Here is a 56328-nt window from a genome sequence, read left to right as displayed (position 1 = left end):
ATCGTCCGTGCACAGACCGCATGGCTGGAGCTGGGCCGGTTTCCGGTTGATGTTTGCTCTGTGGATCGTGGGCACGATGGACGCCAAGGATGCCGCTCGGATCGCGGGCATGAGTCGCCAGGCCGCGTCGAGCCAGGCCAACACCCTTGAGCGCGAAGGCCTGCTCCGCCGTACCAAGTCGCCGCACGACGGTCGCGCGGTCGCCTTCGCCCTCACCAAAGCAGGGCAGAAAGCCATCGCGGACACCTACCACGAGCACAACATCCGCGAACGCATGTGGGCGGAGCTCCTGACACCCGAAGAGCGCGCTGCCCTCACCTCGGCTCTGGGCAAGCTGCTCGACTCGGCGCCGCACCTCGAGGTACGGCGCCGGGACTGAGCCGTAACCACGTCGACCAGATCCAGGCGTGTTCAGGAGCTACGCCACGGCCACATCAGTGGTTCGCCCCGACCAGCGGTTCGTCGGCGACTGCGGGGTGTGCCCACGTGACGATGCGGCTGGAGCGGCCGAACAGCCAGATCGCGAGCCAGCCGATTCCCACGGCCAGGGTGACGAGTCCGAGGTCCAGCGCCGCCTCGGGCACGAAGGCTCGCAGCGACACGGGTACAGCGCCGACGGCGTACAGGACCAGCGGTGTGGTGGGGACCTCGCGGGACCGGAGCATGGCCGCGACGAAGGCAAGGGTTCCCAAGAGGAACAGGATGGATGCCGCGGTCAGTGCGATGCCGAGCGTGCCGTCGAGGAGCGCATCAATCGTGTGGTCCGGGAGGTCGTTGAAGACGAGATTGATGACGAACTCCACGCCGACCAGCGCGGACAGGGCGAATGCGTTCAGCAGGAAGGCGACCAGGCCGAAGGTGCCGGCGCGGCGACCGAAGGCGAGGTAGAGGGCGGTGACAAGGGCCAGCGCCAGAATCTGGGCGAGCGGGGCGACCAGTTGGGTGAGGGCAGAGGTCGGGATGACCTCTGCGCGCTTGGCGGCATTGATGAGCAGGACGACGGCGCTTCCGCAGCCAGCGGCTGCGGCGATGCGATAGAGCGTCGTAGGGACGGGATGGGACATGGCTTTCTCCAACGGATTTCGATGGTTGACGGCTCCCGGCCGGCGGCCGGGGGGCTTGTGGAACGAGGACTCAGTCAGGTGCGTCGACGACCTCCACCGAGATCAACGTGGCGCCGAGGTCGCGCACCTTGGCGAGCAGGCCGTGGAGTGCTGCTTGGTCGGGTACGAGACCGCGCAGGGTGGTCGTCCCGTCGTTCTCGTGGGTGAGGGTCAGATCGTCGAACCATGCGGTCCAGTGGTCGTCGAGGTGTCCGTCGATCCGGAGCTCGTAGCGGGCGGGCGCCTGTCCTCTGCTGCCCTGGTCGCTCATCGGGACTTCACGACCGGATTTGCGGACCGGCGGGCCGGCTGCCGACGGATGAACCACTCGGCGACGGCAAGGTTGATCGTCCAGCCCGCGCCCTGCAGAAGTGCCTCGCTGAGGTCGCTCGCCCCGAGGATCGTCTCCCCGATGCCGAGGGTGAACACCTGGGTGCCGGCGCCCAGGGCGAGGGCGTAGGCGCGGGTCATCCACGCGCGGTGCCGGGCGACGTCGCGCCGCCTGATGGCGAGGACGCCGAGGACGAGGCTCGTGGCCATGCCCGATCCGGCCAGCAGCCGGAACGCGAAGAGCAGGTCACCGCCTTCAGCGCGGGGATAGAACAGCGTCAACCACAGCGCGGACAGCGCAACGACCATGCCGGCGAGGACGAGGAGGCGTCCGGAGGCCAGGTGCCAGCCGGCTCTGCGGCGGCGGAGCCCGGCGGAGAACTGGAGGGCGCCGAGGACGGCGTACACGATGACGCTGACGATGTGCGCGACCAGCGGCACGGGTGAGGGGTCGTTGACACGGGGAGGCAGCAGATGCGGGCCGCCCGACAGTTCGACGAGTCGTGCCGAGCCGGCCAGGATCGGGACCAGGCTGAGCGCGACCAGCGCGGCAGGTGCCCGCCAGGTCGACACGCGGCGCCGGCCCGGCCGCAAAGACTGGGCCGGAGCCATCTTCTTGCCAGAGGTTGGACCGTGCTCGGGTCGGTGTCCCGCGAAGGACGCGGTTCGGGACGTCACTCGGCACCGGCCGCGTCGACCCGCGCTCTGGGGACGCTTTGCACGGACTCATGGGAGGTGCCGCGCTGCTCGCGCCAGAGCGAGTACCCGAGGCCGGCCAGGGCCAGTCCGACGGGGAATGCGAGCAGCCGGTCGAGTGCGTGCGGGAGAAGAGGCACCAGGAGTGTGGCCACGGCTCCGACCGCGAGCAGCAGGGCAGCCCACCGCGCGAGGATGCGGGCCCGGAAGAGCGCGACACCGAACAGCAGACCGCCGAGCAGGTAGCCGACCGCCGCCACCAGATTGGCCACCTGCAGGGGCCCGACGCCGCCGGTGACGGCAGCGCCGGTGAAGGTCGCGAGGAAGTCATCGACGTACTGGGGCGCCTGATCCGCGAGCGGCGGCAGGACGAACACCTCGACGAAGGTGACCGCAAACGTGAGCACGAAACAGGCTCCGAACAGCACGAACCCGACCAGGCCCAGCACACCGGTCTCCGTCACCTGGCGGAGGTACAGCCCGGTGAGCCCGACCAGCAGCAGGACGGACATCGCCATGGTCAGGAGCGCGGTAACGGTCCAGGCGGTCGTAGTGACCGTTGCGACGTCCTCGTGGGGATGGATGAGCTGGATGAGGATGTACAGCAGACCTGCCACCACGACCGCCAGGCCGGCCGCACGGGTGAGTCTGGTGGTGGTAACGGACATGACGCTTCCCTCGCTTCGAGTCGCCGTGGCCAGGTGCCGCGGATGACTTGGAATCTAGGAAGCAAGGTGGTGACCGGGCATCCCCACACGATGTGATTGACGTGGTGAGAGCGGCGGGAGGACGGAGCCGCCCGGAGGCGGGCGGGCTAGAGCAGGCCACGCTCCCGGGCGCGGCTCACAGCCGCCGGGCGGCTGTTGACGTCGAGCTTGGTGAAGATGTGCTTGGTGTGGCTGCGAAAGGTGTTGAGCGAGACGAATAGCTCGCGGGCGATCTCCGGCCCGCTGAGGGTGCTGTTGAGCAGTCTGAGCACCTGCAGCTCGCGCTCGCTCAACCCCACTGCCGACGGTGGTGTCACCTGGTCCGAGGCGTCTTCGCTCGGCGTGCGGGCGCGGAGCATGCGACGAGCATGATCGCCGAGCCGGCCGCGTTCGTCGGCGGCGTGCAGCAGCGAGACCATGGGCTCACCCTCATCGAGGAGAAGCCGGCCGTAGCCCCCCGGTTCGGGTGTCTGGCCCAGGGCTCGCTCCAGCGCGTCGAGCGCGCGGGCCAGGTCGCCCTGGGCCTGGTGTGCGAGCGCTTGCAGCATGGCGATCTCGAGGAGACTCCCCGATCGTGCGGACTGTGTGGCGGCCTCGTGCAGCCGGCCCAACAAGCCGACCGCCTCGCGGATGGTGCCGGCGTCCGGGTGGCTGCGGTGCTGCGCGATCAGCAGCCGCACCAGAGTGAGGTGGTCGAACTCGCGGAGGTAGCTGAGGTCGTCCATGGCGGGCAGGCCGCGTTCGCGGGCCCAGTCGGCAGCCTCCGAGAGCTTGCCCTGGGTGATCCGGATGCGCGCCCTCATCGCCGCGATCGGCCGTACGTCGGGGAAGAAGCCGCGCACGTAGAGCCGCTCAGCCTGGTCCAGTAGGGAGATGGCTCCGTCCGGGTCGCCGTCCGCTTCCCGGATCCGCGCCATCGCCAGGAACCACCGGTGCCGGTTCTCCGTCATCTCGGCCCGCTCCCCGAGCGCCTTGGCGGTCTCGAGGTGTTGGGTCGCGCCTGCGAGGTTGCCCAGCTCACGGTCGAGCTCGCTCAGACCGACATGGAGGTCCGCTGTCGGGAGCGGCAGGGCTGTGCCGTCGGCGTCGCCGTGGGCAGTGGCCTCTCGCAACGCAGCCTCGTAAAGCCCGCGTGCCCGGTCAGGTCGTCCAGCCGCGAGCCACATGTCCGCCAGGACGATCGTGCCGCTCAGCGCGTCGGCAAGATTCCCGGCAGCGCGCAGGCTCCGCACAGCCTCGGAGAACGTCCGCAGCCCTGGCTCGATCTCGCCGTTCGCCCAAGCTGCGAGCCCGAGGAACCCCGCGGCGGCACCACGGGAGAGGTGGGCGCCCGGCCCGGCCATCTCGAGCGCTCGCTGCGCGTGCTGCGCCGTACCTGCTGCGTCGCCGCGGGCTTGCGCGAGCGAGGCGCGGTAGATGGCCAGGGTCATCGGAAGGGTGCGGAGCTCCTCGTTGTCGGCGTCCGGGGTACTGCCGGCGGCGAGTGCCCGTTCGGCGTCGTCCAGGCGGTCTTCGACCGCGTCGAGGTCACCCGAGACCATCAGCCGCCAGCCGTAGAAGACGCTGAGTACGGCGCTGCGCCGGACCACGTCGTCGGGGAGTGCGGCGAGCCAGCCGAGGAGCATCGTGTCCTGCCGGTTGCGGCGCATCGCGGGCAGGGCCAGCTCCATCAGGTGGGCCGCGTGATCGAAGTCCTGGGCAGCCAGGGCGTGCCGCACGGCGTCCTCGGCGAGATCATGGCGCTCGTACCAGTCGCTCGCGCGCCTGTGCAGCACCGGGATCAGTTCGGGTTCCTCGCTGCGCAGGCGCGCGCGGAGCATGTCGGCGAACAGGTGGTGGTAGCGGGACCACTCCCGTTGGTCGTCGAGGGCGATGACGAAGAGGTTGCCGCGATCGAGGTTCTCCAGCATCGCGGCACTGTCGGTCCGTACGGTGACGGCGTCGCACAGCGGCGCGGCGAGGCGGTCGAGGACGGCGGTGTGCAGCAAGAACGCGCGGACGTGCGAGGGCTGGTGCTGCAGCACCTCGTCGACGAGGTAGTCCAGGACGAAGCGGTTGCTGCCGGTGAACGCTCCGATGAATCCGGAGACGTCGACATGGCCGCGCAGCGAGAGGGCGACCAGCTGGAGTCCGGCGATCCAGCCTTCGGTGCGGGTCTCGAGTGCGTCGACGTCCGGGGTGGAGAGGCCGAGGCCCATGACCTGGTTGAGGAAGCTCATCGCCTCGTCCGGTGTGAAGCGCAGGTCGGCGGCGCGCAGCTCGACCAACTCGTCACGGGTCCGCAGGCGGGACAGTGGTAGCGGCGGATCCGAGCGGCTCGCGACCACCAGGTGCAGTTGCGGGGGCAGATGGTCGAGCAGGAACGTCATCGCCTCGTGCACCGGCTGGGCGTCGATCACGTGGTAGTCGTCGAGCACGAGCACGATCTGCCCGGCGGTCTGCGCCACGTCGTTGATCAGTGCGGTCAGGGACGCCTCGACCGGGAGCGCGAGCGTGCCGTGGAGGAGGCCGAGCGCCTCGCAGCCGAGGTCCTCCTCCAGCCCCTGCAACGCGGCCACGAGGTGGGTCAGCAGACGCGGAAGGTCGTTGTCGCCGTCGTCCAGCGACAGCCAGGCGACCCGCGTCGCGAGCTGACGTCGCGTGGTGTGCTCGATCCAGTCGGTGACCAACGTCGTCTTGCCGAAGCCGGCGGGCGCCGAGATGAGTGTCAGCCTCCGGCCGGGATCCAGCGCAGCGTCCAGCCGGTCGATAAGCCGCGGCCGAGCAACCAGTTGAGGGCGTCTTGCCGGCGCAAACACCTTGGTGGCCAGCACCGTCGTAGGCATCTCCCGACTATCCCTCAGTTCGGTGTTTCCTGCTGGCTACGAAAGCTCATTGGGGACCTGGCACCCAGCGGGCTGCCCGTGTGGATCGCCGATGTCGAACCGGGCTCGGTGACCTGACCGCCGCCCGCGCACACGTGCTGGGCGCGCTGTACGCCGCCGCCCGCGGCCTGCCCACCCTGGCCGATGGCGGCTACGACGGCGCAGGCATCGGCGTCCATGTCCCCGCGTGCAGCTGGGCGGCACGCGGGACGTGACGTTCGGGGGGCGGCTTACGGCTTGGGCGTCACCGCGATGATGCGGGCGGCCTCCTGCGGAGTGATCAGTCCCGACGCCACCAATTCGGCGCTCTTCTTGGCGACGTGGGCGATGAGCCGGGCACCGGAGTACTTCTCGTCCTCGATGAGGTCCTCGATCGTGCACCCGTCGGATCGGTAGCGGTTGGCGACGCCGCTGTCGCGGTCCTTCACCCGCACCGTGCGCGACAGGTCGGAGCGGGGGCAGCCGTCCGGTGGCGGGGTGTACCGCAGCAGGCGAGCACCACCCTGGACGGCGCCGGCGGCGTCCTTGGTTCCGCTGCGGAACCAGATGTTGCCCGAGCCGTCCTGCGAGCTCCGGTAGACGCCGGAGTCGCGCGCGACCGTGAACTTCATCGACAGCGGGTCGATGCGGAACAGGCGTCCGTCGAGCGAGGCGTAGACGTGCTCGTCGGGGTTGACGTGCAGCTCGTCCTGGACGCCGCTGTATCCGGCGGGGAGCTTCACCCGGCGTACCACCTGGGCGGTGGCGGGGTCGACAATGAACAGCGCGCCGTCGGCGAGCCCCCACAGCAGCCCGTCTGGCCCCTTGACCAGCGAGGTGATCGAGCTCGCTCCGGGTACGGGGGTGTGTTCGTCCCGCTTGATGCCGGTCGCGAGGTCGTAGGTGAACAGCTTTGCCTCGGTCGCCTTGGGTGAGGTGCCGCCGCCGCCGTTGACGGAGGTGCCGCCCCAGAGCGTGTCGCCCAGCACGGTCAGGGAGTTCACGGCCTGGTCGGCGACCGGAGCGCGTAGCACGGTGTGTTCTCCTGTGCTCTCGTCGTAGACGGTGAGCGCGCCGCCCCACAACCCGTAGTCGGGGGTGCTGCCGATGTAGATCTTGCTCCCGGCGGAGGCGAAGGCCACTGGGCGGTTCTGCCCGTCGCCGATCAAGCGGAACAGTTCGCGCGGGTTCGTGCCGCTCACGAACGGCTTGGCCGGGTCGTAGTACATGATCGCGCCGTTGGGGTATGTGCCGAGGTAGAGCTTGCCGTCCTTCCAGAACCATCCGTCGGTCTGCGCTGCGCGGCCGAGCTGGGTGACCTGGCCGGTGGCCGGGTCCAGGACGGCGACGTTGCCGTTGATGTAGAGGTTGGTGTAAATCCTGCCGTCCGGCCCGGCGGTGACGTTGTTGATGTCGATGGGCTGGTACGGGAAGGGCAGCTTGAAGCGCTGTACGGCGCCGGTGCGCGGGTCGTAGGAGAAGGCGGCGGCGTTGTAGTTGCCGATCGCGGCGTAAAGCGTTCCGTCGACGAAGCCCCAGCCGACAGCGGCGCCGCCCGCGATCACCGGGCCCGGCACCTGCTCGGGCCGGTTGGCGGCCAGATCGTAGCGCCACAGCTCGGTGCCCGAGGTGAAGTAGACATAGCCGTCCTTGGCCACCTTGGTGGTGCCGCGCGAGCTCATCGTGAACCCGTCGGCCAGCACGGCTCCCGAATCCGGGTCGAGCACAAGCGCCTGGCCCTTGCTGCGCTTGACGAACAGCTTGCCGGCCACGAGGTTGATGCCATAGGGGTAGTTGGGGTCGCCGCGCAGGGCCTCGGGCCAGATGTCGCGCTTGTCGCCGCTGTTCAGGTCCATCCTGATCAGGTGCCCGGCGGAGCCGACGGCCGCCCAGAGCAGCTGCCTGTCGGGGTCGATCGCGATGTCGACGACGTACTGCTGGCCCTCGAACATCGCGCCCAGATCACGGAAGCCCTCGGCCGGGGAGTAGGAGAAGGCGCGCGCGCCGGGGTAGGTGCCGCCATAGACGGTGCCGTTCTTGTTGGCCTGCAGGCCGTAGGCGTAGAGCTCACCAGGCACCACCTGACCGAGGTCGGTCGCCTCGTCGCTGCCCGGCTTGAAGGAGTACAGGTGACCGTTCGGGTAGGTGCCGGCGTAGACGGTGCCGTCATCGGTCTGGGTGATGCCCCAGCCGCCCGACGAGCCGGGCAGCTGCACGGTGTCGCGCAGCTCGCGGGTCACCGGGTCCACTTCGGCCACGACGCCGGGTGTGCCCATCTGGATGCTGAAGACGGCCGGCCGCCCGCCCTGGCCGGTGCCGAAGTAGCCCTCGAACACGGTGAGCGCGGTCGACTGCACGCCGAAGTCGGTCACGGTTCCCTGGGCTGGGGAGGCGGCTAAGAGGGCGGACAACAGGACGGAGAGGATGCGCATCAATGCTCCGGGAAGGATTACGGTCGTGGACGGAAAGCCAAATTCGCCAGATTTTTGGTTCAATGCGAGATAACGGCCCGGACCGTAAAAAGTCAATGACCTGGCGGCGTTCTTCCGCTTCGCATCCGTACGCCAATCGAGAGCGCTGGTAGCGCAAACCGCGTTGATCTTGGCCGGTCGCACCTCTGCGTGCCGACGCGGTTCTCACTGGACGCGATCGATTGCGAGCAGGATCATCCCCGCCAGCAGCGGGAAATCCCCTTGAGGCCAGTGCTGTGATCCGAGAGGATCAGCAGCCGGATGAACCTCTTTCGCAACCGTGATTTCAACATCTTCCTGTCCGTTCAGGCCCTGTCGGTGGCCGGTGACTCGTTCTCGACGCTCGCCATCCCGCTGCTGATCCTGCATGCGACCGGCTCCGTCGTGCAGATGGGCGTCCTCACCGGTCTGTCCGGTGCCGCATCACTCGTGGCCGGGGTGTTCGCCGGATACCTCGCCGATCGCCTGGACCGTCGCCGCCTGCTCATCGGCTGCGACCTCGCCCGCGCCGCGCTCTACGGCGCCATCCCGATCGTCTGGATCTCCGGCCCGCAGATCTGGCTGCTGTACGTGATCGTCCCCCTGGGCGCCGCCCTGGGCATGTTGTTCCAGGTCACGTACGTCACGGTGGTGCCCAGCCTGGTCGAACCAGGTCAGATCACCCAGGCCAACGGCCGCCTGTACGCCATCTACGCCGCGGGCAGCATCGGTGGTCCCGCACTGGTCGGGGTGATCTCCAAGGCATACGGCCCGGTGGTCGCGATCGGCATCGACGCCGCGACCTTCGTGGTGTCCGCGCTCGGCATCCTGCTGATCCGGCTACGCCCGGCCACAGCGCCGGAAGACCGGGGCGGCCTGCTCGAAGGCGCCAGGTTCCTGTGGCGGCAGCCGGTGCTGCGCTCGCTGACGATCCTGCTGACCTTCTTCATCTTCCTGACCGCAGGGGTGGACGACATCGTCATCTACCACCTCAAGCACGACCTCGCCCAGAACGACGACGCCATCGGCCTGGTCCTCGCCTGCGCGGCCGTCGGCACCATCCTGGGCGCCCCGCTGATCGCCCGCATCCGCAAGGCGATCGGATTCGGTCACACCTGGGTGACCGCCACCACGCTGTCCGGCCTGGCGATGGGCTGCATCGGGCTGGCCACCGGCGTGCCTTCGATCGCCGTCCTCATGGCGCTGTTCGTGTTCGGTACGGCTGTCGCCGGAATCTGCTCCCAGTCCTTCCGCCAAGAGGTCACCCCCAGCCACCTCCTGGGCAGGGTCACCGCCGCCTTCTGGACCATCCACTACGCACTGGGCCCTGCCGGCGCCGCCCTCCTCACTCTCGGCGCCTCCGAACTCGGCGTCGCCACCGTGGCGGTCATCGCCGGAGCCGGCTGCGTCCTGGTATCACTGTCCGGCCTCCTCACCCCGATCCGCCGCCCCCTCCCGTCCGGCTGAGGCGAGCCGGGCGCTGCGGGCCTCGCGGAAGGGGTAGCGGTGCGCGATGCGTAGCCGGAGTACGCCTCAGCTGACGCTTGGCGGCGGTCTGTGCGGGCCGCGTCCATGCCTCGACGCCCGGCGGGGCGGCCGCCGCCGAGGAACGGTTCACTGCTCGATCCTCGTGGCAGACGCGGTAGCCGCGTAGCCCGCCAACATGTCCGCCACCTCTCTGGGGCGGCTGAGTGCGACGCAGTGGCCGCCCGCGATCTCGTCGGGGACGATACCCAGGCGCTCGGGCACCAGCCGGCGAAAGAAGTCGGGCGGGAAGAAGCGGTCCTCGCTGCAGAGCACGAACCTCGTCGGCACGTTCGGCCACGCATCCAACGGCCACGGAGCGGCCGATGCGGCCCTGGACGGATGGTCGCGCTCCTTGCCCATCGCCTCCTCGGCCAGCTCCCGGGGTACATCGTGGTAGAAGCTCACGAATGGATCCGCGCTGCCGGTCAAACCGCCATCGCGCTTGGCCTGCTCCTCCACCGCGCTCTGGCAGCCGGTGTTGGCCCACCACTCATCCGGCGTCTCACCCGGCGACGGGATCATGCCGGCCAGGAGGACCAGCACATCGACGGGCAGCCGATCGGCGACCAACGGGGCGGTGAACGCGCCGAACGAGTGGCCCACGACGACCAGGTCCTGCTTGTCACCGACGGCCTCGACCACGGCGTCGGCGTAGTCCGCCAGGGTCTTCGACTCGTCATCACCCGGAAGGTCGGGAGCCAGCACGTCGTGCCCACGCGCTCGTAGCTCGGCCTCCACCAGGTGCCAGGACCATCCGACGTCTCCTCCGCCGTGGATCAACACGAATGTGCTCATTGGACTCTCCCTTGATTCGCGAGGTAGGTCGAGCCCCAGACGACGTAGACGATCGCCAGGGCGGCCCCGACAAGCAGGAGAGGGCTTCGAGCTTTTGTCGGTGCAACAGTGGTTACTGTCATGCCAGCCACGCTAGGAGCCAGGCGCCATCGTGAAAAGCGATTGTTTTCGATCAATTCGATCGCTAGAAGCGATGACTGGGGTGCGCTGGGACCCGTGACCGATCTCGAACTGAGGCACCTGGCCGCGATGGCCGCTGTCGCCGAGGAGGGCTCGTTCGGCCGGGCGGCGGCCCGCCTCGGCTACACCCAGTCGACCGTGAGCCGGCAGATCGCCGCGCTCTGGTCGTCGGGGTGGTCGGTCAGCAGGGCCACGATGCCGTCGTCGTCTTGGTCGAAGACGGCCGGCTCGGTCAGGACGCACTGGCCGGAGCCGACGCAGAGGCCGGTGTCCGCTTTGATGCGCATCATGTCCTGCTCACCAGGTGACCGGGAGTTCGTGAACGCCGTAGATGACGGCGTCGGTCTTGAACGGCAGGTCCTCGGCCGGTGCGGCGAGCCGCAGGGTGGGGATGCGGCGGAACAGCGTGTCGAAGAGGATCTGCAGCTCCATCCGGGCCAGGTTCTGGCCGAGGCACTGGTGCGGGCCGAATCCGAAGGCGAGGTGGTGGCGGGCCCCGCGCTCGACATCCAGTTCGGCCGGATCCTTGAACGCCGCCGGGTCCCAGTTGGCCGACAGGGCCGAGACGATGACGCCCTCGCCGGCCGTGATGCTCACCCCGCCGATCTCCACGTCTTCGGTGGCCAGCCGGGAGGTGACCCCGTCGGCGATGGTGAAGTAGCGCAGCAGTTCCTCCACGGCCATGGGCGTCCTGCCCGGGTCGGCCTTGACCAGGGCCAGTTGCTCCGGATGGGAGAGCAGCCCGACCACGCCGAGCGAGATCATGTTCGCGGTGGTCTCGTGTCCGGCGGTCAGCAGCAGGAAGGCCAGGCTCACCAGGCCCGCGTGGTCGAGGGTGCCCTGCCGGCGTTGCCGGGCGATCTGCCGGCCGAACAGGTCGTCGCCGGGTTCGGACTCCTTGCGGGTGACCAGGTCGTCGATGTAGGCGCGCAGTTCGGCGAAGGCTCGCCGGCGGTCTTCCAGCGAGGTCCGGCGCACCATCATGGTGGTGCGGCTTTGGAAGAAGTCGTGGTCGGTGTAGGGGACGCCGAGCAGTTCGCAGATCACCAGGGAGGGCACCGGCAGGGACAGCGCCTGCACCAGGTCGACCGGCCGCCGGTCGGCGGCGAGCATGTCGTCGATGAAGTGGTCGACGATGTCCTGGATCCGCGGGCGCAGCGCGGCCAGCCGCTTCACGGTGAACTCGCCGATCATCGGACGGCGGGCCGCGGAGTGTTCCGCGCCGTCCATGCCGAGCATCAACGGCGGCTGGCTGCGGAGCTGCTGCAGTGTCGCCGCATCGAGGGTGAAGAGCGGGAAGCCGTCCTTGCGCTTGTCGGAGGAGAAGCGGCCGTCGGCGAGGACGGCACGGGCCTCCTCATGCCCGGACACCCACCACGCCTCGCCGCCGCTGGTCAGGCGGACCTTGCTGATCGGCGCCTGCTCGCGCAGTCGCTCGTAGGCGGCGGGCGGGGCGAACGGGCAGCCACGCTCGACCGGCAGTTCCAGGCCGGCGAGTTCGCCGGCAACGCTCTTCGTCATGAATAACCTCCTGGTAATGGATCTGGCCGAGATTTGTTCTGCTTGCCGGCGACCTCGGCAGCGTGATCGCACCGCCATCATCGGGCTCCCGACCTGCCGGACCGTCCTGCGCAGGACGAGAGCCTCTTGTGCCACCGTCAGGTCCAAGTCGCTCCGAGGCTGCGGGCCGGCTCGTCACCGTGTTGATCGCAGGGTGGTGGCGGTGTGTCGGCTGCCAGGGGAGCCTGAGCGGCCATGTCTCGAAGAGGACGTTTGCGTGCTTTACGTGGTGACGGGACCGGACCAGTACGCGCTTCTGACGATGAGCAGATGTCTTCGCTCTGGGTGCTCCGTACGGTCGCGATATCGTGATCACGGCGCGGCGGCTGAAGGATTACGTCAGCGTGAGTGGGGTCTCGGATTCAACGCGGGTCAGCTTCTGCGGGTTGCGGACGTAGTAGAGGCCGGTGATGCGGGCGTGCTCGACACGGACTGCTATGACGCCGTCGATCTCGCCGTTCACGCGTAGGACGATTGCCGGGTTGCCGTTGACCACCGTGTGGACACTGGTGAGCGCGACTCGGGCCTTGCCGAGGCCGCCGACGATGAAGCGGGCCACCTTGCCGGCGCCGGTGATCGGCCGCGGCGAGGCCCGCTTGATGCCGCCGCCGTCGCTGATCAGGACGACCTCAGGGGCGAGCACGTCGAGGAGGCCCTGCAGGTCCCGGGTTTCAAACGCGCGCTGGAACGACTCCAACACCGCCCGGGCCTGGTTCGGGGCGACCTCCTCACGCGGGCGGCGGGCATCGACGTGCTCTCGGGCGCGGTGCGCGATCTGGCGGACGGCGGCGGGGCTCTTGCCGACGGCGGCCGCGATCTCGTCGTGACTGATACCGAAGGCCTCGCGCAGCACGAAGACGGCGCGTTCGGTCGGCGACAGCGTCTCCAGGACGATCATGAGCGCCATCGACACGCTCTCGGCCAGCTCGACGTCCTCGGCCACGTCCGGCGCGGTGAGCAGCGGCTCCGGCAGCCAGGAGCCGACGTAGTCCTCCTTACGGCGATTCATGGTGCGCAGCCGGTCGAGCGAGCGCCGGGTCGTGATCCGGACCAGGTACGCCCGTTGGTCGCGCACCTGCCCCATGTCGACCTTCATCCACCGCAGCCAGGTTTCCTGCAGGACGTCTTCGGCGTCGGCAGCCGATCCGAGCATCTCGTAGGCGACGGTGAAGAGCAGGTTGCGGTGGGCGACGAACGCCTCGGTGGCGGAGTCCATCCGGCCGTCGAGCGGTTCGGCTGCGCCTGTCGTTGGCTCGCTGTGCTCGCTCATGGCCGGCTCCTGCCTGTTCGCCTCAACTGTGCTCTATACACAAGACGCCGGCCGGCACCGCTGTGTGACACCCGTGATCGGTTGCGCACGTCACATGACCGCACTGTCACAAAGTCCGGGTCGCCGGCGCCTCATGGTCGTCAGGACGCAGCGCGAACGATCCGTGCGGCACACAACTCCACGAGTGATCGCCTTGGCCCCGTCGCGTGGTGACCATCGCGCGACCGCCACCGCAGAAAGAATGGAAAGACATCATGAGCAAGGTCTGGTTCGTCACTGGTTCGTCCCGCGGCCTCGGCCGCAACTTCGTCGAGGCCGCCCTATCGCGCGGCGACAAGGTGGCCGCGACCGCCCGGAACACCGAAAGCCTTGACGAGCTGGTCGCCGCCCATGGCGACGCGGTGCTTCCGCTTGAGCTGGACGTGACCGGCAAGGCCGCCGTCTTCGAGAGCGTGAAGCGGGCCAAGGAGCACTTCGGCCGTCTCGACGTCATCGTGAACAACGCCGGTTATGCCCAGATGGGCGCGATCGAGGAGCTGACCGAGCAGCACCTGCGCGACCAGCTGGAGACCAATGTGTTCGGTGCGTTTTGGGTGATTCAGGCCGCGCTGCCCTACCTGCGTGAGCAGGGTGCGGGGCACATCATCCAGCTGTCCTCGGCCGCCGGGCTCATCGCGATGCCGCTCGGCGGCGCCTACCACGTCTCCAAGTGGGCCCTGGAAGCCCTGAATGAATCCCTCGCCCAGGAGGTCGCCGGCTTCGGCATCAAGGTGACCGTGGTCGAGCCCGGCGGCTTCGCCACCTGGTCCGGCAAGAACCCCGATCCACTCGACAACGGCCACATGGCCGAGGCCGACCCGATCTACGACGGCCTCCGCCAGCGCCTCGCCGGGTTCGCGGGAAAGCAGCCCGCCGGCGACCCCGCCGCCGCGGCCCAGGCACTCCTCAAGATCGTAGACTCCGACAACCCACCCCTGCGGGTGCTCTTCGGCCAGGGCTTCTACCCGATGCTCCAGCAGGTCTACGCCGACCGGCTCAAGACCTGGGCCGACTGGCAGGACCTGTCGGCGGAGGCTCACGGCAAGCTCGATCAAGAAGATCGGTGACCGCAGATCGATCTCACCAACCTGAGCACCACCGGCACAGCGTCGGCTGGCCGCCGAGGCACGAGCCGCCCATCGGCGCGTGTGGGCGAGCCGGACGGCCCTGGTGGTGACAACGGCGGCACTCGTCGTGGCCTGGCTGGGCGTGGCCTTCGCCGTCCCGGCGAACCCCATAGGTCCCAAGAGCCTGCTCCTGCGCTCCTCGCGCCGGCGTGGTCGCGGCTCATGACTCCTCCATGTCCGGCACCGGTGAGATCGTTGCACCGGCCGACAGCAGTCTCTCCGCCAGCGCGCGACAGCGCCTCCCGAGCTCCGGAGGGTCGAGTACCTCGAAATCGTGCCCCAGCAGGAGCACGTGCATGAGCACGAAGTCGAGGCTGCCGGCGCCACTGAGCACCTCGCAGAGCTCGCTCCCTCGCCGTCGTACGACGGCCGCCGACGCCGGAATCTGCGCGCGCACCGTGTCGGCCGACGCGTGCACGAGGAAGCGCGCCTGGTGCGGGTAGACCCGACTCGCCACGCCCTCCTGCACGTACGTCGCCGCGTCGGGCGCCGCGCGTGGACGGAAGCGCCAGGTCCGTGCAGACACGTCGGTCATCCGGTCGACGCGGAAGCTGCGCCAGTCGTCGCGATCGAGGTCGTAGGCGAGGAGGTACCAACGCCGGTCGGAGGCGACCAGGCGGTAGGGCTCGACCCTCCGCCGTCGCACCTCGCTCCCGGACGGGTAGTCGAAGCCGGCCTCGACCTCGTCGCGGCAGGCTCTGGCCAGCGTCATGAGCACCTCGGGGTCGACCGGCGTGCGGCCTCCGCCGAAGGACTCCACCGAGCCGGAGAGCGCGCGCACCTCGTGCCGCAACCGGGTGGGCAGCACCCGGTCGAGCTTGGTCAGCGCCCGGAGCGCGGCGTCGCCGGCGCCGGCGACCGCGCCACCCGCGCCGACGAGCAGCGAGACCACGGTGGCGATCGCCTCCTCGTCGTCGAGAAGCAGCGGCGGCAGGTCCTGCCCCGGGCCGAGCTGGTAGCCGCCGCCGACACCCTGGCTGGCATGCACCGGATAGCCGAGCGTGCGCAGCCGCTCGACATCACGGCGTACCGTGCGCGGCGTGACTCCGAGCCGGTCGGCGAGCTCGGGGCCGGTCCAGACCTGGCGCTGCTGCAGCAGCCCGAGCAGGGTGAGCACCCGCTCCGTCGTACCCCGCTCGTCACCCCTTGCCGCGTCCATGTCGCCCACCCTGCCAGATAGCGGACCGATTCTGTCCGCTAGGGGCGTCAGGGTGGCTCCATGGACGCAGACGAACTCGACTGGAACCGGACGCTGCGCGAGCAGTGGGAGTTCCACTGGAATCATCAGCTCCGAGCCCGGCTCGACGGCCTCACCGACGACGAATACTTCTGGTCGCCGGTGCCGGACGCCTGGAGCGTGCGGCCGCGCGGCAGCTCGACGGCGCCCGTGCAGGCCGGTGCAGGGGACTTCACGATGGACTACGCCTTCCCCGAGCCGGTTCCCGCGGCCTTCACCACGATCGCCTGGCGACTCGGTCACGTCATCGTCGGCGTGCTCGCCGCGCGCAACGCGGCGCACTTCGGCGCGCCGGCGGCGTCGTACGAGACCTGGGAGTACGCCGGCAGCGCGGCCACCGCGCTCGACCAGCTCGAAGCCCAGCTCGACGTCTGGCTGGCCGGGGTGCGCGGCCTCGGCGAGGCTGGGCTCCTGGTCCCGATCGGCGCGAAGGAGCCCTTCCCCGAGGCGCCCATGGCCGATCTGGTGCTGCACATCCACCGCGAGCTGATCCACCACCTGTCCGAGGTCTGCCTGCTGCGCGACCTCTGCCTGCACACGAAACCCGACACGAACGGAGCAACCCGATGAGCCGCCACATCCAGGTCACCTTCGACGCCCACGACCCGCGGGCGCTGTCGTCCTTCTGGCGCGACGTACTGGGCTACGTCCACCCCGGCCCGCCCGGAGTCGACCTCCCCGAGGACGCCGACCCCATGGCCGCGTGGGACGACTTCCTCGCGCGGGTCGGCGTACCGGAGGAGGAGCGCAACACGAGATCGGCCATCGAGGACCCGGACGGGGACGGCCCACGGCTGTTCTTCCAGCAGGTGCCGGAGGACAAGGTCGCCAAGAACCGCGTCCATCTCGACGTCCGTGCGGCTCCCGGACTGCAGGGAGAGGAGAGGATGGCGGCGCTGGAGGTCGAGTGCGACCGGCTCGTCGCGCTGGGAGCGACGCGGGTACGTCGCTACGAGCCCGCTCCCCCGATGAGCGCCGGCCTCATCGTGATGACCGACCCCGAGGGCAACGAGTTCTGCCTGGACTGACGCAGCTCAGCTGTAGTCGCGGAGAGCGCCCGGCGGAATGGTGTCCGGTGGAATGGCCGGCCTGGCGATGCGCCGCCGGGCACCTGCCCGGGCGGCCTGAAACTCCGGATCGGGTCGTCAACCTCAAGCGCGGGCGCGTACGTGCAGGTGCCCGTCGAGGGGATACGTGGGCGGTGCCGCGGGCAGGACTACGTCGAGTTCGTAGCGGCTTTTCTGCGCCACGCGGCACGACGCCGTGTTGTCCACTTCGTGCAGCAGTTCAAGGCGTTCCAGCCCGTCAGCACCGAAGGTGTCGAAGGCCCATTGGGTGACAGCCTCCAATGCCCCGGCGGCGACACCCCGTCCTCGGGCGTGCGCCGCCGTCCAGTAGCCGACCTCGGCGGACGATTTCCCCGGTGCGACGTCCCTGAGGACCATATTGCCGAGCACCTGGCGGAAGGCCGGTCTGGGGTGCGCCTCGAGGACGGCGAAGCTGAACCGCGTCCCCGTCGCCCAGCCTCGCTGCTGGGCCCGTACCCACCGCAGCCCTTCGACCTCGTTTTCCACCCGTGAACTCGTCCAGCGACGTAGAACAGGATCCCGATACGCCGCAACGACCGCGGCCACGTCCTCCGCATCCCACGGGCGAAGCACAAGTGCGGGGCTGGCCGGCGTCGCGGCGGCATTGAGCATCACGGAAGCTTTCATCGGGTGATGATATGCAGGACCACCGGGTGTTTTGCTCGTCGTCAACTGGCCCGGCCCGACAGCGTGGCAGCGGCGGGCAAATCGGGGAAGACACGGGGTCGGCAGGGGATGCCGCTGCCGACCCCGTGGAGTCACCGCTGGGTCGGAGCCGGTGGTGTGGCGCGGTAGCGGGCGGTGTTCTCCTCGGCCTCGGTGCTCCAGCACTGCAAGCCGGCCTTTTCCAGCACCCGGATCGAGGACGGGTTCGCCAATTCCACGGTGGCGTGGACCGTGTGAACGCCCGGTGCGGTGAAGGCGAACTCGGTCAGCGCGCGGGTGGCCTCGGTGGCGTAGCCGCGTCCTCGCCGGGAGGCGACGATGCCGTATCCGATCTCGAGGGCGCCGTTGTCTGGCGGCCAGAACAGGCCGATCGAGCCGACGACCAGGCCGCCGGCCCGCTCGATGACCTGCCGGTGCCCGTACTGCCCCAGCCATGCGGGGTGCTCGGCGAACAGCCCGGCGATGACGTGATCGCCCTCCGCGGGGAAGTCCTCGGCCCAGTGCGCCGGCCGGGCGCCGTCCAGGACGGCGGTGACCTCGCTGGGTGTCCACCGCCGCAGGACCAGGCGGTCGGTGGCCAGATCGGTATCGGTCATGGAGAAGAAGGAAGACATGTGAAACTCCTGGTCGGTCGAACGACCCGGACCGTGCCTCAGACTCGGCCGGACCGGATGAAGGCATACTGAAGACGGCTGCTGGCAGCCATATTCATCAACCTCCCTCGCCCCTCGGTGACCAGGCGTCTCTCACGCCGTCACGATGCTAACGACCCCTTCGCGCTTCGGGCAAACCGTTTTCAGGCGGTCTTTCGGAGATATCGCCGCCAGCGCCACCGTTGCCCTCTCCCAGCCCTGGGACGCGGGTGCGGCGGCGGGTCAGGTACGCCCCCGGTCGGGGAGGATGAACGCGGGCCGGGCCCGTAGCCGTTCGCGGTGAAATCCTTGGCCCACGCCAGCGGGCGGCGGTCAGGGCGGGGCCAGGGAGCCGGGAGCGGGGACCGGGAGGGGACGAGCGGCCATCGGACGCAGGCCGTCGAAGATCAGACCGAGATAGCGCCGCCACAGACCTGGGACCGCGTCGCCGAGCGGCGCCGTCGCCTGCGCCACAGCGTTGATCAGCAGCACGATGTCGTGCCCGGTGATGTCGTCGCGCGCGGCGCCGTCCGCCCGCGCGCGGGCTGTGAGCGACTCCGCCGCCGCCACCAGCCGGTCGCTGGCGGCCCTGAGCTGCGGATCCCTTCGCAGGTCCACGGTGACTGCCTGGCAGAAGGATCGGTCGGCGACCTGCAGCTCGACCGCACCCGCCATGAACTCCAGCAACGCCTGCCCGGAGTCGGCATGACCTAGGAGGTTCTCGCCTCTGGCCGCCAGCCGGTCGAGCTGGTCACCGAAGATCGCGGTTACCAGTTGCTCCTTGGTGGCGAAGTGCCGGAACACTGTGCCCTTGCCGACCCCTGCCCGCGCCGCGATGCGCGCGATCGAGACCTCCGTGCCGTGCTCGGCGAGCTCGGCCGCGGCGGCCTCCAGCAGCAGCCGCCTGTTACGCACGGCGTCGGCCCGCATCCTTTCCACGAAAGGGACTCTACCCCAACCGGACCACTAGGTCATGTTATGCTGCCGCACAACCTGACCGAATGGTCCGTTTATGGAGGTAGCTCGATGAGCTCAATGAAGGCGCTGGCCGCCCGTGGATATGGCGGCGTGGAGGTCCTGGAACTGCTGAATGTTCCGATCCCGGCGCCCGGTCCCGGCCAGATCCAGGTGCGGATCGCGGCGGCGGCGCTCAACCCGGCCGACCTCAGGCTTGTCAGCGGGACGTTCAAGGAGCTGGCCCCGCTGACGTTCCCGCACCTCCTCGGCGGCGACTTCGCCGGCACCGTCACGGCCGCAGGCGAGGGCGCCGGCCGATTCGTCCCGGGGGACGAGGTCTTCGGTCTCGGCCTGCCGAGGACGGCCAGGGGCATGGCGGAGTTGCTCTCCTCGCCGCCCTCGCTCACCACGGGAACGATGGCCGAGTACGCGGTCTTCGACGCCGACACGCCCGCACTCGCCCTTCGGCCCGCCGAGCTGCCCGCCGAGCGCGCGGCGAGCCTGCCCACCGCCACCCTGACCACCCTTCCCCTGCTGCGCGCCGGGGACTTCGCGGCGGGTATGAAGGTGTTGGTCATCGGGGCGGCCGGCGGCGTCGGGGGCGCGGTGGTGCCGCTGCTGGCGGCGCGCGGCGTCCACGTGATCGCCACCGCCGTACCTGAGGACGAGGAGTACGTGCGCGGGCTGGGCGCAGCCGAGGTGATCGATTACCGATCGGCCGACACAGCCGCGGCAACCCGCCACCGCCATCCCGGGGGCGTGGATGCCCTGGTTAATCTGGCCCTGGCCGGGACGTCCCTACCCGCCATGGCCTCGCTCGTCCGCCCCGGAGGCCGCCTCCTGAACGTCGCCTTCCCCAGCCCCGGCGCCGACACCGGCATCGAGACCGTCTACACCACGGCACGTCCCGGGGACTTGGAGGAGGTGGCGGCGCTGGCAGTGAAGGGCGTCCTGCGGTCCACCGTGAGCCGTCGATACCCGCTTGAGCAGGCCGCGCAGGCCTACGCGGACCTGGTGAACGAGCACGTCACCGGCAAACTGATCGTGGCGATCGGCTCGGCTTAGGCCGCGGCATGGCCGCATCGGCCCTGGTTCGGCGTCATCCGGTCGTCTCACCACGGCGCGCGAGAGCGAACACGAACCAGGCGATGGCGCAGATCGCGGCCGACACCAGCAATGCCCATCCAGTGCCTGCGGCGACGGCGGCACCCATGACGGCGACGCCGAGGGTGGCACCGATCTGCCGCACGGCGTTGAGCAGGCCGCCCACCGCACCGGCCGTCCCCGCCGGGGCGACGCTGACCAGGGCCGCGACCAGGGCAGGCAAGGCGTAGGAGACGCCGAAGCCGGTCATCAGGAGGCCCACCGCGAGCCACGGGTAGCCGCCGTCGGCAAAGACCGTGCCGGCCAGCACAGCGCCGCCGGCGGACAGCAGTGCCAAACCGGCCAAAATCGGGCGGCGTGGACCCACCCGTGCCACGATCTTGCCCGTGAACGGCGGATTGGCGGCGAAGGGAACGGTCAGCGGCAGGAACGCCAGCCCGGTCTGCAGCGGGCCCAGGTGCCACTCCTGCTGCAACAGCAGCGGCAGGACGAACAGACTCCCGGTCAACGCGAAGTTCACCGCCGCGGCGGCCAGCAGTCCGGCCCGTACCCGGCCTGACCGCAGCAGAGCCCGGTTCAAGACCGGTGCCCGGCTGCGGCGCTCCAGGCCGCGGAACGCCAGCGCCGACACCCCAAGCCCCGCCGACGACCACGCCGCGTGGGCCCATGCCTGCGAACCGGCAGCGATCAGTGCGTCTGTGAACAGGGCCAGCACCGCGGCGGCTGCCACCTGTGCGAGCCAGTCGATCCGGCGCGTATCGCGCGGGCAGGCCACCGCCCGGCCCAGCGTCAGCGCCAGTACCGCCAGGCCGATGGGCACGTTGATCAGGAAGATGGAGCGCCATCCGGCCGCGCCGACCAGTGCGCCGCCCGCGATCGGACCCGCTGCGACGGCCGCACCACTGATCGCGGCCCATGCCGAGACCGCGCGCGCCCGCGCCGCCGGTTCCGGGTAGAGCTGGGCGATCATCGCCATCGAGGCGGGCACGCACGCTGCCGCGGCAATCCCCAAAATGGCGCGCAGCAGGACCAGGGCCAGCAACCCCGGGGCGAAGGCACTGAGCAGGGACGCCAGCGTGAAGACCGCGATCCCGGCGCGGAAGAGCCGCTCGGCACCGAAGCGGTCGGCCGCCGCCCCCGCCGACAGCAGCAGCGCGGCGAACGCCACGGTGTAGCCAGTGGTCGCCCACTGCAGCCCGGCCATCGAGGTCCGCAGAGACGACGCCAGATCGGGCTCGGCGACCGACAGCACCGTCATGTCCAGCAGCACCATGAAGTAGCCCAGCGAGATGCCCGCCAGCGCGCGGGCACGCCCCCGCCCCGGACGGGGGGTCGCCGGCACCGGCATGGGTGAGTTCACAAGGGTCATGCCTGAGACAGCTCCCGAAGACAAGGATGAAGATGACGTAAGCCACTGTTGTTTCGGCAGGCCAGCGGCTCCACCGCCACAGCTGCACGTCCCGTTCGGAATTTCCGAACGGGACGTGGTCGTTCCGCTCGCGTGGAGTTGCGTCAGCTCAGAACCTTCGAGGCCGTCGTCCGGCATAGGACCGTGACCGACGCCGCTGTCGCGCTCGGCCTCGCCCCCTCGTCCGTCTCCCAGCAGATCCGTACCCTCGAAGGAATGCTGGGCGTGGCCCTGTTCGTGCGCGGCCCCAAGGGAATGGAACTCACTCCCGCCGGACGACGGCTGCAGGGCTGGGCGCGCTCTCTGCTCGACCAGGCCGAGCAGGCCATCCGCGACGTCAGGGGCGAACGGCAGTTGCTGCGACTGGGCGCACTGGAAACGCTCGCCGGCTCCTACGTGCCTCAGGTCCTCGCTCGATTCGCCGGACGCAGGCCCGATATCGAGGTCGAGGTCCACTCCGAACGCGCCCGCGACGGCCTCCTTGCCGACGTGATCGCCGGACGCCTGGACGCCGCCCTCCTGCTGGACTCCGGCGACGATGTCGGCGGACTCGGCTTCCCCGCCCCCGCCGAATCGCTTGCCTTCATCGATCTCGACCCGGTGCCCCTCGCGCTGGTATCGGCACCCGCCCATCCGCTCGCCGCCCGAGCCGCGCTGACGCCCGGTGACCTCAAGCACGAGCGGCTCCTGGTCAACGTGCCAGAGTGCTCGTTCTGGATGGCCGGGAACAAGATCCTGGGTTCCGGCCCCAAACGGATCAAAGTAGGAGGCGTCCCGGTGATGCGTGCATGGGCGGAGCACGGACTCGGAATCTCGCTGCTACCCGGGTTCGCGGTCGCCGACAGCCTCCGCTCCGGCGCCCTGGTCCGACTCGACCTTCCGCTGCCGGATCTCAGCCTGCGGCTCGTCTGGCGAGAAGACCGGGAGTCGCTGCCTGGCATGCGCGACATCCTGTACGCCGCAGCCCGCCCCTGAAGACGCGGCTGAGCAACATCGAAAGGACCAGTGACGATAGCAGGCTGAAGACCGCTGGGTTGCCGCCACTGGCCGTTCGGATGTGGCAAGTAGCCGCTATTTCAGCAGATGAAGTCTCCGAAAATGGTCCAGTTCCCAAGGGTCGTGGGCACTGACGAGCGAGACTTGGTCGCCGTGGCGGTGGAGGAGTTCGCGTAGCCGGGCCTGGGTGCCGAGCCTGAGGTCGTGGTGGACCTCTGAGCTGGTTTGCACGAGGTCCAGGAGCGGGTGCGGGTGGGGATCGTCGCCGAGTTCCCGGTGGTAGTAGTAGGCGTCGCCGCAGTGCAGCAGCCAGTGCTCACCGTCGTGTACCGCGACTCCGGTGTGGCCGGCGGTGTGGCCGCCGAGCGGGACCAGGCGGATCTGTGGTGGAAGGCCCTTGGGCTGCAGGGAGGTGAAGCCGAACCAGTCCTCGCCGGAGTCGGCGGGGTAGGTCACCCAGTTCGGGCCGTGCGCCCAGTGAGCCGGGCGGTAGCGGAAGCTGGGCGCCTGGCTGGTCGCCGCTTCGAGTTCGGCGGCCAGAACGTGAACCTGGGCCGCGGGGAAGTCGGGCAGGCCGCCGCAGTGGTCCACGTCGAGGTGAGTGACGATGATGTGGCGTACGTCGTCAGGGGCGTACCCCAGCCGGGTGACCTGGCGTATGGCGGTCTCCTGCTCATCCAGCACGGGCTGGGCCATCTCGACCCAGTCGGCGCCGAGAGTGTCGTTGGGGGTGCGTACGTCATCGAGGCCGAGACCGGTTTCGATGAGGACCAGCCCGTCGGAGTCGGTCTCGACCAGCAGGCAGTGGTTGACGGCGTGCGCGGGGGCCAGGCCTTGGTAGGTGGCTTCGATCTGCCGTACGGACCCGCAGTTGAGGTGATGGATCTGCATGGCGGCCAGTCTGTGACTTGAAGCGTGGTTCAAGTCAAGGAGGCGTAGTGGGCGAGATGATGCCGGACATCGCCGAGGTGGCCATCCCCTGGGCTCAACACATGCTCAACACCGAAAGAGCAGCTTGTCCCCTTAGCTTCGTAAGGGATCCCGGGGTGGAGACTCTCAGGGAACGGGGCGTCTCAGGAGTGTCCGATGATCTGGTGTGGCCGGTAGGGGGCCTCCAGGCGGGCCGCTTCCTCTCCGCTCAGAGACACATCCACCGCCGCGATCGCGTCGTCCAGATGACCCACCTTGCTCGCCCCGACGATCGGCGCGCTTACCCCAGACCTCCCGAGCAGCCACGCGAGCGCAAGCTGCGCCGGCGGCAGGCCTCGTTCATCAGCGACCGCACGCACCACGTCGACGACGTCGAAGTCCGCGTCCTCGTACATGCTGTCGGCCAGCGGGTCGCTGCCGGATCGGACCGTGCGCCGCCGGCCGTCGCGCCGCCGGCTCCCGGTGAGCAGTCCGCGCGCCAGCGGGCTCCACGGGATGACGCCCACCCCCTGGTCCAGGCAGAGCGGGATCATCTCTCGCTCCTCCTCCCGGTACACAAGGTTGTAGTGGTTCTGCATCGACACGAATTTGGTCCAGCCGGCCGCCTGAGCAGTGTGCTGCGCTTTGGCGAACTGCCAGGCGTACATGCTGGAGGCCCCGATGTAACGCGCCTTGCCGGCCCGCACCACGTCGTGCAGGGCCTCCATGGTCTCCTCGATCGGCGTCTCGTGGTCCCAGCGGTGGATCTGGTACAGATCGACGTGGTCGGTAGCAAGCCTGGTCAGCGAGGCGTCGATGGCGGCCAGCACGTGTTTGCGGGACAGCCCTCGGTCGTTCGGGCCCGGCCCCGTCGGGAAGTAGACCTTCGTGGCGAGAACGTAGTCGTCGCGGCGTGCGAAGAGCTTGGCGAGCAGCCGCCCGGTGATCTCCTCGCTCGCGCCGTCCGAGTACATGTCGGCGGTGTCGAAGAACGTCACACCGGCCTCGACCGCACGCCGCACGATCGGCTCGGCCGCGTCCTCGCGCAGCATCCACTCCCGGGAACGGGGATCGCCGTAGCTCATCATGCCCAGGCAGATCCGGGAGACCTGCAGCCCCGACGAGCCCAGCTTCACGTATCGCATTTCGTCTTTCCTTCCTGTGGCTCTGTGGCTTTCTCCTTGGCTGGAGGAGTCCCGAAGCTCGCGGTGGAGGGCGACCGAGAGCACCACGAGCCCCGACTCCGGCGGCGCTCCCGATGAAGTAGGTCCATGGAGACGCCGCGGAGAGGACGGCGCGAGGACCAGCGGGCGGCATGACGCCATCGTCGGCCAGCCCGTAATTTAGGAGAATGGCGAATCGAAAGATCAGACCCGAGCGGGCATACGAATCAAAGGGAATGGACGCCCTCGACTTTCGCATTCTCGCCGAGCTGCAGGTCGACGCCAGAGTGAGCTTTGCCGAACTGGGCCGCCGGGTCGCCCTGTCGGCCCCTGCGGTGGCCGACCGGGTGCAGCGGCTGGAGGAGACGGGAGTGATCACCGGCTATCGCGCCGAGGTCGACCCGCGGGCCCTGGGCTTTCCGGTCACCGTGATGGTCCGGATCCGTCCGGCGATCCGGGAACTGCACCGCATCTCCAAGATCGCCCAGGAAGTTCCCCAGATCGTCGAGTGCTACAGAATGACCGGCGACGACTGCTTCTACTTCACGATGCACCTGCGGGCGGTCGACGAGCTCGAACCGATCCTCGACCTGTTCACCCCGTACGGTCACACGACCACGTCTCTCATCCACACTGCGCCCGTGCCACGCCGCCCCCTGCCGCTGGAGTGAGGCTCGGGCCCGCCTTCCGATTCGCCTTACGGACTTCGGCGCGATCTCCCGGTGGCCCAAGCGATCCTGCGCGCCGGTGGCACCGGCGTCGTCGAGCCGGGCTATGACCTGGACGGCGGCAGCGGGCCCGCCACCGCAGACCCGTCGTCTTCGCCCGGCTGGACCAGGCCGCTCTCATACGCGAGATGCACGAGCTGGGCACGGTCGCGCGCCCCGAGCTTGGTCAGCAGCCGGCTGACATATGTGCGGGTGGTGGCCGGGCTGAGGAACAGGCGCCGGGAGATCTCGTCGTTGGAGCGCCCGGCGGCGATCTCGGCGAGCAGCTCCCGCTCGCGCCCGGTGAGCGCCGCCGGCAGCCGCCCCCGAGGCGGACGGTGCCGGCCGGCGACGGCCGCCAGCACGCGCCGGGTGACCGAAGGCGAGAGCAGCGCCTCGCCGCCCGCCACCGTACGCACCGCCCCGCGCAGCTCGTCCGGGGCGACGTTCTTCAGCAGGAACCCCGACGAGCCCGCGCGGATGGCGTCGAAAAGGTGCTCGTCGGTGTCGAAGGTGGTGAGCACGACGACCCGCACGTCACGCAGCCGCTCGTCGGCCACGATCCGCCGGGTCGCTTCGATCCCGTCGACCCCCGGCATGCGAATGTCCATGAGCACGACGTCAGGCCGCGCCGCGACCGCGAGCGCGTATCCCGCCAGGCCATCCGCGGCCTCACCGACGACGGTGATGTCCGCAGCCCGCTCCAGCAGCGCACGCAGCCCCGCGCGCATCAGCTCCTGATCGTCGACCAGCGCGACCCGGATCATCGCGGCGCCTCCAGCGGCAGCGACGCCTCGACGCGGAACCCGGCGCCGGGCCGCGAGCTCACCGCCAGGTGACCGCCCAGCAGCGTGGCCCGCTCCCGCATTCCGGCCAGCCCGCGCCCGACCGGCTCGCGAGGCAGGTCGGCGCCGCGCCCGTCGTCGGCGACGGTGATGCCGAGCCGGTCGCGTTCGTAGCGCAGGCTAACCTCGGCCTTGGTCGCCCGGGCGTGCCGCAGGCAGTTGGTCAGCGACTCCTGCACGATCCGGCAGGCCGTGGCGTCCACGACCACGGGCAGGCACACCGGATCTCCCTCGGTGCTGAGCTGGACCGCCAGCCCGCTGCCGGCGGTCGCCGCCACGAGCGCGTCCAGATGGCGCAGGCTGGCGGTGGGCGCCCGGCCGACGCCGTGTTCGGCGTCCCTGAGCAGCCCGAGCGTGCCGCGCAGCTCGCGGTTGGCGTCGTCGCCGGCCCGCCGGATGATCGTCAGCGCCGTGCGGGCCGCGGCCTGGTCGTCGTCGAGGGCCTCCCTGGCCACGTCGGCCTGGACCGAGATCACCGCGATCGTGTGGCCGAGCACGTCGTGCAGGTCCCGCGCGATCCGCAGCCGCTCCTCCTCCACTCGCCGCCGGGCCTCGTGCTCGCGCTCTGCCGCGGCCCGCGCGATCGTACGGCGCTGCTCGGCACGCAGCAGCCGGGTCGCCCGCACGGCCGCGCCGAGCGCGAGCGCGGCCACCATCAGCCCGATCGTGGACGACAGCTCGAACCCCAGCAGATATTCCGGGTCATCGCCCTCGCGCAGCCGGAACGTGGTGCTCACCAGTACGAGGGCCCCCGCCACCGCTCCGGCGACCACGAGGCTGCCCGCCTCGGCCGCGGAGTAGAGGGCGGCCGCCACCGGCAGGGCCAGCCCGATCGGCGGGTAGCCGGCGGCGTGGTAAGCGATCAGGCCGACGGCGGTCGCCGCCAACGCCAGCACGGGAAAGCGCCGCCGTACGAGCATGAGCGCGCCCAGCCCGGCCGCGAACATGTATGCCACCAGGTCGGGACCGCGCGTGCCGCCGAGATCCATCGCGACGGCCACGGCGACCACGGCCGACACGGCCACGCCCAGCACCGCGTCGCCGAAGAGCTGACGTTTCCCTGCCTGCACGAACCCGAGGATAGCCAGATCGGCCGACGGCCCACAGTCGCCCGATGTTGACACCGGCTGTCGCCTCCAGCCGATTACCAGGGCCGCCACGGCGATCTAGCGTTCGGCGGCATGAGAACACTCGGGGTAGCGATTCTTGGCCTCTTCGCCGGGCTGGCAGTGGGATTCGTCCTGTTCAGCGAAGTGCTGGGCAGACTGGTCGTGTCCAACGGCACGATGCGGGCGCCGTGGACGTTCATCATCGGGTTCGGCCCGCAGGTCCTGGCCGTCGTGGGCGCGGTCACCGCGGTCCTGATCGACAACGCGCGGAAGGGCAAGTCGTGAACCTGTCCCGGCGGCGCCTCCTGCGGACAGCCGCGAGCGGCCTGATCCTGGCTCCCCTGGCGGGCTGCGGCGGGTCCACGCGCGGCGGCGGGAACGTGGAGACCGAGTCCAGCGCCGGCAGCCTGCTCCGCAGCACGGCCCGGCTGCCGGAGCCGTTCACCGTGCCGTTACCGATCCCGCCGGTGCTACGCCCCGCCGGCACCGATGTGTACGAGATCACCCAGCGTGTCAGCCAGGCGGAGATCCTGCCCGGCCTGCGTACACAGGTGTGGGGGTACAACGGGATCTTCCCCGGCCCCACGATCGTGTCGCGGCGCGACCGCAAGACCGTCGTGCGCCACCGCAACGAGCTGCCCGAGCCCGTCGTGGTGCACCTCCACGGCGGCAGGACGCCCGCCGAGCACGACGGCTATCCCACCGACCTCATCCCTCCCGGGTCCGCCCACGAGTACGTGTATCCGCTCGACCAGCCCGCGACCACCCTGTGGTACCACGACCATCGAATGGACTACACCGGACCGCACGTCTACAAGGGACTCGCCGGCTTCCACCTCGTGCACGACGACGAGGAGGACGCGCTCCCACTGCCGAAGGGCGACCGGGACGTCCCCCTCATGATCGCCGACCGCTCCTTCGCAGAGGACGGTTCGATGATCTACCCGGACGTGCACAGCGACTTCATCAGCGGCGTGCTGGGTGACTGCGTGCTGGTGAACGGGGCGCCGTGGCCGGTCATGGAGGTCACCGCCACCCGGTACCGCTTCCGCATCCTCAACGCCTCCAACGCCCGCCGCTACCGGCTCGCGCTCGATCCGCTGCCGCCCAGCGGGCCGTCGTTCGTCCAGATCGGCAGCGACCTGGGCCTGCTCGGCGCGCCGGCCGCGCACGCCGAGCTGCAGATCGCGCAGGCGGAGCGGTTCGACGTCGTGGTCGACTTCTCGGCTTATCCGATCGGGCAGGCGGTGACGCTGACGAACCGGCTCGGCCAGGGCGGCACCGCCAACGTCATGCGCTTCGTGGTGGCTCGCAAGGCACCCGATGACAGCCGCATCCCGGCCAAGCTGACCGACTTCCGGCCGCTGTCGCCGTCAGAGGCCGTCGTGGAGCGGACCTTCACCTTCCAGCGCGGCGGCGCGGAACGGCACGCAACGAGCCTGTGGACCGTCAACGGCCGGGCGTTCAGCCCCGACCACATCGCGGCCACCCCCAGGCTCGGCACGGTGGAGCGGTGGAAGCTGCGCGCGCAGAACGTGGCGCACCCCATCCACATCCACCTCGCGCCCTTCCAGGTGCTGGACCCCGGCCCCTACGCCACCGGCTGGAAGGACACCGTGGACTTGGCCAGCGGCGACCAGGCCGAGGTCCTGCTCAGGTTCGACTCCTACCGCGGCAAGTACGTCTTCCACTGCCACAACCTCGAACACGAGGACATGATGATGATGGCCAACTTCCGGATCATCTGAACAGCACTATTCGTACGTGAGCAGATTGCCCGGCTGGCAGCCCGAGCGCCTCCGCCGCAGGCTTCCGGGCAGCTCGTCCAGCAGGATTCGCGCGACGGATTCACCCCCACGCGGTGTCTCTCACTCGCGACCCGGACCGCGAGGTCTGCGCCCAAGCACCCGCCGGCGCAGCAGTGGTGACGCCGAGATGAGCGCTGGAGCCGGGCCGCCAGTGGTATCCGTGCCCTTCGATGATCAGATGGTCGGCTCGCCTGAGGGCGCCGGCGTCAGCCTCATCCCGGCGATGCCAGCGTGAAGCGGATCGCGGCGGGAAGCGGCGCGCCGAGCCCCGGCGAGGTGACCCGAACGCCGTCCGGGACAGCCGCGGCGCTGACCGGGCCGCCGTCCAGGCGGGCGGCGGTGGCCGGGTCGAGCAGCCCCGGCCGGGCCTTGAGCACCGCCTCGCCGCCCGGCGCGCCCGCGACGAACGCGTAGGCGTGCCGGTCGTCGCGGGTCCAGCGGACCCAGGGCGGGCCCTCTCCCGCGGCGGTCTCGCCGCCGGGGACGGCGTCGCCGGGCTCCAGGGGCCTGGTCGCGTGGACGGCGGCGGCGTGGTGCGCCATCCAGGACGCGATGCCCTCCAGGACGGCGCGCTGCTCTTCCGGCAGGGTGCCGTCGGCCTTGGGGCCGACGTTGAGCAGCAGGTTGCCGCCGCGCGAGACCACGTCCACCAGCAGCCGCACCGCGCCCGCCGGGTCGAGCAGGTGCTCGGGGCCCTCGTTGCGGTTGTAGCCGAAGGACAGGCCGACACCCCGGCAGTTCTCCCAGGCGGCGGCCGCCTCCTTCTCGCGGCCCGCCTGGTACTCGCTGGTCAGGTAGTCGGCGTGGGCGCCGTCCCAGCGGTCGTTGACCACACCCTCCGGGACGGCGGCGTAGTAGTGGGCGAACAGGCCCGGCAGGTCGGCCATGCCCAGGTCGGGCCAGCCGATGTCGTTCCACAACACGTCCGGCCGGTAGCGGTCGATCAGGTCGCGCACCTGGCGCAGCGCGTAGGCGGCGTAGGCGGCCTCGTGGGGGCGGCCGTAGTCGTCGATCAGGTCCTCGTGGCGGATCACGGCGCGGCGGCCGGCGTACCAGTCGAGACCGCCGGAGTAGTACACGCCGAAGCGCAGCCCTCGGGCGCGCACGGCGCCCGCCAGGTCGGCGACCAGGTCGCGGCGCGGGCCGCGGTGGACGGTGTTGCGGGTGCCGGTGCCGGGCGCGTCCCACAGCGCGATGCCGTCGTGGTGCTTGGTGGTCGGCACGACGTAGTGGGCGCCGGCGCGGGCGAACAGGTCCGCCCAGTCGCCCGGATCGAACGACTCGGCCCGCCACAGGTCGAGGAAGTCGTCGTACGGGCGGCCCCCATGCACCGCGTGATGGTGCGCCCAGGCCGGGCTGCCCTCGATCTGGCTGGTGTTCCAGTACCACTCGGCGTACGGGTTGTGCGCGAACCACACCTCCGGATCGGTGGCGCCCAGCTCGCCGGTCGGCTCTGCCCAGGCAGGCACCGAGTACGCGCCCCAGTGGATGAAGACGCCGAACTTGGCGTCGGTGAACCACGCCGGGACCGGTCGGCCGGTCAGGGAGTGCGAGTCGTCGGTCATGGCACACCTCGAAGAGACATCGGACTACTTGCTGGGCACAACCCTAGGATCCACCCACACCAAGGCGCCATAGGGGGCATACATCCGATCTCAGGGCTCGGCTCGGTGGGCAGGCCCTGTCCACTTATTCCCCAAGCCCGGCCGCGTGCCGCACGGGTCAGGGAGAGGTGCCCTGAAGCGCGTGTTCCACGGCGGCCGGCAGGCTGGTGGAGCCTCCCAGCTCGATCAGTTGATGGAACTTCGCCCTGTTCACGCGTCCGCGCAGCCTCAACTCCGACGTGCGGAGCATGGTGGACAGGACGGGTGAGCGGCGGCACGGCGGCACCTCGACCTGCTTCGAGGCGGCATCGGATGCGCCGAGCAGGATCGTGGCGAGCTCGTCTTCCTCTTCGGTTTCGGCGATCACGACGGACATCTCCAGTCCTTCGATCAAGGAGATGCTGTCGTCCAGCAGGCGGGCGATGTGCAGGGAGTCACGGGTGGACGCTGTGGCGGCACTGTCGCCGGCGAGGTGCTGGGCCTGGGCGAGGAGGAGATCTAGCCGGGTGAGGGTCCAGTAGTCGCCGCAGGTGTGGCACAGGTTGCGGCCTTCGTTGAGGACGGAGGCGGCCTCGTCGTGATGGCCGCCGAGCATCAGGGCCGTGGCCATGACGATATAGGTGGTCAGCAGGCCGGGAACGACGTTGCCGGCCTCGCGGTGCCGTACCCGGGCGTCCTTGATGAGCCGCAAGGAGTCGCCCACATCACCCCTGAGGACGGCCAGGTGCGCCTGGAGTTGGCTGAGGTAGGCGGCGGCGCCGGAACCCGCGGCATCGCACTCGGCGAGGATGCGCTCCGCGTCGTCGAGGTCGCCACGCTCGATCAGTACCCAGGCGTGCAGCAACAGCGCGTTGACCCGGATGGGGCTGGGAGCGCGATCGAGGTCCAGGCCGCGCCGGAGCAGATCGTCGCCGAGGGCCTGCATGCCGCAGCACGTCCAGAGGAACCACAGATTGACCACCATTTCGAGGCCTTTGCCGTGTTCCCCCGGGGTTGAATAGCAATAGTCGATGGCCGTGCGCAGGTCGGCACGGTCAACCGCCAGCCTCTGGTGCCACTCGAGTTGCCGGCTGCGCCAGCCCGTGTCGGCGCGGGCGGACAGGTCGAGGAAGTAGTCACGGTGGCGCCGGCGCATCTCGCCGGCCTCGCCGAGGTGTTCCAGCCGGGCGGCGCCGTACTCGCGGGCGGTGTACGACAGGCGGTAGCGGATGCCGCACTCTCGCTCCTGGCGGATCACGACGGATTTGCCGAGCAGGCCGAGCAGGGCGCCGCGGACGTCGTCGGAAGTGAGGCCGTCGCCGGCGCAGACGTGCTGCGCGGCTTCGAGATCGAACAGGCCGGAGAAGGCCGAGGCCCGGGCCCACAGCAGGCGCTCCCCGGGTGTGCACAGCTCGTGGCCCCAGCCGTAGGCGGCCTGCATGGAACTGTGCCGACGGTCAGAGGAGGCCGTTACGGGCACGTCATCAGCGATCGGGTGGGGGCCGGTTGCGGCGAGTGTGATCGCCAGGGGCAGGTGGTCGAGCCGTTCGCACAACTCCGCCGGGTCCACGCCGTCGAGCCGCCCGTCGGCAAGGGTGGTCAGCAACTGGACGGCGTCCTCTGCACGCAGGCCGTCGACCAGGTAGCGGCGTTCGTCCGGCAGGCCCAGTGGTTGCCTGCTCGTGGCCAGGATCCGTAGCGCGCCGACCGAGCGCAGCAGCAGATCGACCAGGAGGCCCGCCGCCCCCACGACACGGTCGCAGGTGTCCAGGACGATCAGGCTTGGGTGCGGGGCGAGCTGGTCGGCCAGGGATTGCAGGGTGGACACGTTCGGCTGTCCGCGCACGCCGATCACGTCGGCGAGCATCTCGATCAGCGAGGAGAGGTCGTCCGGAGCGTCGTACAGGTCGAGGACGTGCACGCCTCCAGGCAGCTCATGTTCGAGAGCCCTGGCCACGTGCAGTGCGAGGGAGGTCTTCCCCACTCCGGCAGCACCTGTCAGCGTGACGTGGCGCTCCCCTTCGAGTAGGGCGACTATGTCGGCCAGCTCTGCTTGCCTGCCGATGAAGACGTCCACTCCCACCCTGACCCCTGCGTCGTCTTTGACTGTGTGCGTATCTACGGTCGCATGAAGCATCGGCCCGCTGAAAGCCCTCTGGGGGCCATATTGCCTCGGGTCTCGGGCTGTAATCAGGAAAACTTGTCAGGGCACGCGCCTGGCACGCATGCTCCTGTCGGCGCGGGAAGACGCGTTGCCCGTGCCAGATCGACCGGTGGCGGGATCAGATCGGGGTGTAGATCACGCCAAGTTTGTCGATCTCATCGCCGGAGCGACCGTGAAAGCCGCTGATCTTCCAGCCTGACGGGGCGGTGAAGGTTGTCCGGGTGCTGGTCTGGGTGCCCGCGCTGAGGGTGCGGTCCAGGTTGGTGCGGGCGGTGAGGGCGAAGATCCGCGTGTGGCCGTTCCGCTGGCCCGACCACAGGGTGAGCTGGGTGAGGTGCTCCCCGGCGCCTAGGACGAGCGAGTGCGCCGTGCCGCTCGTGCCGCCGTGCGTCAGCGTCTGGCCTGTGCCGTACTCGAGGCCGACCTGGTCGATGCGCGAGCCGGCCCGGACGAGCAGGCGACGCATCTGGGCTGCGGGCGGCAGGTCCGCCACGTCGGTGAACGGCGTGCCGTGCGGGCCCCCGAACTGGTCGCTCATCCGGATGCCGGAGTCCAGGGTCCAGGAGAACCTGGCCAGGTGGGGGTAGTGGTCGGAGAGCGGCGTGCCCGCGCCGTCGAGGAACTTCGCGTTCTCGTTGTGGTAGCCGAGCAGGTCGAGCCGGATGAACCGGTTGCCGCGATAGAAGATCTTGTCGACGACCTCGCAGTCGTCGGTGACGTTCGCCGCGTCGCATACCAGGGCGGGGTCGCCGGCCGCCGGGGGCACGCCCCCGCGTACGGCCTGCACCCAGGCGTCTTTCAACCCGTTGTCGTCGAGCAGCGTACGGATGTTGTCGCCGGTGCGGGTGTAGCGGGTGTTGGTGTCGCCCATGACCACGACGGCCTGGTCTGCGGAGTAGGTCTGGATGAACTGCGACAGCTGGGTGATGTTCGCCCGGCGCGCCGCGAGGTCCGCGGACTCGCTGCCGGCGTTGGCGTGCACGTTGTAGAAGTCGACGTATACGCCCGCGGCGATCCGGATGCGGGAGAACGTGAAGCCCTTGGGCGTCAGGCAGTCGGTGCCGTTGCACTGGTTCCACTTGACCCGCTGGAAGTCGCTGTAGGGGAAGCCGGACAGCGTGTTCAGCCCGTCGCCGAACGGAACGCCGCCGCTCGTGGGCGTGCGATGCGGGTGGGCGTCGGCCGCGTAGAGCGCCGCGTGGTAGTTGAAGTCCTCCTGGACGTGCACGATGTCGTAGGGGCCCAGGCGGGCGCCGATCAGCGGGGTGTTGGTCGCGGGGCTGCCGCTGGACAGCGGCTCGGGGAGCCCGGCGACGTTGTAGGTGAGCACGGAGAAGGTGCCGTCCGCCGCGCCGGCCGTACCCAGTCCCACCGCCGCGGCCGCACCGGCCGGGACGACCGCCAGGAGCAGCGGCATGAGCAGGGCGAGAACGAGCGGGACGACCGGCCGCCGGACAGCCGCGGTGACAGACATCAGTGACTCCAAGGGGGCGTGCCCGAGGGCAAGAAAGTGAGTCGCACTCATAATCTTGCCCTGGGGATGGCCTGTCCAGAGGTCGCACAACCTCGCTGGAGGAGCCGCAGCGTCAGCCGCCCGTGGGGCCTGTCCAGCCGGCGGGTACGTGGCCGAGGCGGACACGCTGGGGGTGATCCCCGACCGGAACGGACGCCACCTTCTGACCCGTGGCGAAGTCGATCGCGGTGACCCGGTCGGCGCCGCTCTCGGAGACGATGCACGCCCTGCCGTCGCCGCTCACGGTCGCCCAGTAGGGCTTGGACACGGTAACGAGCGGCCCTTCCTGGAGAGTCGCACGGTCGACGATGGTCGCGTAGTCGTCCATGGTCCCCGCGACGCACAGCTTGTCGCCGGCGGGGTTCATCGACACGCCGTGGTGGCGGGAGTCGTTGATCCAGTCGTTGCGGTTCTTGCTGGTCGAAGGGTTCTCCGGCAGGGTCTTCACCCGGGTGATCCGGTCGGCGGCCACGTCGTACTCATACAAGCCGTTGAAGAACGACACCTGGAAGTACAGCATGGACGCGTCGGGGGTGAACACAGCGGGCCGGACGGCGTCCGAGACGTTCTTGTGGCCGAAGGCGTCCAGCCGCTTCCGCATGTCGATGACCTTGACCTGCTTGAACGTCGAGGTGTCGACGACGGTGATGCGCCGGTCGCCCTTTGTCCAGTCCAGCCACGGGTCGTCGAGGTCGGTGTTCACGTCGCCGATCGACATGTTCCATAAGTACCTGCCGTCGCGGGTGAACACGTTCTCGTGCGGCTTGTCACCGCTCTTGAACGACCCGGCCTCCTTACCGGTCTGGATGTCGAGGACGTGGACGGTGTTGGACGTCGACGCCGACACCGCGACGCGTCTGCCGTCCGGCGAGACCGCCATATGGTCCGCACGGTAACCCGATACCGGGAACCGCCATTTGATCCTGCCAGTGGCCAGGTCGATCGAGACGACGTCGGCGAAACTCGGCCGCGACACGACCACGGCCGTGCCGTCGGGCGTGGTGTACATGTCGTCCACGAGCTGGTCGTGCCCCTCACCCACGGTCTCTCGGATGGCGAGAAAGTAGGCGAGCTTGACGGGGTTGAGGTAGATCTCGCTCAGCCGCTGGTCCTTGTCGGGGATGACGTTGACGCGGCCGATCTTGGCGAAGCCGCCTGTGGAATCGATGACGTCGGCCGTGCCCTCCCAGTTGTTGCCGACGAACAGCACCTCCCGTAGGGCAGAGGCGCCCGCCTGCTGCGTGGCCGCTGCCGCCGTCCCCGAAACCGCGACGGCCATCGCCAGCGTGGCCGCCACCCCTCCGAGGACCCGCCGCCTGGAGGGGCCCATCGTCCGCCGCGGGTCACTGTTCTTGCCAGAGGACATCGTCGCCCTGCCTTTCGCATGGGTGGGTCATGCAAAAACGCGTGGAGCAGCGCGCCACGCCACGCTAGAACGTGTTCTATCCGCACTGGTTACTCGAGAGTAAGGAATGCTCCTCGCCCCCACAAGACCTGACTTCGGGGGCTGTGAACCGACACCGGAGAGGGACGACGACGAGGTATCGGCGGTCGCGGGACAGATCGTTGACTGCCGGGCTACTGGAGCGTAACTTGCGGGCAGCGAGACCTGAGCAGGGCTCGTGTTTTGTCGGGGACTCGACCTTCGACCCGGAGAGGATGCCATGCGCGTCTTAGCTGCGGTCGCGACGGCCACCGCCCTCGCCGCCCTCACAGCGGTCCTCACCGCACCCCCCAGCGCCGCCTCCAGCGTGACCTCCACCTCCACCTCCACCTCCTCCGCGGCGCTCGACGAGATCCGGGACGACTACTGTCTCGGGCAGTGCTCGGACGTCCTCCCGCCCGGGCAGAACGGCAACGCCACCCTCGTCGAGGTCCTCGGCAACCAGGCGTTCGGCACGCTGCCCGCGCACAGCGCCGACCAGCTCGGCAAGTACGCCGGTCTGATCAACGCCTACACCGGGCTCACCGACGACCAGATCGAGAACTTCTTCAATGACGCCTCCTTCGGCGTGCCCGCGGGCCAGGTGGAGAGCACGATCTCTCCCCGCTCGGACGTCACGATCACCCGGGACAAGGCGACCGGCGTGCCGCACATCAAGGGCACGACCCGGGAGGGCGCGATGGTCGGGGCCGGGTTCGCCGGTGCCCAGGACCGGCTGTTCCTGATGGACCTCATGCGCCACGTCGGCCGCGGCGACCTGACCACCTTCGCCGGCGGGGCCCAGGGCAACCGCGAGCTCGAGCAGAGCGTCTGGCGCAACTCGCCCTACACCGAGGCCGACTTCCGGGCCCAGCTCGACCGCTTGCGCGCGAGCGGCCCGCGTGGCGCCCAGCTCTACGCCGACGTGCAGAACTACGTCACAGGTGTGAACGCCTACATCGACCGGTGCATGTCCCGGCGTGACTGCCCCGGCGAGTACGTGCTCGCAGGGCACCTGGACTCCGTCACCAACGCCGGCGGCCCCAAGTACTTCACGATCACCGACCTCATCGCCATCTCCGGCGTCATCGGCGGCCTGTTCGGCGGCGGTGGCGGCATGGAGATGCAGTCGGCGCTGGTGCGGGTGGCCGCACGGGCCAAGTACGGCACCGCGGCCGGCGACCAGGTGTGGGAGGCGTTCCGCGGCCGCAACGACCCCGAGGCCGTGCTGACGCTGCACGACGGGCAGAGCTTCCCCTGGGGGAACCCGCCCACCGGGGCCACCGGCGTCGTGCTGCCCGACCTCGCGACGACCCGGCCGGTGAGCGTGGTCGACGGGGCGACCGGCTCGGCGATCACCCCGGAGACCGAGGCCGAGGGCATGCTGCCCGGGCTGCGCGTGGAGCCGGGGCAGGCGTCCATGTCCAACGCCGTGGTCGTCTCGGGGGCCAAGTCGGCCACCGGGCACCCGATCGGTGTCTTCGGTCCGCAGACCGGCTATTTCGCGCCCCAGCTGCTGATGCTCCAGGAGATCGAGGCGCCCGGCATCAAGGCCCGCGGCGCCGCGTTCGCCGGCCTCAACATGTATGTCCTGCTCGGCCGGGGCCCCGACTACGCGTGGAGCGCCACGTCCAGCAACCAGGACATCAGCGACACCTACGCGCTCACGCTCTGCGAGCCCGGCGGCGGCTCCCCGACCCAGAACTCCGCGCACTACATGCTCCGCGGGCAGTGCGTCGCGATGGAGAAGCTGGAGCGCACCAACTCCTGGAAGCCCACCACCGCCGACAACACCCCCGCCGGCTCGTACAAGCTGGTCATCTATCGCACCATGCACGGCGTGGTCACCTGGCGGGGCACCGTGAACGGCGCCCCCACCGCGTTCGCCACCCTGCGATCCACCTACATGCGGGAAGTGGACTCCGCGATGGGTTTCATGATGTTCAACGAACCCGCGCAGATGGGCACCGCGGCCGACTTCATGAACTCCGCGTCCAACATCTCGTTCAACTTCAACTGGTTCTACGTCAACTCGGCCGACGCTGCCTACTTCATGTCCGGGGACGTGCCGATGCGCTCCGCGGTCTCCGACCCGAACCTGCCGATGACGGCCGATCAGGCGCATGAGTGGCAGGGCTGGGACCCGGTGACGAACGTCGCCACGTACCTGCCGGTCGCCCAGCGTCCCAAGTCCGTGAACCAGGACTACTACGTGAGCTGGAACAACAAGCAGGCCAAGGACTTCGGTGCGGCGGACGGCAACTTCAGCTTCTCCGCGGTGCACCGGGGCGACCTGCTGGACAAACCGATCAAGGCGGCGCTGGGCGGCGGCGGCAAGCTGGACCGCGCGGGCACGGCGAAGATCGTCGCCGAGGCGGCGGTGACCGACCTGCGCGGCAAAGAGGTCCTGCCCGAACTGCTCCGCGTACTCGGCCCAGTGGACGATACGGCGCTGTCGTCCACCATCGCCAAGCTGTCGGCCTGGCGGCAGGCGGGCGCGCTGCGCAAGGAGACCGCGGCGGGCAGCAAGGCCTACGCCCACGCCGACGCCATCCGCGTCATGGACGCCTGGTGGCCCAAGCTGGTCCGCGCCCAGTTCCGCCCCAGCCTGGGCGCCGAGCTCTACCAGGCTCTGGTGAACGCCCTGCAGATCAACGAGTCGCCCTCCGGACACCAGATGGGCGACGTGTCCTCCTACCCGTCCTCCGCCAACAGCGCTCAGCCGCACAAGGGGTCCGCCCTGCAGTACGGCTGGTGGGGCTGGGCGGACAAGGACCTGCGCGCGGTCCTCGGCGACCCCGTGGCCGGGGCGCTCCCGCGTCGTCACTGCGGTGACGGGACCGTCGCCGGGTGCCGTCAGGTGCTGCTCGCCAGCCTCACCGAGGCGCTCGCCGAGCCGGCGGCGACCACGTACCCGGGCGACGACGTGTGCTCGGCGGGCGGCCAATGGTGCGCCGACACGATCCGGCAGGCCCCGCTCGGCGGGATCAAGCACGCGTTGATCTCCTGGCAGAACCGGCCGACGTACCACCAGATCGTGTCGTTCCCCGCGCGGCGCGGTGACGACGTGGCGAACCTGGCGCGCGGCCGTACGGTGACCGTGTCGAGCGCCGAGGGGTCTCTGCCGGGCGCCCGGGCCGTCGACGGCGACCTGAGCACCCGCTGGGGAAGCGCGCACAGCGACAACCAGTGGATCCGTGTGGACCTGGGCTCCGTGCGGCGCGTCAGCAGGGTGATCCTGCGCTGGGAGGCGGCGTACGGCAAGAGCTACCGGATCGAGGTGTCGAACGACGGCAGTTCCTGGTCGACCGTGCACACCACCACGGCGGGAGACGGAGGCGTCGACAACGTCACGTTCCCGGCGGTCAACGCCCGCCACGTCAGAATGAGCGGCGTCCAGCGTGGCACCCAATGGGGTTACTCGCTCTGGGAGTTCGGGGCGTACAGCCACTGACGCCGGACGACGCGGGCGCCCGCCCTCAAGAGAGGACGGGCGCCTGCCTCCCCCTGGGTGCCTGGGCGGGGCGTTCTCGCCCTATCGCGATTGCTGCTGCGGGCTGCTCTTGCTGGGCGGACCGGTCGCTCCTGTCGGCTGGAGCTGGGGCAGCAGGGCGTTGAGCGCCTGCTCGGTCTCCCGGCAGGCCTCCGCGCAGATGCGGCAGTGCTCGTGCCGGCTGCCGTGCTCGGCGCAGGAGTCGCCGCAGCTCTTTGTCGCCTGGATCGCGGCCTGCACCTGTGCGCGCGAGAGGTTGGCGTCGTAGCCGGTGTGCCGCGACAGGACCGCTGCGGTGGTCGAGCAGATGGCGGCGCAGTCGAGGTTGTCACGAATGCATCGGCTGAGCATCGGCAACCGGTCGGCGGGTTCCGACAGGCACGCGTCGGCGCAGGCCGTGCAGGCCTGGGCGCAGGCTTCGAGTGCATCGATGACGGCAGCCAGCTGCCTGTGGTCGAGGTTGATCTGGGCCGGGTAGGCGTCCAGCATCTTCTCGGTGTAGGTCATGTCGACCTCCTTATCGTCGGGTGCCTGGTAACGCCTACCCGCCGACGTCTCACCCAGGCCTTCCCAGCTCACAGCCTTGGATACGGCCGGTCATCCGAATATCACGACCTCGCGGCTCCGGGTGGCACTCACCGGCCGGCTGACGGCACTTCAAGAGCGCGGGCGAATCCATCATCGGCAGAACGGTGCCATGCCGAGCACGGATTTGACGCCGCCGAGCAGGTGCTGGATGAAGTACTGGTCGCCCTCCATGGGTTCGTCGGTCCATGCCTTGACGTCGTGGCCGAGGGTGGTGAGCCAGGCCTTGCCGCCGTCGTAGTACTGGCACCAGCTGACCGGGTGGTCGTCGCCGTGACCGGGGTGGCCCAGGCTGCCGCGCACGCCTCGGGCCAGGGTGCTCTCGTCCACCTCGGCCAGCACGCGGACGCGGGTGGGGTACGGGATGAGGTTGTACCACTCGTCGGTGAAGGCCCAGCGCTGCGGCAGGCCCTGGGTGGAGGCGTCGCGCCGGTTGACGGTGACGACGGTGCCGGGCTGGTTGGCGCTGTGGTCGTAGAAGTTGGCGTTGCCGAGCAGGCCCTCGTACCAGGGCCAGTTGTATTCGGTGCCGAAGGCGTTGTGCACGCCGATGAAGCCGCCGCCGGCGCGGACGTACTGCCGCAGGGCGGTCTGCGCCGCGTCGTCGAGGGTGTCGCGCGTGGTGCTGAGGAACATCACGGCGTTGTACGGCAGCAGCCGGCCCGCAGACGACAGCTGGGTGACGTCCTCGGTGTAGTCGACGGCGAACCCGTTGTCCTGCCCCAGCTTGAGCACGGCCTTGACGGCGACGTTGTCGTCGTTGAGCGGTGGGTTCAGGCCGGGGCCGAGCGGGGTGCCGAGGTGGGCGTGGCGCGGCCCCCCGGTGCGGCTGTAGACGAGCAGGCGGTAGCCCTTGGCGGGGTCGAAGTTGCCCCAGTCGTGGTAGCAGCGGGGGTCGACGCCCCGGCAGACTCCGTAGTCGGGGTCGCCTAAGCTCCGAGCCCCCTCGGGCGAGGCCGCGGAGCTGGGAGAAGTGGCGGTGAGCAGAAGGGCCGCCGCACCGGTCATGGCGGCGATCGACAGTTTGCTGCGCATGGGCACCTCGCGCGCTTCGATCCACTACATGGATCAGATGGTCCACTGAGAGGTTTGAGCGTAACCAGTGACACGAGCCCCGACAAGCTCTTGTCTTCACTACGAGATCAGGCGTAAGGCCTTTCGCTACAGCCAGGTCGGCAGGACGGACGGCGGGATCGGGCCCTTGTTCCGCCGCCCCTGACCGGCCTCCTCCCACGCATGCGCCAGAATCCCGACGCTGCGGCTCAGCACGAACAGCCCGCGCGCCAGCGGAGCAGGAAAGCCGAGCTCGGCGTAGACGACCGCGGTTGCGCCGTCGATGTTCATCGGCACCGGCGCGATCTGCTCCTCCACCTCCAGCGCGGCCCGCAGATGCTCCCCCGCGACCACGCCGTCCACCGCCGCTTCGGCGACCAGGCCGAGCAGCGGGTCACGGCGCGGGTCACGGGAGTGAAAGCGATGCCCGAAGCCGGGAAGGTATTTGTCGCGGGCCCGGCGACGCGTCACCACGGCGGCCACGTCGCCGTCGCGCACAACCTCTTCAAGCAGTTCGACGCACTGCTCTCCGGCGCCACCGTGCACGTCGCCTAGCAGGTTCACACCAGTGGCGACGGCGTTGTTGAGCCCTACCCCGCAGGTGATGGCCATCCGCGCGGCGGCGATGGACGGCGCGTGCGGGCCGTGATCGACCGACGAGACCAGCGCTGCCTCCAGCAACGCCGCCCGCCGCTGATCCGGCCGCTCGCCGCGGAGCATGAGCCAGATCATCTCGGCGAAGCCGATCCGCCCGATGAGGTCCTGGACCGGCTGTCCTCGCAACTCGATGACGTCGGGCTCGATCCTCGACACCGCGGTCGCCCACCAATCGGCCACCTCACTCACGACGTCACCTCGATCTCCTCGTTGTGCTGGCCGAGCAGCGGGGCGGCCCCGCGCGGGCACAGGGCGACGCCGTCGACGACGACGCCGTTTCCGGTGACGGTGACATGCCGTTCGCCGGCCCCGGCGAACGGCACCTCTGCCAGGAAGCCGCGCTGCCGCACCTGGTCGAGCGCGAGCGCTTGCGGGACGGTGAGAATGCGGGCGGCGGGTACGCCTTCGCGGGCGAGTATCTCCTCCCACTCCAGCGCGGTCTTGGCCCGTAGTGCTTGATTGAGCTCGTGGTTGAGCGCCTGTCTGTGCGTCTTGCGCGCCTCGCGCTCGGCGAAGCGGGGATCGGCGGGCAAGTCAGGCCGCCCGATGAGCCGGCACAGCGTCTCGAACTGGCCCTGCTGGTTGGCGGCGATGTTGAGCGGCCCGTCGGCCGTCTCGAACGTGCCTGAGGGGGCGGCGGTGGCGTTCTGGTCGCCCATCGGCTCCGGCTCGACGCCGCTGATCAGGTAGTTGGAAACGGTCCAGCCCATGGCGGAGATGGACGCCTCCAGCATGGACAGGTCCAGGCAGCAGCCCCGCCCGCTACGGTGCCGTCCGGCCAGCGCGGCGGAGATCGCCAAGGCGGCCATCAGGCCGCCGATCGTGTCGCAGATGGGGAATCCGACTCGCAACGGAACGGTGTCCGGAGTTCCGGTGACGCTCATCATGCCGGACAACCCTTGGATGATCTGGTCGTAAGCGGGCGCCCCGCTCATGGGACCGCTTTGGCCGAATCCCGAGATCGCGCAGTACACCAGGCGCGGATTGAGCGTGCGCAGGCGGTCCCAGTCGTAGCCGAGCCTGGCCATCACCCCGGCTCTGAAGTTCTCCAGCAAGACGTCGGCGCCGGAGACCATCGACTCGAAGGCGGCCCGGCCCGCCGGGCTCTTGAGGTCGAGCTCGACCGACTTCTTGCCGGCGTTCTGGGCCAGGAAGGAGGCGCCCATCTGCTCCTGGTTGAGCTCAGGGTCGGGGCCGAGGCGCCGGGCGAGATCCCCGGCGCCGGGCATCTCGACCTTGACCACGTCGGCGCCGAACAGCATGAGCTGGTAACTGCAGTACGGCCCGGCCAGAACGTTGGTCAGGTCCACGACCTTGACGCCGTCCAGTGGCAACTGCTGCATTCACGCTCCATAAAGTCAAGTCAGAGGATGGTCGAACCCGCGTTCCGACATGCGTTTGGCTGCCTCGCGCAGGTCCGCGGCGAATTCCTGGACGCGGTCCTCGGTGAAGCGGATCGTCGGGCCGCTCAGCGTCAGCGCCGCCACAGTCGCCCGCGAGCCGCCTGTGACCGGGACGGCGACCGCGGAAAGACCGGGCTCGCGCTCGCCGTGGCTGACCGCGTAGCCGTCGCGGGCCGCCTGGTCAATCCACTCCCGCAGCGTCGCCACGTGCGCCTCGCCGTGCGGAGAGGAGCGAGCCACCCGCGCGAGCAGCCGCGGCGGGGCGTCCTTGAGCAGGACCTTTGAGGAGGCGCCGGCCCAAAGGGGCAGCTCGTCGCCCACCCGCACAACGTGGCGGAGTGGCTGCGGGCTCTCCTGCTGGGCAATGCAGATGCGGTGCACGTCCCTGGAGACGTAGAGGTTGACGGTCTCCCGATGCCGCGCGCCCAGCTCGCGCATGAGCTGGACGGTCTCCGGCGGCAGCTCCCACGCCGAGCGGGCCAGATGTGCCCACCGCCACAGGGCCGGGCCCGCCGTGTAGCCCTTCGGCGTGGCCCACAGCAGCCCCATGTGCTCCAAGGTCTGCAGCAGGCGCAGCGCCGTCGTCTTGGCCAACCCGGTCTCGTCGACGACCTCGCGGATAGTCAGCGTCCGCCGATCCTCGGTGAGCAGCGACAGGATGTCGAACGCCCGCTGGACGCTGCGCACGCCACCGCTCTCCCCAGACGCTGCAGGAATGTTCGAAGGCACGGGTCCTCACTAGTGGTCGAAGGTGAACCTGCTGCTCACCCTCTCATGCGGTCGTACGCTAACACCGAGTCCGCTTGGCGGTCCATATGCTCCATCAAGCGGATTACATCGCCCTCTTGCCAGGACGTTCACGGTCCTCATACCGTGAGGAAATCCACAGTGCGGTTTATCAGAACCACTAAGCGGATCTATGGGAGCCACCATGAACGCAATCCATGAAGCGGCGTGCTTAGTCGCCGGCGAGTGGGTGCCCGAGGGCCCGTCTACCGACCGCATCGGCCCCTACCTACGGCAGCCCGTCAGCCGGGCGCGAACCGCACAGCTTCACGACATCACAGCAGCCCTGGCCTACGCCGGGCAGGCGGCCAAGGCCGTCGCGCGGCTGGCCCCCGCCACGCGGGCGGACATCCTGGAACGTGCCGCCGCCGCGGTCACCGAGCGCGGCGCCGAGTTCGCCCGCCTGCTGGCCTTGGAGCTGGGCAAGCCGCTCAAGGACGGGCGCGGCGAGATGCTCCGGGTGGCCGACACTCTCTCCGTCGCCGCGGCCGAGGCCAGGATGATCGGCGGCGAGGTACTGCCGGTGGCGGGCTGGGGCCGCGGGATCGGCAACACCGCGCTCACCCAGCGCACCCCCGCGGGGCCCGTGCTGGCCATCACGCCGTTCAACGCGCCCGCGAACCTGCTGGCCCACAAGCTCGCAGCGTCCTTCGCCGCGGGCAACACCACGATCGTCAAGCCGCCGCCGCAGGCGCCGGCCACCTCCACGGCGCTGGTCGAGCTGCTTCTCGACGCCGGGATGCCGGTGGAGGGGGTGCAGATCCTGCACGGGGGCGGCGATGTGGGCGCGCGGCTGTGCGCCGCTCCGGAGATCGCCGTGGTGAGCTTCACCGGCGGCATCACGGCCGGACATGCCGTCGCCCACGCCGCCGGGCCGAAACGGGTGATGCTCGAGCTCGGCGGCAACGCCGCGACCATCGTCTGCGAGGACGCCGACATCGCCGAGGCGGCGCGCGTATGCGCCCGCACGGGTTACAGCAACTCCGGCCAGAGCTGCATCTCGGTTCAACGCGTCTACGTCCACCGGAGCCGTTTCGACGAGTTCGCCGACGCGCTGACGGCCGAGGTGAAAGCGCTGATCGTGGGCGACCCCATGGACCCGGCGACCGACGTCGGCTCCATGGTGGACGATGATGCCGCCGAGCGGGTGGTTCGCTGGACCGCCGAGGCGGCCAGGGCGGGCGCCGCCGTCACCACGGGCGGGAGCCGTAGCGGATCGGTGATGGCGCCCACCGTCGTGGTCGCGCCGCCCCGCGACGCGAAGGTCGTCCGCGAGGAGGTGTTCGGCGCGCTGGTCGCCGTGCTCCCCTACGACGGCTTCGACGAGGTCATCGAGGAGTGCAACCGCAGCACGTACGGCCTGCAGGCCGGGCTGTTCACGCACGACGTGCGCCGCATCGTCACCGCATGGCGCGAGCTGGAAGTCGGCGGCCTGGTCGTGAACGGCTCATCGAACTTCCGGCTCGACCACGTCCCCTTCGGCGGCGTGAAGGACTCCGGCATCGGCCGCGAGTCGCCCCGCTGGATGATCGAGGACTTCACCGTGACCAAGACCCTCATGCTCAAAGGGCTGACCATCTGGGGAGATCAGTGAACACCGCCGCCCACGCGCTTGTCACGCAGCTCGAGGAGCTCGGCGTCGAGTACGTCTTCGGCACCTGCGGGCACACCAACATCGCGGTGCTCGACGCGCTGGCCGACAGCCGCATTCGCTTCGTCATCGCCCGCCACGAGCAGGCCGCCGCGCACGCCGCCGACGGCTACGCCCGTGTCTCCGGCAAGCCCGGCGTGCTGCTGATCCACGTCGGCCCGGGCCTGACCAACGCCACCACCGGCGTCATGACCGCCGCGCTCGACTCGGTGCCCCTGGTGGTGATCTCCGGCGACATCCCCTCCTATTACCAAGGCCGCCATCCGCACCAGGAGGTGAACCTGCATGCGGACGCCGACCAGGCGTCGATCTTCCGGCCCTTCGTCAAGCGGGCCTGGAACGTGCACCGGGCTCAGGACCTGGGCCGGGCCGTGGAGCGGGCGTTCTGGACGGCGACCTCTGGCCGCCCTGGTGCGGTGCTGGTCAATGTGCCGATGGACGTCTTCTCCCGGCCTGCCGCGCCCTGTCCACCGATCAGCCACGCGGCGCCGCCCGGACTGCCGGAGGCCACCACAGAGCTGATCGCAGCGAGACTGGCGGCCGCCGAGCGGCCGCTGATCTACGTCGGCGGCGGTCTGCGGGAGAACGCCGAGGCCCTGATCTCCCTGGCCGAGCACCTGGACATCCCGATCGCGCACTCGCTGATGGCCAAGGGCACCGTCCCCGACGCCCACCCGCTGGTGCTGGGCATGACCGGCTTCTGGGGGCTGAAGCTGACCAACTCCTACGCGCGCGAGTCGGACGTGGTGCTGGCCCTCGCCACCCGCTTCGCCGAGACCGACGCCAGCTCCTGGGATCCCCGCTTCACCTGGGATTTCTCCGCGGGCGCGCTCATCCAGATCGACATCGACCCGGCCGAGATCGGCCGCAACTACCCGGCGGAGATCGGCGCGGTCGCCGACGTCGGGCTCGCGGTCAAAGCGCTGGCCGACGCCGCCAAGTCCCACGCGCCACGCAGCCGGCCGGACCTGCGGAAGCAGATCTTCGAGGCGAGGTCCGAGTTGTTCGAAGCGAGCAGAGAACGCGGCCGCAGCGACGACTTCCCCTTGCGGCCCGAGCGCATCCTGGCGGACCTGCGCTCCTCGATCCCCGCCGACGCGGTCCTGGTCACCGACGTCGGCTGGAACAAGAACGGCGTCGCCCAGTGCTACGAGCTGCCCCCGGAGGGCCGCTTCATCACCCCCGGCGGCGCCTCCACCATGGGATTCGGCCCCGCCGCCGCCGTGGGCGTCCAGCTCGCCCAGCCGGACAGGGCGGTGATCGCGCTCATCGGCGACGGCGGAATGAGCGCGCAACTACCCGCCGTGCCCCTCGCAGTCGAGCAGGGCGCGCCCGTCGTTTTCGTCGTGATGAACAACAGATCGCACGGGACGATCTCCGACCTGCAGTCGGCCCACTTCGGCCGCAGCCACGGCTGCGACTTCACCGACCCCGCAGGGCAGCCGTACAGCCCCGACTTCGCCGCGTTCGCCCGGGCGTGCGGCGCCGACGGCCACACCGTCACCACCCCCGCCGAACTCGGCGCGGCTCTGCGCGCGGCCGTCGCGAACCGCCGCCCCGCCGTGATCGATGTGCCGATGGTGAACGAACCGGTGCCGACACCGGGCCACTGGAACATCAAGGACATCTACCAGGGCATCTTCGTCGATTGATCCGGCGGAAACCGTTGCACGTTCGATATTCCCTCAACCTGTCCTGTCGTTTATAACGAACGTACTAGTCCGTGAATTAAGCATCACCTATCCCCCCACGAGGTGAACCGTGCATTTCGCGAGATTCTCCATCGCCGCGGCGGCGTTGATAGCCCTCGCCGCCTGCGCCCCTCCCGGTCAGTCGTCCGGCTCCGAGACCGGCACCACCGGGCCCCTCAAGATCGCCAACATCAACGCTCAGAGCGGCCAGCTCAGCTCGCTCGGCCAATGGGAGCACAAGGGCGTCAAGCTCGCCATCGACGAGGTCAACAAAGCCGGCGGCGTCAACGGGCGGCAGATCCAGCTCGACCTCTTCGACGACCAGGGCGATCCCACCGTCGGCACCAACCTGGCCAGGAAGATCTCCAGCGGGGGCTACATCGCGATGCTGGGCACTGCGGAGAGCGCCGTGACCCTGGCCATGGCGCCGATACTCAAGGACGCGAAGATCCCGAACATCACCTCGGGCCAGTCGCCGAAGCTGGCCGAGCTCAAAAGCCCGTTCCTGTTCCTGAACGCGCCGACCAGCGTCACCTTCGACGAGACGCTCGCGAAATACCTGGTCGACGGCAAGGGGCACAAGAAGATCGCGCTGATCAGCAACAACGGCGCCTACGGGGCCGGCGAGCACGACGCGTTCCTGGCCGCGCTCAAGACCAGGAGCCTCACCCCGGTCGCCGACGAGGTCGTCACCCCCGACCAGAAGGACTTCAACTCCAACCTCGCCAAGATCCGCGAGCAGGACCCGGAGGTGCTGTTCATCGGCGCCGAGGAGGTCCAGTCCGGGCTGATCGCCAAGCAGGCGCGGGAGCTCGGCCTGAAGGCGGTCTTCGCCGGCGGAGCCCCCATGGGCACCGACGTGTACGCCACCACGGCCGGTCTGAAGAACGCCGAGGGGTCGGTGGTCAGCTCGCCGTACCTGAGCAACGAGGCCAGCGAGGAGATCAAGGCGTTCGCCGCCAAGTACAAGGCCGCCTACAACGAGGACGCCCGCATGCACGTCGCCAAGGCCTACGACGGCGCGTCGATCCTCATCGAGGCGCTCAAGCAGACCAACGGCGAAGGCGGGCAGAAGCTGGCCGACGCCATCCGCGGCGTCAAGCGCGCCGGGCTGCTGGGGAACTACAACTACGACGCCAACGGCGTCGGCATCCACGAAACCAAGATCGGCCTGGTCAAGGACGGCAAGGTCGTACCCGAGACCGCGAGCTGACGTGCAGGTATTCCTCCAGACCCTGATCGGCGGGGTCACGTTCGGAGCGGTGTACGCGCTCGTCGCCATGGGCTTCTCGATCGTCTACCGCACCATGGGCCTGGTCAACTTCGCCCACGGCAGCGTGGTGATGATCGGCGCGTACGCCGCGTCCACGTTCTACCTCGCCACCCAACTCCCGTTCGCCGTCGCGATCATCGTGGCCATCACGGTCACCGGCCTCATCGGGGTGATCATCGAGCGCTTCCTGCGGCCGCTGGAGAACAAGGACTTCACGCTGATGCTGATCGGCACCATCGGTTTCGGCGCCGTGCTCGAAGCGGGGGCAGTGCTCATCTGGGGCGCGACCGGCCACGCGGTGCCCTCCCCCGTCGCCACCGGGCCGATCGACCTCGCCGGCATCCGCATCCCCACCTACAACGTGGTGGTGATCGCCGTCGCGGCGGCCGCGACCGGCCTGCTGGCGCTGTTCCTGCAGCGCACCAAGCGGGGGGCGGCCATGCAGGCGGTCGCCATGGACCACCAGGCGGCCACCGCGGTCGGCATCCACGTCGGCCGCAGCAACGCGATGGCCTTCGCCATCGGCGCGGGCCTGGCGGCGCTGGCAGGCAGCCTCATCGGGCCCATGCTGTACGTCAACCCGACCATGGGCGGCACGCTCGGCATCAAGGGCTTCGCCGCGGCCATGCTGGGCGGGTTCGGCAGCATGCCGGGCGCGATCGTCGGCGGCGTGGCCTTCGGGCTGCTGGACGCCTTCGCGGCCGGCAACTTCCAGGAGTACTCCGAGTTGGTCACGTTCCTGGTGTTCGCGGTCATCGTCATGATCCGCCCCACCGGCATCTTCGGAGAGGCCACGGTGAACCGCGCATGAAACGTCTTGCATGGCTCGCGCCCCTGGCCGTGGCGGCCTGGCTGCTCCCCTACGGCCTGGGCGGGTATGCGATACACGTCGCCGACGTCGCGATCATCTTCGCCATCCTCGCCATCGGCCTCGGCCTGACCATGGGCGTGGCCGGGCAGATCAACCTGGCCCAGGTCGCCTTCTTCGGCGTCGGCGCCTACACCGTGGCCATTCTCACCACCCAGGCCGGACTCGGCTTCTGGACGGCAGCGGTTCTGGCGCTCCTGGTCGCCGTGGTGTTCGGCATCCTGGTCGGCATCCCCGCGCTGCGCATGCAGTCGCACTACCTCGGCATCGTCACCCTCGGCCTGGCGCTGGCCTTCACCAACTGGGTCACCAACGCCCACATCGCCGGCCGCGCCGAGGGCATCAGCGACATCCCGGTGCCGCCGATGTTCGGCATCGACCTGTCCAGCGGCTACCTGTTCTACTACGTCGAACTGGTCGTCTTCGCCCTCGCGCTGGCCTTCGCTCTGCTGGTCACCCGCTCACCGCTGGGCCGCCGGCTGCGCGCGATGCGCGACGACGACCTCGCCGCGGGCGCGCTCGGCGCGGAGATCCCGCTGCTGCGCATGACCGCGTTCGTTCTCTCCGGCCTGTACGGCGGCCTCGCCGGCGTGCTGTACGCCGGTCTCATCCGCTTCGTCGCGCCAGAAACCTTCAACATCGCCAACATGTTCCTCCTGCTGGCCATGGTGATCATCGGTGGGCGGAGCAGCATCCTGGGCTGCGTCGTCGGCGCCGTCGCGCTCTCCCTCGTCAGAGAGGCGCTGCTGGACGCCTCCGGCTACGCCCAGCTGGGATACGGCCTCGTGGTCGTGCTCGTGGTGGTGTTCGCACCCAAGGGATTGGCGGGCCTGCCCCGGCAGATTCGATCTTTGCTGCACCGGCGCGGAGGCGGCTCTCGCGCCCAGCTCGGCCCCTTCCGTCCCTACGACTCCGCGCCCCCGGATGCGAAGGGAGACGCGCTGGAGGTCCGGGACGTGACGAAGCAGTTCAAGGGCCTGATCGCGCTCGACGGGGTGTCCCTCACCGTGCCTCAGGGACAGATACGCGGCATCGTCGGCCCCAACGGCTCGGGCAAGACCACGTTGTTCAACGTGATCAGCGGCTTCTACACGCCCACGCAAGGATCGGTGCTGCTGCGCGGGCGCGACGTGACCGGGGCGGCGCCGTACCGGCTGTCCCAGCGCGGCATCGCCCGTACCTTCCAGAACCTGCGCCTGTTCGAGGACCTCAGCGTGCGCGAGAACATCCTCCTCGGCCTGGACCGCACTCCGACCACCTGGATCTGGCGCTACCCCGGCCTGCCCTGGAAGGTGCTGGGCTACGAGCGTGCGCTGCGCGCGCGAGCCGAGGAGCTCATCGAGCGGTTCGGGCTCGCCGAGGTCGCCGACGCCGAGCCGCGCTCGCTCCCCTACGGGATCCAGCGCCGCATCGAGCTGGCCCGCGCCATGGCCATGTCACCCACCCTGCTGCTGCTCGATGAGCCCGCGGCCGGGATGAACGGTGAGGAGGTGCGCAGGCTCGGCGAGATCGTCCGATCCATCAGGGACTCCGGCGTCACCGTGGTCATCATCGAGCACAACATGGGTCTCGTCATGTCGCTGTGCGACCAGGTCACCGTGCTGTCCAGCGGCAAGGTGATCGCCGACGGCCGGCCGGCCGAGGTCGCCGTGCACCCGGACGTGGTCGCCGCCTACCTCGGCGACTCGATGACCGCACCCACCGAGGCGACCGCCGAGGCCGCCGTCGAGGAGGCAACTCGATGACGGCCCTTGGGGATGGGACGCTGACCGTGGAAGGACTGTCGGTTCACTACGGCGGCGTCCGCGCCGCCCACGATGTGTCCTTCACCGTGGAGCCCGGCCAGTCGCTCGGCATCATCGGCGCCAACGGCGCCGGCAAGACCTCCACGCTCAAGGCCGTCATGGGCCTCGCGCCGCGCCAGGCCACCGCCATCCGCTTCGGCCGGCACGACCTCCTCCGCGCGCCCGCGCACACCCTGGTGCGGCACGGCATCGGCTACGTCCCCGAGGGCAGGCACGTCTTCCCGGGCCTCAGCGTCGAGAAGAACCTGCTGCTCGGCGCATACACCAGCAGCTGGAAGCACACCCCCATCGACGAGGTGTACGACCTGTTCCCCGTCCTGGGCGAGATGCGTCACCGGCTGGCCGGCGCGCTGTCGGGTGGCCAGCAGCAGATGCTGGCCGTCGGCCGGGCGCTGATGTGCCGTCCCAAGGTGATGCTGCTGGACGAGCCGTCCATGGGCCTGTCGCCGATCCTCGTCGCCGAGATCGCCGGCGTGCTCAAACGGCTCAACGCCGACGGCCTGGCCATCCTGCTCGTCGAGCAGAACGCCAAGCTCACCTTCGACGTCACCAGCACCTGCCTGGTCATGGAGAACGGCGCGATCGCCGCCACCGGCGCCTCGGCCGACCTACGCGACGATCCCCAGGTCCGGCGCATCTACCTAGGCCTGTGACAGCCCGCTCCGGCGGCTGCTGGTGCTCTGCGGGGCGTTCTTCGGGCTGTCGTTCGTCTTTAAGCGAATCTATCGGTCCACTTAGTGGACCTGTGAGGGGATGGTCATGGTCCATCGACGAGAGTTACTCATAGGTGCCGTCGCCGCCGTCGCGCTCGCGGGAACCGGAGAGGCCGCCGCGGCCACCGGCCGGACCTCCCCTGACTTTCCCAAGGTCGGCGGGAACCTGGCGAACCACAACTACAGCGGGCTGCGCGGCCTGCGCCAGGGCAACATCAGGCGGCTGCGGGCCGCCTGGGTCAACCACATCGAGGGCGGGCTCATGGCCGGCAACAGCCAGAGCACGGCCGTGGCGGTGGACGGTGTCCTCTATGTCGAATCGGCGCTGGGCAACGTCGTCGCGGTGGACGGACGTACCGGCGCCACCAAGTGGAAATACGAGCAGACCCGGGGCGCGGTCACCCGGCGCGGCGTGGCGGTCGGCGCGGGCAAGGTCTTCGTCTGCGGCAACGACAACTGGGTGATCGCGCTCGACCAGAAGACCGGCCAGGTGGTGTGGGAGCGGCAGCACAACGGGTACGGCAACCTGGAGAAGGTCGCGGTCACCTACCACGACGGCATGCTCTACTGCGGCACCAACGACGGCCCGCGCGGCGCCGCGCTCGCCTTCGACGCCGCGAACGGCGACCTGCTCTGGCACTTCTGGGGCACGCCGGGCCCCGGCGAGTTCGGCAACGACACCTGGGAGGGCGACTCCTGGCAGACCGGCGGGGCGACGCCGTGGATGCACTGCGCCATCGACGCCGAGCTGGGCCTGGTCTACTGGACGTTCGGCAACGCCAGGGGCAGCCGCTCCTCGCAGGACGGGTCCCAGCGCGGCGGCCAGAACCTGTTCGCCAACTCGATCGTGGCGATGGACCTGAAGACCGGCGCCTACCGCTGGCACTTCCAGTCCATCCACCACGACATCTGGGACATGGACAACGTCATGGCGCCGGTCCTGGTCGACGCACAGGTCCGGGGGCGGATGCGCAAGCTCGTCGTGTACGGCAGCAAGACCGGCATGTACTACATCCTCGACCGGACCGACGGCTCGGCGCCGCTGGGCATCGACGAGCTGCCCGTGCCGCAGGAGCCCCGGCAGAAGACCTGGCCCACCCAGCCCTTCCCGCGCCAGGGCGGCTGGACCGAGCTGACGCCGGTGTGGCAGCCGCTCGGCACCGAGATCCCCGGTGCCCCGCACCGCGCCGTGCCCAACTACAAGATCGGGTCGCTGTTCACGCCGCACTGGGACGAACCGATCCTCACCATCCCCGGGCACGGCGGCGGCGCCGACTGGAACCACCAGTCCTACAGCCACAGCACCCGCCTGGTGTACACGGGCTTCGGGTACGTGGCGGCGGCGCACTCGCTGACCGAGGCGTCCAACGGGCTGCGCCCGCCCGGCGAGTACATGACGGGCGGCGTCGTGGCGGTGGATCCGAGCACGAACCGGGTCCGGTGGAAGAAGAACCTGCCGTACTCGCTGGCGCACGGCAACGGCATCCTCACCACCGCCTCCGACCTGCTCTTCATCGGCCAGCCGGACGGCAACCTGCTCTGCCTGGACGCCCGGGACGGCCGCGAGCTGTGGCGCTGGCAGACCGGCGCCGCCGTCAGCAGCAGCCCGATCGCCTACGAGATCGACGGCGAGCAGTACATCGCCGTGTACGCGGGCGGCACCGGCATCCCGTACGGCAACTCCGCCCCGCGCGGCGACCATCTGTGGGCCTTCAAGCTGGGCGGCACCGTCCCCCCGGCCGCGACCCCGCCCGCGCCGATCATCCGGCGGCCGGTCTCCGGCAGCCCGATGGACGGCAGCGCAGTGAACAACACCGTCGTGCTCGCGCGCACCTACGAGAACGGGCAGGTCGGCGTCGTGGAGTCCACGGCGGTGAACGCCATGGCCCCGACCCACCTGCGGGTGCCCGCCGGGACCACGGTCACCTTCCTCAATCCCGCGGACAACATCAACGTCCACGGCGCCACCCAGTTCTTCGAGGGCCTCTTCGACGTCAGGCTCAAGCCGGGCGAATCGTTCCAGTACACCTTCACCAAGCCGGGCGAGTACTTCTTCAACGACTCCTACAGCCCGCGGCCCACCGGCAAGATCGAGGTCCTGCCCTAGGCGATCATCGCGACGTCGGGCTCCAGCAGCGGAAACCGCTCCAGAACCAGCGGATCATGGCCGGCGACCACGAGCTCCGGGTCGCCGGCGAGCTCCTTGATCCGGTCGAAGGCGCCGTACATGCCGGGCATGCTGTGCAGGATCGGGAACGGGCGGTCGTCCTCAAGGTTCTCGTAGAAGTGGCTCGCGTCCGAGGCCAGCACCACGTGGCCGCGGGCCGTCCGGACGCGGACCACCTGCATGCCGGCGGTGTGGCCGCCGACCAGGTGGACGCTCAGGCCGGGCACGACGAAGGCGTCGCCGTCGGTCACCAGCACCCGCCCCTCCTTGCGGGCCTCCCGCAAGGAGGCGAGGTCGTCGTCGTTCAGCAGCCAGCGTTCCCTGGCGATGCGCCGCGCCCACGGCCCGATCCAGTAGTCGAGCTCCGCCTGCTGCACGACGTAGCGGGCGGAGCCGAATTCCCGGGCCGTGCCGGTGTGGTCGTAGTGCAGATGGGTCAGCACCACGTGATCGACCGCGTCGGCGGGCACCCCGAGCGCGGCGACGGCGTCCACCGGCGAGCGGCGGTAGTCCAGCCCTTCGACGCGCGCGGCGCGTGCGGGGCTGATACCGGTGTCGATCACGACGGCATGCTCGTCGTTGACCGCGAGCCACACGTAGTAGGACGTCGGGTGGGGGTCCTCACCGCGCGGGTCATAGCCGTGGAAGTGCTCACCGCGTTTGGCGTCACGCTGGGCGTAGCGGATGGCGTAGATCCGGAAGTCGCTCACACCGTCACCTGCCGCGTGCGGCCGAGCTCCTCGGTGGGAACCCGGTAGGTCTCCTTGGCGGTCGCCACAGCCGCCACATTCACCAGGCAGAACGCGGCCGTGAGGAGCGAGACGCCGAGCCAGCTGCCCGGACCGGTGCCGGCCAGGGCCGTGGCGAGCGTCGGCGCGAACCCGGCGATGGCGAAGCCGATCTGGGTGCCGATCGCCATGCCCGACAGGCGGACCCTGGTGGTGAACATCTCGCCGTAGAAGGACGGCCAGACGCCGCTGGTGGCACTGTGCACGATGCCGAACATCACGATGCCCACGATGAAGATCAGCGCGTAGTTGCCGATGGAGATCGACCACAGGTAGGCGAACATCAACACCGCGCAGCCGAGCGACCCGCCGATGAAGACCGGCTTGCGGCCGACCCGGTCCGACAGCGTCCCCCAGAGCGGGATCGTGATCACTGCGGCGACGTTGGCGAGCACGCCCACCCACAGCATCGGCCCGCGCTCCAGCCCCATGGTGTTGACCGCGTACGACAGGGCGTGGACGGTGAAGATCGTGCTGACCGAGGCGATGACCGCGGCCACGACGACCCGCAGCACGTCCCTCCACTGCTCGCGGAAGAGCACGGCCAGCGGCATCTTCGCCACGGTGTTGGTCGCGACCTCCTGCTCGAACGCCGGCGTCTCCTCCAGCGTGCGCCGGATGACCAGCCCCACCACGGCCACCACGATGCTCAGCCAGAACGGCACCCGCCAGCCCCAGCTCAGCAGGTCCTCCTCGGGCAGCGCGGCGATCGGCAGGAAGATCGCGGTGGCGATGATCTGCCCGGCCTGCGTGCCGTTGAGCGTGAAGCTGGTGTAGTACGCCCGGCGGTTCTCGGGCGCGTGCTCCAGCGTCATGGAGTTCGCGCCCGCCTGCTCGCCGGAGACCGAGAAGCCCTGCATGAGCCGCAGCACGACCAGCAGGACCGGCGCGAGCAGCCCGACGTCGTCATATGTGGGCAGGCAGCCCACGAGGAACGTCGAGGCGCCCATCATCACCAGCGTGGCGACCAGCACCTTCTTGCGGCCGAAGCGGTCGCCGATGTGCCCGAGCACGAAGGCGCCGACCGGCCTGGCCAGGTAGCCGACGCCGAAGGTGGCCAGGGCCAGGAGCGTCCCGGTGGCGGGCGAACTGGATGGGAAGAAGATCTTGCTGAAGACCAGCGCGGCCGCGGTGCCGTAGATGAAGAAGTCGTAGTACTCCAGCGCGCTGCCGATCCAGGCTGCCACAGCCGCTTTGCGAGGTTTGCCCTGCACCGTCACGATATGCTCCTCAAGGGGGAAAAGCGGAGTGGCAGGAAACTAACTCACTGGTTCGTACATTACAAGAGTGTTTCCGATCGTTACCTTGCCGCCGCATGATCAGCTACTTGCGCCGGCGCCGCGCAGGTAGGCCACGACCGCGTCCCCCACCATCCGGCGCAGCCGCTCGCGGTGTTCCGGCGCGGTCATGTCGCGTCCGAACAGCGCGCCGAACGTGTGCTGGTTGGCCACCCTGA

At 69.7% G+C, this 56328-nt stretch carries 49 protein-coding genes and 2 pseudogenes (1 of these 51 only partly in view); 20 read left to right on the top strand and 31 right to left on the bottom strand.

All coding sequences use genetic code 11. From position 1 onward, the window contains the following. On the top strand, positions 1-379 hold the 3' portion of the coding sequence (locus EJK15_RS16755; RefSeq protein WP_206060906.1) for a MarR family winged helix-turn-helix transcriptional regulator. Its footprint begins 242 nt before the window's first position; the window shows 379 of its 621 coding nt (coding positions 243-621); its start codon lies beyond the left edge, outside the window; it ends in the stop codon at positions 377-379. A 55-nt stretch (positions 380-434) separates the two neighbouring features. Here EJK15_RS16755 and EJK15_RS16750 read toward each other — a convergent pair whose 3' ends face one another. The 5 genes from EJK15_RS16750 to EJK15_RS16730 form a co-directional block, all read right to left on the bottom strand. Further along, complete coding sequence (locus EJK15_RS16750) at positions 435-1064, bottom strand: hypothetical protein (RefSeq protein ID WP_206060905.1); 630 nt, start codon at positions 1062-1064, stop codon at positions 435-437. 70 nt (positions 1065-1134) lie between these two features. Beyond that, positions 1135-1374, bottom strand: coding sequence for a hypothetical protein (locus EJK15_RS16745; protein ID WP_138711352.1), 240 nt, complete (start codon positions 1372-1374; stop codon positions 1135-1137). Then, positions 1371-2045: a DUF2306 domain-containing protein gene (locus EJK15_RS16740; RefSeq protein WP_138711351.1), complete on the bottom strand. Its 675-nt coding sequence runs from the start codon at positions 2043-2045 to the stop codon at positions 1371-1373. The genes EJK15_RS16745 and EJK15_RS16740 overlap by 4 nt, the downstream gene beginning before the upstream one ends. Positions 2046-2107: 62 nt before the next feature. Beyond that, positions 2108-2797, bottom strand: coding sequence for a hypothetical protein (locus EJK15_RS16735; RefSeq protein WP_138711350.1), 690 nt, complete (start codon positions 2795-2797; stop codon positions 2108-2110). A gap of 146 nt (positions 2798-2943) precedes the next feature. Further along, complete coding sequence (locus tag EJK15_RS16730; RefSeq protein ID WP_138711349.1) at positions 2944-5661, bottom strand: winged helix-turn-helix domain-containing protein; 2718 nt, start codon at positions 5659-5661, stop codon at positions 2944-2946. A 63-nt stretch (positions 5662-5724) separates the two neighbouring features. Between EJK15_RS16730 and EJK15_RS16725 the strand changes: the two are divergent. Then, positions 5725-5885 (top strand): annotated as a pseudogene (locus EJK15_RS16725) (IS5/IS1182 family transposase); the annotation flags it as partial. Between the two features lie 45 nt (positions 5886-5930). On the opposite strand, the gene EJK15_RS16720 reads toward EJK15_RS16725, so the two are convergent. Beyond that, a complete protein-coding gene (locus EJK15_RS16720; RefSeq protein ID WP_138711348.1) occupies positions 5931-8111 on the bottom strand; it encodes a hypothetical protein in 2181 nt (726 codons plus the stop codon). Positions 8112-8411: 300 nt separating this feature from the next. On the opposite strand from EJK15_RS16720, the gene EJK15_RS16715 reads away from it, so the two are divergent. Continuing rightward, complete coding sequence (locus tag EJK15_RS16715; RefSeq protein WP_138711347.1) at positions 8412-9596, top strand: MFS transporter; 1185 nt, start codon at positions 8412-8414, stop codon at positions 9594-9596. 147 nt (positions 9597-9743) lie between these two features. Here EJK15_RS16715 and EJK15_RS16710 read toward each other — a convergent pair whose 3' ends face one another. Further along, positions 9744-10451, bottom strand: coding sequence for an alpha/beta hydrolase (locus tag EJK15_RS16710; RefSeq protein ID WP_138711346.1), 708 nt, complete (start codon positions 10449-10451; stop codon positions 9744-9746). Between the two features lie 120 nt (positions 10452-10571). On the opposite strand from EJK15_RS16710, the pseudogene EJK15_RS77565 reads away from it, so the two are divergent. Further along, positions 10572-10742: pseudogene (locus tag EJK15_RS77565) on the top strand (hypothetical protein); the annotation flags it as partial. An 11-nt stretch (positions 10743-10753) separates the two neighbouring features. Here EJK15_RS77565 and EJK15_RS16695 read toward each other — a convergent pair. The 3 genes from EJK15_RS16695 to EJK15_RS16685 form a co-directional block, all read right to left on the bottom strand. Next, on the bottom strand, positions 10754-10921 hold the full coding sequence (locus tag EJK15_RS16695; protein ID WP_420847058.1) for a ferredoxin: 168 nt from the start codon (positions 10919-10921) through the stop codon (positions 10754-10756). A gap of 7 nt (positions 10922-10928) precedes the next feature. Further along, positions 10929-12152: a cytochrome P450 gene (locus tag EJK15_RS16690; RefSeq protein ID WP_138711345.1), complete on the bottom strand. Its 1224-nt coding sequence runs from the start codon at positions 12150-12152 to the stop codon at positions 10929-10931. A gap of 373 nt (positions 12153-12525) precedes the next feature. Then, positions 12526-13461, bottom strand: coding sequence for an RNA polymerase sigma-70 factor (locus EJK15_RS16685; RefSeq protein WP_171074349.1), 936 nt, complete (start codon positions 13459-13461; stop codon positions 12526-12528). Between the two features lie 254 nt (positions 13462-13715). On the opposite strand from EJK15_RS16685, the gene EJK15_RS16680 reads away from it, so the two are divergent. Next, a complete protein-coding gene (locus EJK15_RS16680) occupies positions 13716-14567 on the top strand; it encodes an SDR family NAD(P)-dependent oxidoreductase (protein WP_138711344.1) in 852 nt (283 codons plus the stop codon). A 220-nt stretch (positions 14568-14787) separates the two neighbouring features. Here the strand turns inward: EJK15_RS16680 and EJK15_RS16675 are convergent, their stop codons facing one another. Further along, positions 14788-15786: a helix-turn-helix transcriptional regulator gene (locus tag EJK15_RS16675; protein ID WP_138711343.1), complete on the bottom strand. Its 999-nt coding sequence runs from the start codon at positions 15784-15786 to the stop codon at positions 14788-14790. A gap of 60 nt (positions 15787-15846) precedes the next feature. Between EJK15_RS16675 and EJK15_RS16670 the strand changes: the two genes are divergently transcribed. Continuing rightward, positions 15847-16434 (top strand): DinB family protein, encoded by a 588-nt coding sequence (locus EJK15_RS16670; protein ID WP_138711342.1) that lies wholly within the window; start codon positions 15847-15849, stop codon positions 16432-16434. Beyond that, the gene (locus tag EJK15_RS16665) at positions 16431-16892 is read left to right on the top strand and encodes a VOC family protein (RefSeq protein WP_138711341.1); all 462 of its coding nucleotides are present in this window, start codon (positions 16431-16433) and stop codon (positions 16890-16892) included. The genes EJK15_RS16670 and EJK15_RS16665 overlap by 4 nt, the downstream gene beginning before the upstream one ends. Positions 16893-17015: 123 nt before the next feature. On the opposite strand, the gene EJK15_RS16660 is transcribed toward EJK15_RS16665, so the two are convergent. From EJK15_RS16660 to EJK15_RS16650, 3 genes are all read right to left on the bottom strand, one after another. Next, positions 17016-17579: a GNAT family N-acetyltransferase gene (locus tag EJK15_RS16660; RefSeq protein WP_138711340.1), complete on the bottom strand. Its 564-nt coding sequence runs from the start codon at positions 17577-17579 to the stop codon at positions 17016-17018. Positions 17580-17710: 131 nt separating this feature from the next. Then, positions 17711-18232 carry a GNAT family N-acetyltransferase gene (locus EJK15_RS16655; protein ID WP_138711339.1) on the bottom strand — a complete coding sequence of 174 codons (522 nt, stop codon included), beginning with the start codon at positions 18230-18232 and terminating at the stop codon, positions 17711-17713. Between the two features lie 351 nt (positions 18233-18583). After that, the gene (locus EJK15_RS16650) at positions 18584-19180 is read right to left on the bottom strand and encodes a TetR/AcrR family transcriptional regulator (protein WP_138711384.1); all 597 of its coding nucleotides are present in this window, start codon (positions 19178-19180) and stop codon (positions 18584-18586) included. Between the two features lie 96 nt (positions 19181-19276). Here EJK15_RS16650 and EJK15_RS16645 point away from each other — a divergent pair, with 96 nt between their 5' ends. Next, positions 19277-20272: an NADP-dependent oxidoreductase gene (locus tag EJK15_RS16645; RefSeq protein WP_206060904.1), complete on the top strand. Its 996-nt coding sequence runs from the start codon at positions 19277-19279 to the stop codon at positions 20270-20272. Between the two features lie 34 nt (positions 20273-20306). Here the strand turns inward: EJK15_RS16645 and EJK15_RS16640 are convergent, their stop codons facing one another. Further along, positions 20307-21680, bottom strand: coding sequence for an MFS transporter (locus EJK15_RS16640; RefSeq protein ID WP_138711338.1), 1374 nt, complete (start codon positions 21678-21680; stop codon positions 20307-20309). Between the two features lie 132 nt (positions 21681-21812). On the opposite strand from EJK15_RS16640, the gene EJK15_RS16635 reads away from it, so the two are divergent. Then, positions 21813-22694 (top strand): LysR family transcriptional regulator, encoded by an 882-nt coding sequence (locus EJK15_RS16635; protein ID WP_138711337.1) that lies wholly within the window; start codon positions 21813-21815, stop codon positions 22692-22694. A gap of 96 nt (positions 22695-22790) precedes the next feature. Here the strand turns inward: EJK15_RS16635 and EJK15_RS16630 are convergent, their stop codons facing one another. Together EJK15_RS16630 and EJK15_RS16625 are read right to left on the bottom strand one after the other, a co-directional pair. Beyond that, entirely contained in the window at positions 22791-23606 is an 816-nt protein-coding gene (locus tag EJK15_RS16630; RefSeq protein ID WP_138711336.1) for an MBL fold metallo-hydrolase, read from the bottom strand. 182 nt (positions 23607-23788) lie between these two features. Further along, positions 23789-24769, bottom strand: coding sequence for an aldo/keto reductase (locus EJK15_RS16625; protein ID WP_138711335.1), 981 nt, complete (start codon positions 24767-24769; stop codon positions 23789-23791). Positions 24770-24975: 206 nt separating this feature from the next. On the opposite strand from EJK15_RS16625, the gene EJK15_RS16620 reads away from it, so the two are divergent. Further along, positions 24976-25458, top strand: a complete 483-nt coding sequence (locus EJK15_RS16620) for an Lrp/AsnC family transcriptional regulator (protein ID WP_138711334.1) — start codon at positions 24976-24978, stop codon at positions 25456-25458. A gap of 101 nt (positions 25459-25559) precedes the next feature. Here EJK15_RS16620 and EJK15_RS16615 read toward each other — a convergent pair whose 3' ends face one another. Next, the gene (locus tag EJK15_RS16615) at positions 25560-26261 is read right to left on the bottom strand and encodes a response regulator (protein ID WP_138711333.1); all 702 of its coding nucleotides are present in this window, start codon (positions 26259-26261) and stop codon (positions 25560-25562) included. Beyond that, positions 26258-27409 carry a sensor histidine kinase gene (locus EJK15_RS16610; protein ID WP_206060903.1) on the bottom strand — a complete coding sequence of 384 codons (1152 nt, stop codon included), beginning with the start codon at positions 27407-27409 and terminating at the stop codon, positions 26258-26260. Before EJK15_RS16610 ends, EJK15_RS16615 begins: the two co-directional genes overlap by 4 nt. A gap of 111 nt (positions 27410-27520) precedes the next feature. On the opposite strand from EJK15_RS16610, the gene EJK15_RS74545 reads away from it, so the two are divergent. Together EJK15_RS74545 and EJK15_RS16600 are read left to right on the top strand one after the other, a co-directional pair. Then, positions 27521-27733, top strand: a complete 213-nt coding sequence (locus EJK15_RS74545) for a DUF5957 family protein (protein ID WP_138711332.1) — start codon at positions 27521-27523, stop codon at positions 27731-27733. Beyond that, complete coding sequence (locus EJK15_RS16600) at positions 27730-29196, top strand: multicopper oxidase family protein (protein WP_138711331.1); 1467 nt, start codon at positions 27730-27732, stop codon at positions 29194-29196. Before EJK15_RS74545 ends, EJK15_RS16600 begins: the two co-directional genes overlap by 4 nt. A gap of 272 nt (positions 29197-29468) precedes the next feature. Here EJK15_RS16600 and EJK15_RS16595 read toward each other — a convergent pair whose 3' ends face one another. From EJK15_RS16595 to EJK15_RS16580, 4 genes are all read right to left on the bottom strand, one after another. Continuing rightward, positions 29469-30821, bottom strand: coding sequence for an alpha-L-fucosidase (locus tag EJK15_RS16595; protein WP_138711330.1), 1353 nt, complete (start codon positions 30819-30821; stop codon positions 29469-29471). Between the two features lie 157 nt (positions 30822-30978). Continuing rightward, positions 30979-32922, bottom strand: coding sequence for an ATP-binding protein (locus EJK15_RS16590; protein WP_138711329.1), 1944 nt, complete (start codon positions 32920-32922; stop codon positions 30979-30981). A gap of 199 nt (positions 32923-33121) precedes the next feature. Further along, positions 33122-34477, bottom strand: a complete 1356-nt coding sequence (locus EJK15_RS16585; RefSeq protein ID WP_240777018.1) for a jacalin-like lectin — start codon at positions 34475-34477, stop codon at positions 33122-33124. A gap of 112 nt (positions 34478-34589) precedes the next feature. Continuing rightward, complete coding sequence (locus EJK15_RS16580; protein WP_240777017.1) at positions 34590-35882, bottom strand: YncE family protein; 1293 nt, start codon at positions 35880-35882, stop codon at positions 34590-34592. 298 nt (positions 35883-36180) lie between these two features. On the opposite strand from EJK15_RS16580, the gene EJK15_RS16575 reads away from it, so the two are divergent. Continuing rightward, positions 36181-39393, top strand: coding sequence for a penicillin acylase family protein (locus EJK15_RS16575; protein WP_138711328.1), 3213 nt, complete (start codon positions 36181-36183; stop codon positions 39391-39393). Positions 39394-39474: 81 nt separating this feature from the next. On the opposite strand, the gene EJK15_RS16570 is transcribed toward EJK15_RS16575, so the two are convergent. The 5 genes from EJK15_RS16570 to EJK15_RS16550 form a co-directional block, all read right to left on the bottom strand. Continuing rightward, positions 39475-39939, bottom strand: coding sequence for a four-helix bundle copper-binding protein (locus EJK15_RS16570; protein WP_240777016.1), 465 nt, complete (start codon positions 39937-39939; stop codon positions 39475-39477). A gap of 171 nt (positions 39940-40110) precedes the next feature. Then, entirely contained in the window at positions 40111-41052 is a 942-nt protein-coding gene (locus EJK15_RS16565) for a ThuA domain-containing protein (RefSeq protein WP_138711327.1), read from the bottom strand. A 126-nt stretch (positions 41053-41178) separates the two neighbouring features. After that, the gene (locus EJK15_RS16560) at positions 41179-41916 is read right to left on the bottom strand and encodes a citryl-CoA lyase (protein WP_138711326.1); all 738 of its coding nucleotides are present in this window, start codon (positions 41914-41916) and stop codon (positions 41179-41181) included. Next, entirely contained in the window at positions 41913-43070 is a 1158-nt protein-coding gene (locus tag EJK15_RS16555; RefSeq protein ID WP_138711325.1) for a CaiB/BaiF CoA transferase family protein, read from the bottom strand. The genes EJK15_RS16560 and EJK15_RS16555 overlap by 4 nt, the downstream gene beginning before the upstream one ends. A gap of 15 nt (positions 43071-43085) precedes the next feature. After that, the gene (locus tag EJK15_RS16550; RefSeq protein WP_138711324.1) at positions 43086-43817 is read right to left on the bottom strand and encodes an IclR family transcriptional regulator; all 732 of its coding nucleotides are present in this window, start codon (positions 43815-43817) and stop codon (positions 43086-43088) included. Between the two features lie 244 nt (positions 43818-44061). On the opposite strand from EJK15_RS16550, the gene EJK15_RS16545 reads away from it, so the two are divergent. The 7 genes from EJK15_RS16545 to EJK15_RS16515 all read left to right on the top strand — a co-directional run bounded on the left by EJK15_RS16545 (position 44062) and on the right by EJK15_RS16515 (position 54024). Beyond that, positions 44062-45510: an aldehyde dehydrogenase family protein gene (locus EJK15_RS16545; protein WP_171074347.1), complete on the top strand. Its 1449-nt coding sequence runs from the start codon at positions 44062-44064 to the stop codon at positions 45508-45510. Further along, positions 45507-47219, top strand: coding sequence for a thiamine pyrophosphate-binding protein (locus EJK15_RS16540; RefSeq protein WP_206060901.1), 1713 nt, complete (start codon positions 45507-45509; stop codon positions 47217-47219). The genes EJK15_RS16545 and EJK15_RS16540 overlap by 4 nt, the downstream gene beginning before the upstream one ends. Before the next feature lie 109 nt (positions 47220-47328). After that, positions 47329-48471 carry an ABC transporter substrate-binding protein gene (locus EJK15_RS16535; RefSeq protein ID WP_138711322.1) on the top strand — a complete coding sequence of 381 codons (1143 nt, stop codon included), beginning with the start codon at positions 47329-47331 and terminating at the stop codon, positions 48469-48471. Position 48472: 1 nt separating this feature from the next. After that, on the top strand, positions 48473-49342 hold the full coding sequence (locus EJK15_RS16530) for a branched-chain amino acid ABC transporter permease (RefSeq protein WP_138711321.1): 870 nt from the start codon (positions 48473-48475) through the stop codon (positions 49340-49342). Further along, positions 49339-51144: a branched-chain amino acid ABC transporter ATP-binding protein/permease gene (locus EJK15_RS16525; protein ID WP_138711320.1), complete on the top strand. Its 1806-nt coding sequence runs from the start codon at positions 49339-49341 to the stop codon at positions 51142-51144. Before EJK15_RS16530 ends, EJK15_RS16525 begins: the two co-directional genes overlap by 4 nt. Next, entirely contained in the window at positions 51141-51857 is a 717-nt protein-coding gene (locus tag EJK15_RS16520; protein ID WP_138711319.1) for an ABC transporter ATP-binding protein, read from the top strand. Before EJK15_RS16525 ends, EJK15_RS16520 begins: the two co-directional genes overlap by 4 nt. Before the next feature lie 106 nt (positions 51858-51963). Beyond that, entirely contained in the window at positions 51964-54024 is a 2061-nt protein-coding gene (locus EJK15_RS16515) for an outer membrane protein assembly factor BamB family protein (protein WP_206060900.1), read from the top strand. Here the strand turns inward: EJK15_RS16515 and EJK15_RS16510 are convergent. The 3 genes from EJK15_RS16510 to EJK15_RS77560 all read right to left on the bottom strand — a co-directional run bounded on the left by EJK15_RS16510 (position 54021) and on the right by EJK15_RS77560 (position 56323). Next, positions 54021-54794, bottom strand: a complete 774-nt coding sequence (locus EJK15_RS16510; protein WP_138711317.1) for an N-acyl homoserine lactonase family protein — start codon at positions 54792-54794, stop codon at positions 54021-54023. The two genes, EJK15_RS16515 and EJK15_RS16510, sit on opposite strands and share 4 nt — an antisense overlap. Further along, positions 54791-56092, bottom strand: a complete 1302-nt coding sequence (locus EJK15_RS16505; protein ID WP_138711316.1) for an MFS transporter — start codon at positions 56090-56092, stop codon at positions 54791-54793. The genes EJK15_RS16510 and EJK15_RS16505 overlap by 4 nt, the downstream gene beginning before the upstream one ends. 99 nt (positions 56093-56191) lie before the next feature. Continuing rightward, positions 56192-56323, bottom strand: a complete 132-nt coding sequence (locus tag EJK15_RS77560) for a hypothetical protein (protein WP_420847061.1) — start codon at positions 56321-56323, stop codon at positions 56192-56194. Positions 56324-56328: the final 5 nt, after the last annotated feature.

This window comes from Nonomuraea basaltis (assembly GCF_005893125.1).
In the GTDB taxonomy this organism is placed as follows: domain Bacteria; phylum Actinomycetota; class Actinomycetes; order Streptosporangiales; family Streptosporangiaceae; genus Nonomuraea; species Nonomuraea basaltis.
Note: the sequence above shows the minus strand (reverse complement) of the source record. Positions and strands in the feature narration are given on the sequence as shown.

Excerpts from the sequence above, each read along its gene's own strand:
- EJK15_RS16750 (WP_206060905.1), bottom strand. The coding sequence starts at position 1,064 with ATGTCCCATCCCGTCCCTACGACGCTCTATCGCATCGCCGCAGCCGCT.
- EJK15_RS16745 (WP_138711352.1), bottom strand. The coding sequence starts at position 1,374 with ATGAGCGACCAGGGCAGCAGAGGACAGGCGCCCGCCCGCTACGAGCTC.
- EJK15_RS16740 (WP_138711351.1), bottom strand. The coding sequence starts at position 2,045 with ATGGCTCCGGCCCAGTCTTTGCGGCCGGGCCGGCGCCGCGTGTCGACC.
- EJK15_RS16735 (WP_138711350.1), bottom strand. The coding sequence starts at position 2,797 with ATGTCCGTTACCACCACCAGACTCACCCGTGCGGCCGGCCTGGCGGTC.
- EJK15_RS16730 (WP_138711349.1), bottom strand. The coding sequence starts at position 5,661 with ATGCCTACGACGGTGCTGGCCACCAAGGTGTTTGCGCCGGCAAGACGC.
- EJK15_RS16720 (WP_138711348.1), bottom strand. The coding sequence starts at position 8,111 with ATGCGCATCCTCTCCGTCCTGTTGTCCGCCCTCTTAGCCGCCTCCCCA.
- EJK15_RS16715 (WP_138711347.1), top strand. The coding sequence starts at position 8,412 with ATGAACCTCTTTCGCAACCGTGATTTCAACATCTTCCTGTCCGTTCAG.
- EJK15_RS16710 (WP_138711346.1), bottom strand. The coding sequence starts at position 10,451 with ATGAGCACATTCGTGTTGATCCACGGCGGAGGAGACGTCGGATGGTCC.
- EJK15_RS16695 (WP_420847058.1), bottom strand. The coding sequence starts at position 10,921 with ATGATGCGCATCAAAGCGGACACCGGCCTCTGCGTCGGCTCCGGCCAG.
- EJK15_RS16690 (WP_138711345.1), bottom strand. The coding sequence starts at position 12,152 with ATGACGAAGAGCGTTGCCGGCGAACTCGCCGGCCTGGAACTGCCGGTC.
- EJK15_RS16685 (WP_171074349.1), bottom strand. The coding sequence starts at position 13,461 with ATGAGCGAGCACAGCGAGCCAACGACAGGCGCAGCCGAACCGCTCGAC.
- EJK15_RS16680 (WP_138711344.1), top strand. The coding sequence starts at position 13,716 with ATGAGCAAGGTCTGGTTCGTCACTGGTTCGTCCCGCGGCCTCGGCCGC.
- EJK15_RS16675 (WP_138711343.1), bottom strand. The coding sequence starts at position 15,786 with ATGGACGCGGCAAGGGGTGACGAGCGGGGTACGACGGAGCGGGTGCTC.
- EJK15_RS16670 (WP_138711342.1), top strand. The coding sequence starts at position 15,847 with ATGGACGCAGACGAACTCGACTGGAACCGGACGCTGCGCGAGCAGTGG.
- EJK15_RS16665 (WP_138711341.1), top strand. The coding sequence starts at position 16,431 with ATGAGCCGCCACATCCAGGTCACCTTCGACGCCCACGACCCGCGGGCG.
- EJK15_RS16660 (WP_138711340.1), bottom strand. The coding sequence starts at position 17,579 with ATGAAAGCTTCCGTGATGCTCAATGCCGCCGCGACGCCGGCCAGCCCC.
- EJK15_RS16655 (WP_138711339.1), bottom strand. The coding sequence starts at position 18,232 with ATGTCTTCCTTCTTCTCCATGACCGATACCGATCTGGCCACCGACCGC.
- EJK15_RS16650 (WP_138711384.1), bottom strand. The coding sequence starts at position 19,180 with ATGCGGGCCGACGCCGTGCGTAACAGGCGGCTGCTGCTGGAGGCCGCC.
- EJK15_RS16645 (WP_206060904.1), top strand. The coding sequence starts at position 19,277 with ATGAGCTCAATGAAGGCGCTGGCCGCCCGTGGATATGGCGGCGTGGAG.
- EJK15_RS16640 (WP_138711338.1), bottom strand. The coding sequence starts at position 21,680 with ATGACCCTTGTGAACTCACCCATGCCGGTGCCGGCGACCCCCCGTCCG.
- EJK15_RS16630 (WP_138711336.1), bottom strand. The coding sequence starts at position 23,606 with ATGCAGATCCATCACCTCAACTGCGGGTCCGTACGGCAGATCGAAGCC.
- EJK15_RS16625 (WP_138711335.1), bottom strand. The coding sequence starts at position 24,769 with ATGCGATACGTGAAGCTGGGCTCGTCGGGGCTGCAGGTCTCCCGGATC.
- EJK15_RS16620 (WP_138711334.1), top strand. The coding sequence starts at position 24,976 with ATGGCGAATCGAAAGATCAGACCCGAGCGGGCATACGAATCAAAGGGA.
- EJK15_RS16615 (WP_138711333.1), bottom strand. The coding sequence starts at position 26,261 with ATGATCCGGGTCGCGCTGGTCGACGATCAGGAGCTGATGCGCGCGGGG.
- EJK15_RS74545 (WP_138711332.1), top strand. The coding sequence starts at position 27,521 with ATGAGAACACTCGGGGTAGCGATTCTTGGCCTCTTCGCCGGGCTGGCA.
- EJK15_RS16595 (WP_138711330.1), bottom strand. The coding sequence starts at position 30,821 with ATGACCGACGACTCGCACTCCCTGACCGGCCGACCGGTCCCGGCGTGG.
- EJK15_RS16585 (WP_240777018.1), bottom strand. The coding sequence starts at position 34,477 with ATGTCTGTCACCGCGGCTGTCCGGCGGCCGGTCGTCCCGCTCGTTCTC.
- EJK15_RS16580 (WP_240777017.1), bottom strand. The coding sequence starts at position 35,882 with ATGTCCTCTGGCAAGAACAGTGACCCGCGGCGGACGATGGGCCCCTCC.
- EJK15_RS16575 (WP_138711328.1), top strand. The coding sequence starts at position 36,181 with ATGCGCGTCTTAGCTGCGGTCGCGACGGCCACCGCCCTCGCCGCCCTC.
- EJK15_RS16570 (WP_240777016.1), bottom strand. The coding sequence starts at position 39,939 with ATGACCTACACCGAGAAGATGCTGGACGCCTACCCGGCCCAGATCAAC.
- EJK15_RS16565 (WP_138711327.1), bottom strand. The coding sequence starts at position 41,052 with ATGCGCAGCAAACTGTCGATCGCCGCCATGACCGGTGCGGCGGCCCTT.
- EJK15_RS16555 (WP_138711325.1), bottom strand. The coding sequence starts at position 43,070 with ATGCAGCAGTTGCCACTGGACGGCGTCAAGGTCGTGGACCTGACCAAC.
- EJK15_RS16545 (WP_171074347.1), top strand. The coding sequence starts at position 44,062 with ATGAACGCAATCCATGAAGCGGCGTGCTTAGTCGCCGGCGAGTGGGTG.
- EJK15_RS16525 (WP_138711320.1), top strand. The coding sequence starts at position 49,339 with ATGAAACGTCTTGCATGGCTCGCGCCCCTGGCCGTGGCGGCCTGGCTG.
- EJK15_RS16520 (WP_138711319.1), top strand. The coding sequence starts at position 51,141 with ATGACGGCCCTTGGGGATGGGACGCTGACCGTGGAAGGACTGTCGGTT.
- EJK15_RS16515 (WP_206060900.1), top strand. The coding sequence starts at position 51,964 with ATGGTCCATCGACGAGAGTTACTCATAGGTGCCGTCGCCGCCGTCGCG.